Here is a 57671-nt window from a genome sequence, read left to right as displayed (position 1 = left end):
CCACTTGGTCGAGAGATACGTCTCCATGGTCTGCCGGTCGGCATCGCTCAACGCCGTGTTGAAAACCATGATCTCCGCCAGGTCGCCCATATAATAAGCCCCGCCCAGCGCACTCCCCAGCGTGCCTTCGCCCAACGCCGTGCCGGTCAACAAACCTTGCGCCGTGCGCGAACCGACCTGCGCTGAATTGATGAAAAAGGTTTCCGCGCGCGACGAAGTGATCCGTTCCGTCGAGGTGCGAATTGCGGGAAAGGTGAAGTTCGTATCGTAATTCAAGTCATCCCCGTATTGGCCCCAGCGCCATTCGGTGGGCGAGTTGTAACCGATGTGCAAGGTGAGGTCCGTGCTGTCACCGCCGGTGTTGCCGATGAAATAGCTGCTGTCGTTATTTTTTTGCGTCGCCACCTCGATCGCGATGATCGTGTACGGCGAACCTCTCAGGCTGCTCAGGTTCATGCCAAGGTAGGTATTGGCGCCGTTAAAGCGAACCACCTGGCTCAAGCCCGATGAAGTCTGCGCGAGCAGGCTATCGGTCGCCACCATCGGCGAAACTCCTCCGGTGGCATTATTGTTATGCCCACTTTTATCTTTCCAAACTGAGAGCGTCGAACCGTTCACCGTCATCGTCGTCATGTCCGCCGCGTCCAGCCAAAGCTGGCAATTCGCCCCGGCGGAAATATTCGTGGGCAAATTCCCCGCACCGATGTCAAACGCTACCAGTTGCGCCGGTCCCGCCACTGAAATGGAAAGATTGGTGAACGTCGCCACACCATTCGCCCCCGCCGTGCCGATATTGGTAATCAGTGTGCCGCTCAATGCCCCGCTTCCCGAATAAAGCGCGATTTGGATAAATTTATTCGCAGGCAGCCCGACTGTGCTGGGATTGCCCGAAGCATCGGTCGTTTTCAGTACCGGGCTTGTGCCAAAAACCAATCCGTTGGTGACGTGGGCGGGCGGAGTCGTCCAGGCCAACTGTGTCGCCGTACCCACAGCTTGCGCCGATGCAACACCGAAAACGGTGCACGCAACCAAGAGCACAACTGGCAGCAAAAAACTAACTGAGTTAGCCAGTCGGCGATAAATGAGCATGAATATTTGGGGGGGAAGAATCTCTGAAGAATATTTCATCGGCTTTCTTTTACATTGCCTTCAATGCAAAAACCACGCGAGCGCAAAGATGCGTGGTTGCAAATCCGGAAAGGTGAATCATTTGTAGCGCAAACATAGCACATGCAAGCCTTTCTGGCATCCCCATTTTAGGGGATGACCTTTATTTATCCCCGCTTTCGGGGATGGGCTCGGGCTCGCCAGTTGGTTAGTGTGCCTCTCACGCATGCCCAAAAATATATGATGAAATTTTGCCCATTCGTTTTGCCGGGGTTGGTTTTGATTTCCAGCGCTTTGACTATGCCGGCTCAAACCACTGGCACGAACTTCCTGTATCAACGCGCCGATGTCCCAGTGGAAGAACGTATCAAAGACCTGCTTGGACGCATGAGTCTCGAAGAAAAAGCCCGCCAGTTGGACATGTTTTCCGGCTCGGACAGTTTGCTCGACGCTGATCAAAAATTCGACCGCACGCACGCCAAAGCGGATGCCGATTTTCGCCCGCAAGTCGGTGAAAAAATCCTCGGCAATCTTGGCGTGGGTTCCATCCACGACGCCTATCCGCACGCGAAGCTTTATAATCAAATGCAGGCGTGGGTCATCGAACACAATCGCTGGCACATTCCCGCGCTGTTCATCGAGGAAGGCTTGCACGGTTACATGGGCGAAAACGAAACCGTCTTTCCCCACAGTGTGAATCTCGCCACCACTTGGAATCCTGCTCTTGCCGAAAAAATTGGCGCGGCCATCGCGGCGGAAGCGCGTGCGAACGGCGTGGATATGATTCTCGGTCCGGTGCTCGACATCGCTCGCGATCCCCGCTGGGGCCGCGTGGAGGAGGACTTTGGTGAAGATCCATTTTTGAGCGGTCAAATCGGCCTCGCCTACGTGCGCGGCATGCAAGGTGATTCTCTCGCCACCGACCACAACGTCATCGCCGAGCCCAAACATTTCGCCGCGCACGGTTCGCCGGAAAGCGGTTTGAACAGTTCGCCCGTTCACGCCGGTGAACGTGAAGTGCGCACGATTATGTTGAAATCCTTCGAGCCCGTTTTTCGCGAAGGCGGCGCGCTCGCGGTGATGGCCGCGTATCATGATATTGATGGCGTGCCTTGCACGGGAAATCCCTGGCTGCTGAACACCGTCTTGCGCGGCGAATGGGGTTTCAAGGGCTTCGTGTTGTCCGACCTCGGCGCGATTCGCCGGTTGTATGACACGCATCATGTCGTGGCTTCGCCGCGCGAAGCTGTTTGGCTCACGCTCAATTCCGGCGTGGATATGCAGTTTTTCGATTTCGATCACGATGTCTGGGAAGGCGGAATCATCGAGGGCGTGAAGAACGGGCAGATTTCGGCGGCCACATTGGATGCCGCCGTCTCGCGCATTCTGCGGGTGAAACTTTTGCTCGGCCTTTTTGATCATCCGTTCATTGACGAATCCCTGGATGCCAAAGTGCGCCGCTCACCGGAACATTTGGACCTTTCTCTCGAAGTCGCGCGTCAATCCATGTGCCTGCTCAAAAATCAAAATCAATTACTCCCGCTCAAAACCAATTTGCAACACATCGCGGTCATCGGGCCGAACGCCGATTGGGCGCGGCTCGGCGATTACGCCGATGAATCCACCGATGGCCGCGAGCACGGCATGTTAAACGAACTTCGGAAAAAAGTTTCGTCCCAAACTCAAGTGACTTTTGCGGACGGCGAAGACATCGAAGCCGCAGTCACCAATGCCCGCGGGGCGGAAGTCATCATCCTTGGCCTCGGCGAAAAGAAAGGAATCTCGGGCGAAGGCTTTGATCGTTCCGAAATCGGATTGCCGGGAAATCAGGAAGCCTTGCTCGAAGCCGTCGTAAAAACCGGTGTGCCCGTCGTATTGGTTTTGCAGAATGGGCGCGCGTTGACCATTCCCTGGGCCGCCGAACATGTGCCCGCGATTCTTGAAACCTGGTACGCCGGTGAACTGGGTGGCCGCGCTATTGTTGAGACATTATTCGGCGATAACAATCCCGCTGGTCGCTTGTCCGTTTCCTTCCCCAAACGCATTGGCCAACTGCCTGTTTACTACAATCATTTTCCGTCCAAGGGAAATGGTTATGTGGATGGAAACGATGCGCCACAATTTGTTTTTGGACACGGCTTGAGTTACACCACCTTCAAGTATGACAACTTAAAAGTAACCACCCCGTCCAGTTCGACCGACGACCTAATTGTGTCATTCGATCTAAAAAATACCGGCACGCGTGACGGCGATGAAGTCGCGCAAGCCTATGTGCGGCTCACGGTCGCGCCGGTAGCCACGCCGGTGAAGGAGTTGAAAGCCTTTTCCCGCGTGCATCTGCAAGCAGGCGAATCGCGCCGCGTTGAATTGCATATCAAACAATCCGACCTAGCGATTTGGGACGCAAGCCGTGAATGGAAAGTCGAACCCGGCGAATACGTAATGATGGTCGGCGGAAGTTCAAACGGCGGAATGACCAGTCATTTCAAATTGAGCCAAGGCGCGAACCGGTGATCAATTATCAGTGACCTGACTATCAAGAGATTCTCACGGATAAACTAAACGGAAAAAGACATTGCCATTAGTCGTAATCGGAATCGCTATTTGATTCGTCAACTGTGAGGCGGCAACGATCGTCCAATTCGCGGTAATACCTGAACCAGCCAAATTGGTTTGCGCTTGCAATATCCAACCCACGTTATTCAGCGGCCAGTTGAATTGTATCTGGCCAGTGCTAACGCTTGCACTCAACTGCGGTGGAATCATCGAAACTGGTTGGGCGCTAACCGGAATTGAAACACTGCTTTCCCCGGCGGAGTTTGTGGCTGATATTGTGAAATAATAGATTGCTCCATTACTCAAACCGGTATTGGTGAAGCTCAACGAACTTAAATTCGTTGCGATGACAGTATAAGTGCCATTGGCAGCATTCGAGCGCCGAAGGTAATAACCAGTAGCATTGGCAGAAGCGTTCCAGGAGAGTTTTACTTGACCATCACCCGCCGCGGCCGCCAACCCCGCTGGCGTGATGGCCGCCGCCGTACCCAAAGGTCCGAGCACATAATTTGCAGTAATATCATCCGCCGTCAACAAACCGCTCTCCACTCGCGCGCAGGCGATATAGCCATGAAACGGATCGTTGCCGCCATTCATGCTCGTGCCATTGATCGCCGAACCGACTTGCATGACGGTTTGAACGGTCGAGATGGGTGTGCCGATGGTGCGAGTCACATCCAGATTCCCGTCCATATAACCCTGAATGCGCGTGCCGTCGTAAGTGACCGCGATGTAATGCCAGGCCGCTGCGGTTGGTGTCGTTGCCCAGCCGGTGTCCAGGTTGCCAAAATTTCCCGAGATCACACCATGCCCGCCGGTGTCGTAATCAAACTCTCGCTCGTTCATCGGCGAACTGCTGCCGCCCTGATCTCCATAGTTGAGGTAACAACTGGTTTGATTGACGTCCACGGGGTAGATCCAAGCTTCGACTGAAACTGGATTGTTCGAATTAATTTCTGTCGGGCTTACTAAAGCAGACTGAACCGAGTTGTTTCCATTTTGATTAATGAATAGAGTGCGAACGCTTTGACCGTTCCACGTCAGATTAACCAAATCGAGATTCGCATTGCCAACGCTGGTAAAATTCCCTACACCCTTGGCATTGCTGGTCTGGTTGGTCCAAACCTTTGAACCCGGCGTGAGATTTTGCGATGGAAGATTCACAATCAAATCTCCCTCGAATCGCACTGCTGCATTCGTTCCCGGAGTAATCGTTACTTCCCCCGAATTGGTGCTTTCTCCCCAAAGATTCAATGCCGAAATAACGTAATAATAATTTGTTCCGTTTGATAGGCCGGTATTGATATAGCTCAAGCCGGTTATATTCGTGGCTATGTTAATGTATGGGCCACCACTCACCGTCGCTCGCTTGACATTATAGGCACTCGTGCCGGTCGAAGCTGTCCAGAAAATCCCCGCCTGTCCGAAACCGCCTTTGGCTGTAACGCTGGAAGGCGCCGCCGGTGTCGGCTCTACCAGATCATTGGTGCGAATGGCGGGAGACACGGTTAGTTGTGAGACAACACCGTTCGTCAGAATCAGACGAACGGTTGTATTACTCGGCGCGCACAACTTATAATCCACGCTCCACATCGTCGGCCACGCTGGCAACGGGCGAATCTGATTCCCAACGCATTGCAAAAGCATATATTCCAAGCCACTTCGCGCCGCGCCTCCGGTATCTTCGCACGGAATATAATCATTTCGCGAAGTCCAAAATGCCTGAAACCGGCACGCTGAATCTGTGTCTTTGAAATTATTGATGACATCCGCCTGCGCCGCACTGGTCAACCCAACCAGTGGTTCTTCAATCACGTCCTGGCTCCAATCGAATTTATAGTTCTGCACCGTCCGGTTATTAAAAGTGGCCAAACCAACATTGAAATTCGACGTGCCCAATCCAAAAAGCCGATACGGAAAAATACAATAGCATTCGGGGTTCTCGGAATTGCGCGTGACGCCGTATGTCTGCGCCGGTTTCACATAAGTGCCCGTTGAATCCATCGGCAATGGCGGCAACGCCGTCAAACAACTGTTCCATTCGTTCGTCAACGCGGGCGTCGTCAAATTAGCGGGCAGTGAGAGCAACCGTTGAATATCTGAGTTAAGGCCAGAGATATAATCGGCTGAATTGGTACAACTCCAATACATCTCACACGCATTGGCCGGATAGAAGAAAAGTTTTCCATTCACCTTTGACCAGTGATCATTAAAGAAGCGAATGGCTTGTGTCGCGATCGGCACGAGGTAGTTCGTGGCGAACGCGCTATCTTGCGTGTAATCATAATAGCTAAGCATCATCGCGAGGGTTTCCAGTCCGCCCTGGTAATGATACTTGATGTAAGTATCGCCACAGGTCGTCGCGGTGCTGCTGTTCCAACCCCAATCATCGCCGTAATAAAGTCCAAAAAGATTGAAAGTTTCCGGGAAAAAAGCGCCGGCATGGCCATAATATTTTTGCGTCGCCGCCATTTGCAGCGGCAGCATATTCGTATAGATGTTGAAAAACGGGAGCATCATCTCGAAATCACCGGACGCCAGCATCGGCCAGTAAGAAAGCCGCGTATTTTGGTTCCAATAACCCGGTCCCCAGTTTCGATAGTCGGCATTTTGCCCGTTGTAATCGAAAGTAAAAAGTCCGCCGTTAAAGTGGATCGGAAATTTCCCGCGACCCTGGCACGCGTCAAGAAAGCGTTGTTCAAGATAACCGCGAGTCACATTGGTTGCATTCGCGTCGCCACTGATGAAGATCCAGCTTCGATTCCAAAAAGCGTCCCACCACGCGTAATGATTGTTCCGCGCTGTGCCTTCGTCAGTGGATGCCGCCGCCGCTATCTGCGCATTCATCTGGCTTTGCCAAATGGCTTCATTCGCCGCCTGCGTCGTGTATGGATAAATGGAAATCAGGAAGTTTGTGCCCAAGCCGGATTGCAATAATTGATTATTTGCGACGCTGAAATTTGTGGCCAGAATCGTCGCGCCAAAAATGCGGTTGGTCCACGGGTCGCTATAACCGCCCGACAGTCCGTTAAGATTTTCCGCCTTGAAGATCGAATTAAAGTAAGAACTCGTATTTTTGTGGTACCATACCAAACGATCCGGGAGAGCCACGGTTTGATCGGCGCTCTCAACGGGAGCCGGAGTCGCGCCAGCCACACCGCGAAAACTGTCCGAGTCTCCGTTCGTGGTTCCCTGGGCTGAAGTGCGCCAGATTTCATTCGAGCAGGACATCGTGAAATTCTGCTGGCCGCTGGCCGTGATGCGAATCAGCGGTTGATTGGCATCCGCATAAATGCGCAGGGAAATTTGCGAGCCCGCCTGACCCGCTGTGATATCAATTTCGCCGTGATAAAAATCCAGCGTTTGATTGAAGGGCTGGCCGGTGGCAAAGGGATTCGGCGAAAAATGAATTCGCTCGCGGCCAAGCTTTAGAATCCGCGTGCCTTCACTGAGACTGTCAGACTTGCCGATATACATCAACAGATCGCCGCCGTTGTTTTCAACCCATACATTGGCGGTGAGATCGCCGTTGCCGATGGGCATGGAACCGGGAGAACCGTTGGCGCTGGGCGTTGTCCAATTCAGATTATAGCTGTTGAGTTCAGACAGAACATCCGCCGGGAGAATGCCCGCCTCGCTTGCGCAGCAGGCCAGAAAACTAACCAGCAAAACCAAAACGACGATACAATGAGTGCGTTGCTCTTTCACAATATGACCGGTGGTCGCCAGCTATCATTTTATAAAAATCTAAAATGTGCAAATCACGAAGACGGGGACTTGACAAATCAAATTGGTTGCATCTGAGCAAGCCAAAGATTTTCGATACAGGTACGCAAGAACGCCGCAATATCCCGATGAGTGAGATATTGCGGCGGTGGAATTAGCCGGCGCGATTTATTGCGCGCGCAATCTGAAGTAAAGCTGCGGCGTATTGGTCGAGATGGAATTGGTGTAGGGCGAAGTGGCGCCTGACACCACCGCCCACGGCCCAGCCGCATTTGTCGCACTTTGGAGTATTCCCAACCCCGCGTTGCTCCAACTTAGCACGATCTGTCCGTTGGCGAAGCTGGAATGGATCGTCGGACGTGCCTGGCCGGATCCCACAAGGACCGTAATGCTGCCCGAGGCATTCGTCATCGTTGAACCGGTCTGTATTGGCCAATTCGCCGGAAAGTTATCCGGGAAGGACGACGCCAGCGTAGCGAATGGATAATTGCCCGCCGCCAAACTGGTTCCCCCGACCACTACGTTCAGGAAAGTATCATTCTGATGCAATAATACCTTGCCATTAACCATTAAGGTCGCGTGCGGAGCATTTAGGTCATAGGTGGTTTCCAGCGCGCCCGTCGTGCCGATGGTGATGTTATTAGTTCCCAGCGCGCCCGTTCCCGTTCCGAGCAGCGTGCCTTGAATGACATCCCAGGTGCCGGAGTAAGTATTGGCGCTGTTGGCAATATTCATAGTATTGCCGTTGGTGATCGAATAACCCTGGTCGCGGAACTCTACATTACCAGTTCCGGTCAAGAGCGAGTTGATCGTAAGCCCTTCGTCATTTCCTGTGTCATTATAGAATGGCGTGTTGGCAAGAATATCAATCTCACCATTGAGCACGACTGGGGCTAGCGTCGGCGGTCCGCCCGCTGAACCACCCACTGATTCGTCAATCTGACCGCCGTTCATCACGAGTTTCGGAACCGTGATGGGCGTCGCTTTGATGCGGAATTCGCCCGTGCTCGAACCGACATTTGTTCCCGCGCCGCTGACGAAAATTCCATTGCCATCAATGGTTAAACTTCTTCCGGGGAAGGCTGCCGCCGCCGTCGGCGAGCGCAGAATGGCGTTCACCGGAACTTCATACGTATCGAACGGCGAAGTAACCGCGGAGTTGGATACCGCCTGACCGTCGCTCCACACACCGAGAGTGTTCCAGTCCTGCCCCTGGACTTCGATGACTGGCACGCCGTTGGAAGTGAGCGTAACATTGCCGGAAGCATTCGTTTGCAAGACGCTCAACGTCGCCGGTGCGCTCATTACGGTTCCACCTGGATTCGATACTACGACGATATAGTCGAGCGCGTTCGGGAAATCCACATTGCTAATTGTCAGGGTAGGTGAGTTGGCGCCCGAGAATTGTCCGCTATTATTAATGTTGGTGTAAGGACCGCCGCTGCCGGTGATGCCTTGCTGCCATTGATAACTGGGCGTTGGAACTCCCGTCGCCTGAATGCTGAACTGCGCCGTCTGCACCTGATAGACAGTCACATTGGTTGGGTTCACTGAGATTTGCGGCGCAAATGTCGAAACTCCCGAAGCCGCGGTATAGAGACCGAGCAACTCACTTTGCGACAGCGAGCGTTTGAAGATAGCCACATCGTCAATCGAACCCGGGAAGGTGCGCACACCGCTGCCGCCATCAATCGGGTCGCCGCCAATGCTAACCGGCGCGCTAAACGCCAGCGCCGCATGATTAAACGTGTTGACCGCCGACGAAAGACCGTTGGCATTAATCATGTAGAGGACAGCATTGGTCGGAGTAATGGACACGGCGACGAATGACCATTGACCGGGCGGCACATCAAGCCCGGAAATCCAATTTGTAGTGGCCGGACTATCACCCCAGTTATAAGCCAGGTCATGGTTGGCTCCGGGAGCATTCGTCGCGCTGAAACATAATCCACCGAAGCCGGTGCTGACCCCATTGCGGCACACAACAATGCCGAAGGGCGTATCCGCTGAGAAGGAAGGATTAATCCACGCGGTGATGGTTAGATTATTACCGTTAAGATTCCAGCCCGGCGTCGTGATCGTCGAAGCGGGAGTATCATTATTGAAGAATGCGGCATTGTTCGTCGGGAAGAAGTTTGGAAAACCATCGGACGGACGCGGCCCGGCAACTCCATCCTCGACGCCTGTTCCATAAGTTCCATTATTTCCACCTTCAAAATCGAAAGCTTCAGCAGTGCCAGTCGAAGTGTCGGCGGTTTCATTCAATTCGTAGAAATAGTCGGGTCGGGCAGTGAGGACCGCCGCTTCATAGCCTTCACCGCTCGGGCTGACCAGACTCAATGCCGCCGGACCGCCGGTCGCCGTGCCGACTGAATTCGAGACGACGACTTTATAACTGCCCACGTCCGTAGATGTAATATTGCTAATAATCAAAGTCGCAATATTCACGTCAACGGAAGTCGCTCCGAAGATCGTTGAGCCGGACCCCGTGGGACCGTTGACGAGCGGAACATTTCCCTTATACCATTGATAACTCAACGGAGTTGTCCCGCCAGTTTGAGTTACCGTAAAGGCTGCGCTGCCACCCGCAAAAGATTCAGCGGGCAATGGTTGAACCGAAATGCGCGGAATAAAATTCGAGACTCCTGAGGCACTGCCATAGATAGCCAACAGTTGAGGTTCCGTCAATGTACTGTTAAATATGGCCACTTCGTCAATCGAACCATTGAATCCGCGCGAGCCGCTGCCGCCATCGCCGCTGCCGCCATCGCCGCTGTCGCCACCAATCAAGGTTCGTCCACTAAAGGATTGAACGGCGTGAGGATAGACATGAGTGGCAGTCTGTAATCCTCCGCTATTAACGACATATAGAGTGGCATTGGTGGCGCTAACGGCAACCGCCACAAAAGACCATTGATTTTGCGGCGCGAACAAACCGGACTGGAAGCCGAAGGTATTGGTGTCATTTCCCCAGTTATAAGCAATTTGATAATCGCCGTTTACCTGGCTGGTGTTGTAACACAGACCGGCGACCGTGCCGGCATCGCGCGAAAAAATAATTCCGCGCCCGCCGCTTTCCGGCGCGGTGGGATAGATCCATGCGCTCAAAGTCACCGCATTCGTATCCAGATTAAGGGCAGATAGTGTAATTGCGGAAGCGCCGGAACCATTGACAAAGGTTGCCGCATCGTTCGTCGGTGAGAAATTCGGAAAGCCATCCGCGGGCCGCGGGCCGGGAACTCCATCCAGCACGGCCGTTCCATAAGTGCCATTTGCGGCGCCGAGTGAATCGAAACACACGAGTGTGCCGGTCGTCGGATCGCCAGTTTCGCTAAGGGAATAATACGCAGTCGGATTGGCTCCCAGCAGCGCCGTTTGGTACGTGTTGGGCGTGATCGTATTAAGTGAAGCGGCAACACTCGTCGTTGTAAGATGGGTCGTGACGCCAGTCACAGCTACCGAATAGTTACCAACATCCGCTGAAGTCACGCCAGTGATGACCAGAGTGGGAGTCGTGGCTCCCGTTATGTGAGGAGGATTATTATTTAATGGCGCTCCGCCCTTTTGCCACGCGTAAGTTAGATTTTCCTGATCCGAACCCGAGGCACTAACGCTAAAAGTCGCAACGCTACCCGGAAGAAGAAGTTCCGAACCAGGAGCCGAAACAATCGGAGGCTGAAACAACTGGCCAACCGTCACTTCGTTTGTACCAGTAGGATCAATAACATTGGTTTGGCCGGTAAGTGCATTGATTTCGCTGGCAGTATAAGCAAAACCGTTGGTCAGGCTAATTCCATCAATAGTTACGGCGCCAAAGGCCATGCTGTTATCCAGCAATAAAAAACTATTCGTATTCGCAATCGTCAAATCGCCCGGAGTGCTGAAGGGAACGGTGGCATCGAATTGAGCCGGCCCCGCAGCCGTTCCCGAACCGCCGACGACATAGACATTACTGGTTCCCGCGATAGTTATATTGCCCTTGCCGAAACCATTTCCCGATGCAGCTTGAAGCCACCCCATGACCACCGTGATGTTTCCACTGTAAGACGAACCGTCGCCACTAAAGACAAAGTTGGCGTTAGTATAGGGGCCGTGACCGGAGGCCAGTGTGCCTAGAACCGCATTGCCAAACAACAAATCGCCCGTGCCCGATAGAGTGCCGTTGAATACGAAACCGCGAAAGCCGCCGGCCTGCTGAACTGTATTAATGGTGTTGGGGTCCTGGCCGCCATAAATGCCGGAATTAGCGATGACGCGGATGTTGCCGGTGATTACGCCGATGTCGTCATCGCCGTTGGCCAGGAAACCGCCATTAAGGATCACGCCGTTAACCGCGCCAAAGGAATAGTAGGCTGGAGTCGCGCTCGCGCCGGTTGTCCCCGCAGGTCCCTTCAGGCGAATGCTCGCGCCAGCAAGCCCATTGCTGCCGTCGAGTTGCATGGAATCGCCGGCGAAAGTGACCGCAGCGCCGGGAGTGCCGGCGGAAGTAGGACTGCGAACTAGTCCGGCAACCGCGCCCGCGTTTAAGACTTCATAAGTGTTGCTGGCGGTGGCTGAGACGGCCGTGGTGTGGGTGGCATTTGTCCAAATGGCGGCGGTCCAATCCGTGCCGGTGCCTTGAACGAGGGCGGTGGTGAAATTGGCCGCGTGCAATGGCGCTGCCATCAACAAAGCGATCGTGGCGGCAAATAATGTTTTGGTGAAGGGAATTTTCATACGCGATGAGTTTTTGTTTGACAGGCGTTTGAGCATATATTTGTGCGGGGTTGGAAAAGTGGGCGATAGCTAGTGATAACTTGGCTGGCTTTTTCGACAGACTATAACATATGCAGACAAAGGTATTCCGTATGGTCAAATTGGCCGGCTCTTTGAGTGATTTAGATTAAAATAACAAAAAACCAAAAAGTGGTCTATCCCCTCTTGTGGGGGTACGCGCCAGGAGCCTGAAATTTTATTAATGCTTGCAACGACTGAAAAAATATACGAGTCAGCTGGACACAAACAAGTCTCCGGCACGGAGCAGATAGCTATTTATTTAAGACCGATTAGATAGAAAAATGTACCCCCACTTTGGGGGATAGAAATGGCACGGCTCTTTAGTGTATGTTTTTCCGAGACCCAAATATGTGTGCGAGTCAAAACGCAAAAGCAACTTATAGCTACATATATAACTGTCATCATTCTTAATCAAAAACGTGCGATTCAAAAATTTTCATATTATTTTTCAGAAAGATCGGGCTGTACAACTCGCGCTGGCATCCAGCCTCGCGGCCGCAACCACTCGGATTAATACACAAAATAATCTGTTATTGCTGGCTAAACGAAATCAAACAACACCCATCCCATGAAACAACATCTCCCGAAAATCCTTGCTCTTATTCCCATCGGACTGTTCGTCACGACGCAAGTCCAGGCCGCGAATTATACATCTGTCGTTGACGAAAATGGCAGCGGCACCTGGAACGATAGTGACTGGCAGTTGAACGGCTCCGGGCCAACTACCACGCCGACTGCCGGCAACACCTATGAATACGTTGGCAAAGGAGCAGGACTTGGCGGAGATTTAGGCAACAGTATTTTGCGGTCGCCAAAAGTCGTTTCGCCCGGCTCGGACTTTGCCGGATTTTCTTTGCAGATGGATGCCAATACCGGCATTCGCTTGAAGAGCCCAGGCGCGGGCAACATCGGCGCGGGAGATAATACGTTTAGCTTCGGTAGCGGCGGACTTATTATTAATGGTGGTTATCTGGGTAATGGCGATGATTTTAGCGCGACGATCACGAGTCCGGTAAGTGTGATCGCGAATTCGGCGATTTACGCGGGACAAAGCGCCACTGAAGCTAATACCACCACCGGAACCAGAAATGGTTTTCGCAATTATATTTTCAACGGCAGTCTTTCGGGCAGCGGCAACCTGACTTTCGGAAATGCCATCATGGGTTCGGCAGTCACCGGCGCGCATGGCGGTCCGGTTTCGACCGCCAATTTTGCCTTTAAAGGAAGTGGCGTGGGTTATAGCGGAACTATAATGGTCACGTCGGGATGGCTGCAGGCTGGTTCGGCCAGTGCTTTTGGATCAGCTAGCATTACGCTGGCGGGCGGGACGGCGACCACTGGCGTGAACGGCCCGGCGGAGTTCGATGCAACGGTCTCGTTTGCTGATGCGGGGTCTTTAACCATTCAAGACGCAAACAGTATTTTGCTGCTGGATAATAATTTGCTCTTCGGCGGCGCGACCATTGATGGGGACGTTATTCCAGACGGCACTTATACTGCGGCTGAGCTTAATGGCATGACGGGCATGGCTAATGTTTTAGACGGAGGAACTGGAGATACCCTGACCATCGGCCTGGTGCCGGAGCCTTCCAGCATCGCGATCGCATCGCTTGGCGGACTTGGGATGGCGGCGTTTGCGTGGCGCCGCCGCCGAACATTGAGTCTATAAGCTCGCAGGTTGCGGGTTATTATAAAAAAACTTGAAGCTATATAAAGTTACCGGCTTACGTCCGCGATAATAATTTTCAAGCCAAACCCGCATTGAGTCTATTTGTCGTATATTTGTGAAAGCGTTTCATGATCGTCCAAACGGTAAACATTCGCGCGTACGCGCGGGGTGTTTTCAAACAGAATCTAAGTCGAAAATTGAAACCTGCATGAAGGTTTCCAGCGCCGGCGGCGGCAACAGGCATTGGTTGACGCCGCTGGTGGTGGGAATTCTTTTATCCTGCCGATTAGGTTTAGCGGCGGCTTTCACAACCGGTGCCAGCGAAACCACGGGACAAAATTGGAATCAAGCCATTTGGAATCCCGGAGGAGTTGTGCCGAGCGTGGGCAATAGTTACGAAGCCTTAAATGGCGCGTTGCTGCGCTCGCCCAACAGCAGCACCAACCAGCCTTTTACTGGTGATTCATTACAACTCGACGCGGGCGCTTATACGCGTCTCAAGGGCGATGGCCAGAGTGATGCCAGCATTGAAGCTGATACTGATTTTTATAGTTTCGGTTCCAATGGATTAATTCTTAGCGGCGGCAACCTGGCCAATGGCGATGACGTGATCGCGGTGATCAGCGGGCCGGTCAGCGTAGTTGCAGATTCGTTTATCTGGGCGGCGCAAGATGGATTGACGGCGAACAGCCTAAGTTCCGGTGCGGCCTCGGGCGTGCGCGCCTATATCTTCACTGGGCCTCTCTCCGGCACAAATAATTTGACGCTGGGAAATGCGATCATGGCGTTCAATGCGGACGGCACCAGCGAACCTCCGGCCACAAATTATGCGAACTTTGTATTTGCCAATTCCAACAATGCTTATCAGGGAAACATGACGGTAACGGCTGGTTGGCTGCAAGCTGGCGCGCCGGGGGCGTTGGGAGCCAGCAATACCATTACCATTGCGGGAGGAGCCGGCACCAACGGCGTGGACGGTCCGGCCCAGTTTGACGCAACGGTTCCATTCAATGACTTCGCGGCGACCCTGGTGATACAAGATGCGAATAGCGTTTTATTGCTTGATAACAACATGAGTTTTGCCGCTGCAAGCATAGATGGCGTTGCTCTTACTAAAGGCAATAGTTATACGGCCAGCCAAATTAATGCCCTGACTACCAACAAAAATGTGGTGGATCCTTCCGGCACGAATACTTTGACGATAGGCGCGGCTGTGACTACTGCGCCGGCGCTCGTGAACTTGCCGGTGTCGAACGTGCAGGGAACGAGTGCGACCTTGAATGGCCGCATTATTTCAACGGGGAATGAAGTCCCGAATGTTACTATTTATTATGGCACAAGCGACGGAGGGACAAACCCTGCCGCGTGGACTAAGAGCGTCGGTTTGGGAACGCAAGGCGGCAGTTTTAGTTACACCGCGTTCAACTTGCTTACCAACACAACCTATTATTACACGGCGCAGGCTGCTAATTCAGAGGGAACCGTTTTTGCGACTCCCTCTCAGTCTTTTGTCACGCAAACGCCCGAAGCGACGAGCCAGATTCAATACTTATCGGGGACGGACAAAGACAATACGGTTCAATGGAACTTCATGGTGACCAGCGGACGTTTGGCGGGAGTGGCCACGAATATCGCGGTTCCGTCGTGTTGGGAGACTCAGGGATTTGGAACTTACAATTACGGAAATAACGGCTCGGTATCCAATTCGGAAACCGGAATTTATGGTTATACTTTTTCCGTCCCTTCGGCGTGGGCAGGCCGGAAGATTTTTTTAGTGTTTGAAGGCGTTTTCACGGATACCTCGGTCACGGTGAATGGGCAGTCAGTGGGGCCGACGCATCAGGGAGGATTCTATGAGTTCAAATATGATGTGACTGCGAATGTCGTGCCTGGAGCCGCGACCAATGTGTTGCGAGTGACGGCGAGAAGGTGGTCGCAAAACGCCTCGATTGTGAAAGCGGAAGAGAAGGGGGATTTTTGGGATTTCAGCGGCATTTTCCGCCCGGTCTATTTGCAAGCCAACCCGGCAGCATACATTGATCGCGTTGCCGTAAACCCGCAAGCGAATGGACAAATCACGGTGAATGCTTATTTGGGAGACGCCTACGCCAACTATTCGGTGAACGCGTTCGTGACGGATTCAAACAATGTGCAATTAGGCGCGGCGTTTTCGGCTCCCGTCGCGAGTGGATCAAGCAATATTTTTCTTTCCGCGAATTTGCCCCAGCCGAATACCTGGTCGGCGGAATTTCCCAATCTTTATACTTTAACTGTTCAGCTTCTGGATACGAACAACCAGGTCGTTCATACGCTGACCAATCAGATCGGATTTCGCACCATTACGTTTGTCAGCGGCCAGGGTTACTTCATCAATGGCAAAAAAGTAGTGTTGCGCGGCATTTGCCATCATGAGGAGTGGCCGACCACCGGACGCACCAGCAGCCTTGGGCAGTCGGATCTCGATCTGGCTTTGATCAAGGACATGAATCTGGACGCGATTCGCATGACGCATTATCCGCCGAGCAAGGGGTTCATGGACGAATGCGATCGTCTAGGCATCTATGTCTATGATGAACTTACCGGGTGGGAAGCTGCCTATGATAATTCGGTGGCGTCCAATTTGGTGAAGGAGTTGGTGGTGCGGGATGTGAACCATCCGTGCATTATTGCCTGGGATAATGGCAATGAATCGGGATGGAATACCACCGTTGACAATAATGGCACTGGAGCGACGAATGTCTATGCGATCTGGGACCCGCAGAACCGGCATATCAATCGTCCACAAAGCACGTTCAACAACGTGAAGGATGACCACTATCCTTCTTATAGCGGATTCACAGGCAGCCTGGGTTCGGGCAAGATGGCTTATTCCTGCACCGAAGTTTTGCATGGCCTCTATGACGGTGCGGGCGGGGCTAGTTTGCAGGAGTTTTGGGATGCCATGCGCACGGCACCCAATGGCATTGGAATGTTCGAGTGGGTATTCGCGGATAGCGGGCAAATCCGCACGGATCAAGGCGGCATCATGGATGTCAAAGGACAGTCCGCGCCGGATGGCGTGATGGGGCCGTTTCGGGAAAAAGAGGCAAGCTATTATACTTACAAAGCGGTCTATAGCCCGGTGCAAGTGGGCGCGCCGAGTTTGACCTCTTTCAACGGGACGCTCGCAATTTCAAATCGTTTTGATTTTACCGATTTGAGCCAATGCACATTTGACTGGCAGCTTGGCGCGCTCCCGGGTGCGAATGATTCGGCGAGCGCGTTCAGCACAAACGCGCTTACGGGTGGTTTTCTTGTTTCCGTAGATAGTGGAGCGTTCGCCGGGCCGGCTCTTGCGCCACAGACCACCGGCACGATCAGCCTGAAAGCTTTTCCAGGCGCATGGACTAATTACGATGCGCTCCGGCTCACAGCCACCGACCCGTTCGGGCGAAATATCTATACGTGGACGTGGCCTTTGCGATCAGTGACGCAAATTCGCGATCGGATTGTCGGAACGCCGACGCAAGGAGCACCGGCTATTTCCGCGATCAATAATGGATCGGAAATCATTGTGACAAACGGGCCGCGCATATTCCATTTTAACGGCTCCAGCGGGGTGTTGAATAGTCTTACAGTTTCCAATCAGGCGGTTTCGTTCGCCAATGGTCCACGTCCCGCAGACGGCACGGTTTGGACGGTAAGCAGCATCACGAATTATTTTGATGGCACGAACTACATCGTGCTCGTGAATGACATCACCAGCGCGGCGAATGGATTTCAGTGGACGTTGCGGTCGGACGGTTGGTTGAAATTGTCCTATCGCTATACTTCCACCGGATTGCAAAATTGGATGGGGATCACGTTTGACTATCCCAGCAATAAAGTGACGGCCATGAATTGGGTAGGGCAGGGGCCGTATCGGGTTTACAAAAACCGGCTGCGCGGGCAGGAAATCTTCGGACATACCAAAGCATTCAATTATACGTGGACAGGGCAATCCACGAATTACGCGGCGCAGGTGGGTTTGCCTACGACCAGTCAATGGAATTATCCCGAGTTTGAAGGCTATCACGGGCAGCTTTATTGGGCCACCTTACAGACGACGGAAAGACCCATCACGGTTGCGACTGCGACTTCCAATTTATTTTTTCGATTGCTTACACCGCCAAATACCGACAACGCCAACGTGAATGTGGCTTATCCATCGGGCACGCTTTCGTTTTTAAATGGGATCACGCCGATCGGAGAAAAATTTAATACAGCAGGAAATCTGGGGCCAGCGGGACAGATGAATACCGCGACTGGCCTTTATACGGGAGAGTTAGATTTTTTCTTCGGTAACATAACTTCGGTACCAGCGCCGCCGGCGCAATTAACCGCCAGCGTTGGGCCGGGACAGTCGGTTCTGAATTGGTCGGCGGTCAGTGGAGCGACCGGCTATAATTTGAAGGTTTCTACTGTGGCGGGCGGCCCTTACGTCATGGTGGGAAGCAACTTGACGAGCCTCAGTTTCACGAATAGCGGGTTATTGAACGGCACGATTTATTATTATGTGGTCACCGCTTTGAATGCCAATGGCGAGAGCGAGAATTCGCCGCAAGCCAGCGTCGTCACCCCAGTATTGTCACCGGTAATCGGCCACGTATCGAATTCGGGTTCGGCGCTGGTGTTCACCGGGAACAACGGCATCCCCGGGATGGGATACCTGGTGCTGATGACGACCAATTTGTTGCTGCCGGTGATTAGGTGGCAAATTCTGGCCACGAACTTATTTGATTCCTCCGGAGGCTTTAATTTTACGAACTCGGTCAATTCATCGAACGCGACGCAATTCTATATGTTGCGAATACAATGATGAGCGGGACTAACTACGAATATTGCCAATGAAAATTCTACACTGTATGAAAACAAAAAATAGTCCGTCTACTATTCGTTGTACTGGCTTTACTTTGATCGAGTTGCTGGTGGTTATCGCAATCATCGCCATTCTCGCGGGACTTTTGCTGCCGGCTTTGGCGTCTTCCAAGCGCAAAGCGCAGGACATCAAGTGCCGAAGTAATATCAAGCAACTGGCGCTGGCGGGATTCATGTATGAACAAGACAATGGGCCGCTGCAATATGATTTTAATAATGATTGGGTGACTCCGATTTTGACTTATTCCGCGAATGCGACGGGAGATGAGGTTTGCCCGGCGGCGGGAACCAACAACTGGCCTCCGGGCGCACCACCGAGCCAGGGCACGGCGGCTTACGCGTGGTCGCGCAACGGCAATATTGCCGCGGCGAGTTACTTTGTGAACGGCTGGTTGTTCGACCCGAAAAGTTCGGCGGTGAATTATCTGGCGGACGGTTCGACGCCGCAGGCGAATGTCGGCAAAGCCGGAATGTTCGGCAAATTGGACTTGGTGAAATTCCCCTCGCAGACTCCTATGTTTGTAGATGGGACGTGGCCGGACGGCTGGCCGAGCGGAAACGCAAGTTCCTATGGCAACGCGGACACGCCGCCGACGGATTTGTACGATGGCGGCGGCAACGGAGATAATAATATGATGGATCGTATTTGCATCCTGCGGCACGGCATCTCAAGTCCGAAGGCAGCTCCAAAAAATGTGCTCAACACTCAGCCCTATCCCAAAGGCGGAGTGAATATCGCTTGCACGGATGGTCATGTTGAGTATTCGATGCTGGATAATCTATGGTCTCAATATTATTGGAACGCGGTTTCCGCGCCGAACAAGCGGCCGAGGTTGCCGTGAGAACAATCCCAGCGATGTTCGAACGGGTTCTACATGGTTTTGTTAAAGCAAAAATGAATTGGCTTTGGCGTTTTCTCACGTGGGGCGTGGTGTTTTTAGTTGTTGCTGCATCAGCACAGGAAAAGCCTAAAAAGGTGGAGAATGATTTGATGTATCCGCTGACGGACGCGGTCAAACCCTACATTGATTTCGATGGCGCCGGGTTTTCCATGAACGGGCAGCGCACCTTTTTTTCATCGGGCTCCATTCACTATTCGCGCGTGCCACACGAACTTTGGGCAGACCGGTTGCTGCGATTGAAACAGGCCAGTTTTGCGGGCGTGGAGACTTATGCGTTTTGGAATTTCCACGAGGTGCAGGAGAACCAGTTTGATTTTTCGGGCGACAAGGATTTTGAAAAATTTTTGGAGACGGCGCAGCAAATGGGATTATACGCGATGGTGCGCGTTGGACCGTATGTGTGCGCGGAATGGGATTCGGGCGGCTACCCGGTGTGGCTGAAGTTTAAGCCGCCGTTCAAGGTTCGCGGTGATAATCCAGCGTGGCTGAGCTGGAACGACCATTGGTATGAAAAAATTTTGCCGATGGTCGCGAAGCACGAGATTGATCACGGCGGAAATGTCGTGCTGGTGCAATTAGAGAATGAGCATCCGCTGGGCTGGGGCGTGGTGACGAATGATCCTTACTTCGTGCATTTGAATGACGAGGCAATGAAGTTCGGGATTGATGTGCCGCACTTCATGAGCGGACAGCATCACGGCGCCGCGCCGACGCCTGGCAATCTCGATCCCGAGAAGCGCACGAATCCGTGGATCACGACGGAATTCTGGTCGGGATGGTTCGATACTTACGGGTCGCTGGCGGAAAAGCGGAATCACGAGATTGAGAATGCGATCTGGACGATCCTCGCGCACGGCGGGGGCGGATATAATTTCTACATGCTGCACGGCGGGACGGATTTTGAGACGTGGAACAATGACGAGATGGCAGCGAGTTATGACGACGGCGCGGCGATCGGGCAGGGCGGGGATTTGCGTCCGACCTATTATATAATGAAGCGTGCGAACCAACTTGCACAGAGTTTTCCTGAGATACTCGCGAATGGCGGCGATGCGCGAGGTGATTACGCGGATTTCGCCACAGGCACGGGTGTGAAAGTGATTGGGGCGCGGAAGAGTCGCAGTGGCGCGGGCACATTGGTTTTTGTGCAGAACTCGAGTTCCAATGAAATTACGGCGACGTTTAAATCCGGTGAGGAAATGAAGCTGGCGCAATCGAGTGTGTACGCGCTGCCGCAAAATGTTCGTGTGACGGACAGTGTGAAAGTTGTGGAGGCGACGTTACCCGTGCTGGCAATCGCGCGGAATGGCGAGACGGTGACCTTGGTGGTTTATGGGCAACCGGAGAAGACGGGACGCGTGAGCTTATCGGTCGAGGGTGGCGTGAAAGCAGGGATGTGGAAGGGGGCGTCGAAAAATTTTCAGACGGAGTTGATTGACGGGAATCGGTTGAATTTAAAAATCACGATTCCCAAGAACGGCGTGGAGGAATTCAAACTGGAGCAGGGCAAACAATGTGTTCGCGTGCTGGCGTTGAACAGAGATTTGACAGCGTACACTTGGATTGTCGGAGCGACGAATCGGCAGTTTGTGGTGTGTGGACCGGAGTTTGTGCAGGGCATCGAAGAGAACGGGAAAAAGATTTCGGTGACGATTGAGCGTCCGTACGGGCAGGCATCGTGCGGGCAGGTTGCGGTGTTTGGCGGGCGGGAGCAGAGCTTCCATCTGGGCGTGAAGGCGGATTTGAAATTGGACGGCAAGGCGGCGCCGGAATTGACGAATTGGAAGATGTCGGCGATGCGGGAAATATCGCCAGCGTTCGACGATTCAAAATGGAGACGGTCGCCGGGGCCGGCGCAGATGGGCGCGGATGGCGACACGAGCGCGTTCGCGTGGTATCGCGCGAGCGTGAACGTGCCGTCGCCGGCGAGCGGGGCATTGCGGTTGCACGGCGCGGATAACATGGAGGTGTTTGTGAACGGGCGGCACGTGACGATAGAGAAGAATGTGGCGCGAACGGATTTTGCGGCGGGAACAAATTCAATCGCCGTGTTTGCCTCGCATCACGGGCGCAGCAAGGCGTTCGGTTATTTGGGAACGCTGGATAATTTCAACAACAAGGGACTTTGGGGGTCGCAGAAATTGGAAATGGACGGCTTGCGAAATGATATTCCGGGCTGGGCGATGCGCGGCGGAGTGGAGACGGATCTGGCCGCGATAAAATCGTGGAGTGAGATTGCGGATGCGAAGGGAGCGCCGACGTTTTATCACGCGAATTTTAATTACATGCCGCCGGGTGAATTGGGAGCACATCCTATTTTGCGGGTGAATTTCCACGGGCTCTCGCGCGGGACAATGTGGGTGAATGGGCGCGATCTTGGGCGCTACCCGGAGAAAATTAAAATTGATTCGTTATATATTCCGGAGTGCTGGTTGAAGGCGGGGAAAAATGATTTGACCGTGTTTGATGAAACGGGACAGAAGCCGTCGCAAGTGGAATTGGTGATTGAGAAAGCGGCAAGCCGAGAAGTGATACGAGTTTCAAAAACGGTGGATGCAAAGACACCGATGATCGTCCCGCAGAAAAGTCCATGAAGTTTTTCGCAACTGGGAACCATTTCAAAAAGCCTGGGCGCATTGCGAAGGAGTAAAAGTTGGAATGCGAAGCGGAAAATGTTAGAACCTGCGCATGAAACACCGGATAACGATTCGACTTTCGATTATCCTCGTGCTTTGGGGAGCGTGGCTGGCGGGCGTAACCTGCGGCTTCGCGCAAGAGATAAATCCGGTGGAGGTCAACGGAGTTGAGGTCAATGGAAAATCCCTGCAATGGCAGCGGGGAAGCAGCATCAACCTGGGCGCGTCGCCGCTGGCAATTCAATTTCGTTTTGGGCTGGCTTCCGGCACGAATGATCCGCGGCTGCGGTTGAATTATAAATTGGCGGGTTATGATTCCACTTGGCAGATGGGCGGTGGTTACATGTTCGCCACGGTACGATTTTGTAACGATGCGGGTGACCTGGTGGAGCAAATGCAATTTAAAGTGCGAGGAGAAAGCGCCGGCTGGAATGGAGGTTTGGAAAGCTCGCCGCTAACGCATCGGCGCGAGACGTTGACTGTGCCGGCGGGCGCTTCAAATTTTCAAGTGGTGTTCACTTCAGCCGGGCCGCCTTCGACGCTGGGGATTTACGTGATTGATCATTTGGTCGTTTCCAAAATTTCTTCCGGCAAGCCCAAGATTTTGTTGCGTTCGCCATTCGATGAGGACGCGGATGAAGAAGGAATAAATCAGGCCACCAATGCGTGGCTGACGGACGGCACGCGGCCGAGCATGGCGAAGGTGGTCGAGATCGGCAGCGCGCCGAAAACCAAAGCGATGGCGATCATTGACGAAGATCCATTCGGCCATGCCGAATGGCATAACGCAAAGGAAAGCGCGCCGCGGGTGATGCCCAATGATAATATGGTGATGGAATGGAACGAAATGTATTCCATCGGCGAGAGCCGGGACCATTCGTCGGTTTATCCAACATTACCAGCGGGGAAATTTGTTTTTCAAGTTGAGGAGGTGACGATTCTCGGGAAGCCAACCGGACGCAAGACGGAATTGGCAGTGCGGGTGCCGCGGCCATTTTGGGAATCGCCGTGGTTCTGGGGAGCGATGGCAATGATGGTGGTCGTGGTCGTGGCGCTGAGCGTGCGATACTACACTTCGCGGCGAATGCAGCGGGCGATGTTTTTGCTGGAGCAACAGCGCGCGCTCGAAGAGGAGCGCATGCGAATCGCGCGCGACATCCACGACGATTTGGGCGCACGGGTAACGCAGATCTCGATGATGAGCGGCATGGCGCAGAAGGACACAACCTTGTCGGAGAAGGCGCGCGCGGAGTTTGACCAGATTTATTTAGTGTCGCGGGATTTGGTCTCGGCGCTTTATGAAACGGTATGGGCGGTGGACCCGGAGAATGACAATGTTAATGCGATGGGAGATTACCTGCGGCAAACCATCAACGAAATGTGCACGCAGGCGCAGTTGCGCTGCCGCATCCATGTCTCGCCATTGCCGCTGGAGATCAATGTGTCGAGCCGCATCCGGCATAACTTCAGCATGGCAGCGCGCGAGGCGGTACATAATATCATCAAGCATGCGCGCGCCACACTCGTGACAGCGCGTATCACTTTCGCGGATAAATTATTCGATGTGTCCATTCAGGACGACGGATGCGGATTCGATCAGGCCGGCGTGCCGGCCGGACACGGATTGAAAAATATGAAGCGGCGATTGGAAGGCCTGGGTGGAAATTGCGCGATTGAAAGTTCGCCGGGGCAGGGGACGACGATTCATTTTAAGTTGGTGATTGGATCGGGTGACGGGAAATCGGGACCGAATGGTTCGCAAGACGGTTCAAAAGGCGTTTGAGAAATCACCGCCACAGAAAGGCTCATTATGAAAAAATCCGTAGTGGTGGTGGAAGACGATTCTGGATTGCGAAAGCAATTCACGAAAATTTTGGGAACGGCGGCGGATATCAAGTGCCTCGGCGCTTATTCGTCGGCAGAAGAAGCTTTGCCACAAATTCTCGTGGCCAAGCCGGACGTGGTGTTGATGGACATCAAGCTGCCGGGAATGTCGGGCATCGAATGTTTAACCGAGATTCGCAAGCACGATCACTCCACGCACATTGTGATGGTGACGGTCTATGAAGACAGCAAACGGATTTTTGCCGCGCTGAAGGCGGGCGCGAACGGTTATCTGATCAAGTCGAGTCCGCCGGCGGAATTGTTGGCAGCGATTCGCGATGTCTATAAAGGCGGAGCGCCGATGTCGAGCCATGTGGCGAACAAAGTGGTGGAACATTTTCATGCGTTGGGGCCTTCACCGACCGAGACTGAGAACCTGACTTTGCGGGAGCGCGAAGTGTTGAATCTGCTGGCGCTGGGCTATCTCTATAAAGAGATCGCGGAACAGTTGAACATCGGTTTTGAAACCGTGCGCAGCCATGTAAAAAGCATCTGCCAAAAAATGCACGTGCGAAACCGGTTGGAAGCAGTGGGAAAATTGCGGTCGGAAGCGAAGACGGCGGAGTAAATTTTTAATGACCCGCCGATATCGCGGTGGCGACAATATTGGCATGGGGAACGACGGGCTTAAAATGGCCGATGTGATAGTTGTGGCAAAGTAAACAATCCTGGCGGACCAGATTGGGACGGTGGCAGGTGGCGCAGGCGTTCTTGTCTATCGTGCGGAAATTGCTGTGGAAGATGGCCGGATCGCGCTGACCCGGTTCAAATGCGGAAGCATAAGTTTCTTTTTTGCCGGCCATATCGGTCATGGAATGGCAGGTAAAACATCCGCGCGCATCCATCAGGCTCAAATGCGTGGAATGGGAGAAGTGATTAAATTTATGTTCGAGCGGATCGGGGCGCGAGGAGTTCCAATTCATTTGCTTGACCGGCGAGTCATCCACGCTGTGGCACTTGGCGCACATCCCCACCGCAGACGGCGCGGTGAGTTGCTTGAACAAGGCTTGTGAAACCGCGGGGTCGGCGGTGGAGGCAGGATCAACCGTCAGATCCATCCATGAACTGAGGAAACGGTCGCGATGGCCGCGGGGATGATAATAAAGCGTAAACGAGCCGTCGGGACTATACCAGCCGCCGTTGTCCACCCATTCGTCCGGCGGCACATTTTTGACAGGGCCGGGCGGCGGCAGATCAGGCGAAGGAACCAGTTCAGTCGCGGGAGCAACTCCGGATTTGCGATAGTCAATGACTTCTTTTTGCAGCTTGGGAAATGCGCCCTGAAAAGTATTGCGAAAAGCCTCGGCATTGAAGAATGCGACCACGCCTTCTTTTTCGAAATTCGATAGCGGCCGTCCGGCACTGGCGGTAATTCGTTTCAGGAGTTCTTCCTGGCCGTGCGAGTTCAGATCAAAGATCAAGGACTTGATTCCCCACGCCAGCGTTTGCGCGGCTTTTACTTTATCGGGATCTTTTTTCGGGAGACTCGAAAGATCCACGCCCTGCAATTTTTGAAGAGCTGCACGCACCGTCGGATCACCCGAAAGAATCAAACGCAGAAAAGGAGTCAGCGGCTGGTCGGCGTCTTCCGGCCACTGGCCAATCGAGTTAGTTCCCTTCAATGTTTGGTCATCCATGCGAGGAATTCCGATAAAGGGGATGCCGGTTTTCGCCGCCGACTTGGCTTTGATCTGGTCATCGTGGCAGGAAGCGCAAATGACATCGTACGATTTCACGAGCATCGTACCGCCGCGCAAATCGGTCAAATGACAATCGAGGCAGGAATTGGGCGCGAACTTCGCGACCGTGGGATCGCTGAAGTGCTCACGCAGATGAGATTGATGATCAAAAATAATCCGGGTACGCCGTTCAAAAGGATAACTGGTGAACTGTGGATGCCCCTCGGCAAAACTGGCGAACTGGGTGGCGTGGCAGCTCTGGCACTGCTGATTGGAGATTTTTTTCAGGTCGGCCTCCTCGCCGCGATGTTCCTTGTGGCAAGTCGCACAAGCAATGCCTTCGGTTTGCGAGTGGCCGATGCTCGGGATAAATGAAGCGAGCATCAGGCCAGCCGGACGGCTGTGGGCATTATTTTTTTTCTGCGCGGCTTCGGTCAGCGCATGCAAGTCGGCAGCGGCGAGCGCGTGCGGTTGCAGCGGCGAATCGCCGACGTTGTGGCAGTTTAGGCAAAGCTGGCTGCCGGCGTGCGCGGAGTGTGAGTCGGGAGTTTTCACGAGCCAGCGCGCGGGACGCGGCTCCAGACCGTCGTGACATTCATTGCAATTTTCGCCAGCAGAGCGATGGGAAAAACTAAGCTGGCCCGGCGAGAACGCGCGATTGCCGTCTTTCAAGCCGAGCAGGATAAAAAGCGCAGCCAGCGTAACGCCCGCCACGAGCATGACGGTCAGGCTGCGCCAGGAACGCACGCTGCGAACCGGGCTGCACTTGGGGATGACCCGGCAGCATTGGCCGGTGGGCGAAGGTCCTTCGGCACAGGGGCCGCCGAGAAACGCGGGACGCGCGCATTGCCAGCGATCGCCTTTGCGCAAGGGGCGGCACTCGGCGCTCGCCATACAGTTGCCCTTTTCGTCCGGGCCGGCAAGGCAGCATTGGCCATCGCGCGCGCGGCCACAGACCCATTTTTGATTGGGCCGTTCGTAAGGGCTTTTGTCGAAGCCAAATTCCTGGAGGCGGCGCATTATCGGGAAATCATGAGAGCCTCCACGCGAGAACGCCGTGAACCATCGCGGCGATGAGCATGGAATAGGTCAAAGGAATGTGGATGAACAGCCAGCCTTTCAACACACCCTGGCGGGCCTTTTGAAAATCCAGATCGTCCCGGGCGTGAATGCGCTCGACGATTTGCGCGAGGATGGCTTGTTCTTCAGCATTAAGATAGCGTTCGAGCCCGCGGACTTCCGAAAGCAAATCGAGCAGCGGCTGGCGATAGCCGATCACGTGATACCACATGTAACGGGTTCCTTGAAAAAAGTTGCGCAAACGCAAATCGTAAAAATCGGCGATGGCCGAGGATTGCGCCTTGCCGACCGATTCTAGAACCATCTCTTCCACTTCTCGCCGCAACGTCGCGCGCAACGCGGGAATGCGCTCGAAGATCACGTTTTCGCCATAGACAGTGAGGCGCGCCGGAAGCCAGCGAGAGATGCCCAGCCCGACGATGCCGCTGATGGCAACGAGATAAAATAAAATTGCCAGGGTGGTTTCAAAAGTCCCAGTCGGCACGCGCCAGCCGGTATGCAAGCCGAACAAAACGCAACTAAGCAAGCCGACGTAAATGTGGATCTGCATCCAGGTCGAGGCGCGCAATAAGGGAAGGAATGGCAGTTTTTTGCGCGCGTTGAAAAGTGTCAGGAAGACGACGACGATAAACAAGGTCAACCCCGTCACGATTTCCGCGCGGCGCAACTCGATGCGCAGGGCATAGTCCACCACCCACGCCACGATTGCGGCGATGGCAAACAACACCCAGGCAAAATGCCGGCGGGAAGTGAGCGTCATCGTTGTTTCAGCCAGTCGGCGAGTTTATCCACGTTGCGCATGTCCATTCGCACGAGGGCATCGTGCGGGCAGGCATTCGCGCAAGCCGGTCCGGTAATTTGCGTGGAACACAAATCGCACTTCGCGGCTTTTTGAATCGGCTGATTGGTCGCCTGATCGTAATAAGGCCGGCCATCCGTGCTGCGCGCCGTGACCATTTGAATATTGTCATACGGGCAACTGTTCGCACAGGTGGCGCAACCGATACACGTAAGGTCATTGATCACCACGCGGCCATGGGTGGAATCACGGTGGATGGCGCCCGTCGGGCAACCGATCATGCACACCGGGTCCTGGCAATGCATACACGCATTGGCGATCATGAAATGGTCTTCGATCGGCCCGTGCCGGAGAAAGCGTGGATTATTGTTGTGCGTGGCGGCGCAGGCACGGACGCAATCGTCACAACGCGTGCAACGATCCATGTCAATGATCATCGTCGCGGTTCCATTGATGAAGCGCCGTTCGACGATGAATTCCATCATCTCCGGCGGAATTTTATCATGGCTGCGGCGTTGACTGCGCTTGTCAATCGAGACCGGCTGCGGTTTCGGCAGTTCCGATTCCGGCATGCCCGGAAGAACGTGCTGCTCAATGACGGGCGTGGGGACAAACAGCACGTCCACGTAACCGACCGCCCGCAAGGTGCGCTGAAACGGCAAGTCGCTTTTTTTCATCCAGTTCAAGGCCACTTCCTCGAAACCGAAAATCTGTCCGCGACCGAGATAACTGACAGTGCGCTCGCCGTTGTTGAAAGTTTCGCTTAGCCGCGCGAAGCCGCTGCGGATCAAATACACCCCGTTCGGATAATGGCCTTCCTGCGCAACGACCGGTTCTTTCTGGATGCGATCCGGGGCGGTGGTTTCGCGAATCTTGGTGAAGGTGGCATACCACTCGAATTTTCCAAACGTAAGAAATTCCGTGACAGCGGCGACGCGCGCGAGCGTTTCATCGTTGAGATGGCTGAACATCGGCGTCTCGCGCAAATGATTCTTGAGGCTGTGGTCGCGGTAGAGGCGGTCCACATAGTCTTTGAACTCGGGCGCGTGCAGGCGGATCTCGCGCAAACCCTGCCAGCGGATCTCGAGCATCTCGGATTCCGCCCCCGCGATGACCGTGGTCGTGCGTGCGGTGCGGCTCAGCGCGGCGATTTCACCGAACAATTCGCCGGCGGGCAAATCCACCGTGCGCTTGTCCTTGATGATGACGTTCATGTCCTGCACGAACACCGCCGGGTCCGTGCGGGCAATGATGTCGGTATGTCCGGCTTCGCGTTCGGGACTCTTTACGCCGAGGTGGCGCACTTCCGGCAGTTTGGGATTTTGCCACCATTGGGCGAACGCGCTAAAGGCGCTTTTGCGCACCGGTTCCTGGCGTCCGGTGACGCGGTCACTGAGTTTATCCAGCACCACCCGCGCGGTGCCGGAAAGGACGATGAAAGCGGAATTTCCGTAATCGCCCTGCCGCACGATGATGTCGCCTTTGCGAAATTTGCGGACGCGGCCGTCGTTCAGGAGAATATCGCGCAAGGAAGTGTTTTTTGGAAAACGCGTGGGATCCATCTGGCGAAACAGTGGAATTTGCAGAAGACGATCCACTTCTTCCTCGGTCATGGGCGCGATCTCAAATTCCGCGGATTCGTTCCAGAAAGGAACGTCCCAGCGTTGCGGCCGCTTTATGCTTTGTGCTTCTTCAGGCATCGCAAAAAATATTTGAGTGCGTTTTTAAAGTTTCAAGACTCCGCCAAAAAAGGTAACAGCTTTTCCACACACCGGCCCAGCGCAAACCGCGCGATCGGCATTTTGGGTTTGATATTTTGTTCCCGCGAACGCCCTGAAAATCAATCAAGGTTTATAGGGCGTTCCCTTGTATTTGTCAGGACCGGGAATAAGAGGATCAACACTGGCAAGCTTGGTGCCGTCCTGGCTTTTGGCGAAGCCGCTGCTGATTTCGCTGATGGCGTCGGCGGCCTTATTCAGAGCGTCGGCATTATTAATTTTTAAATCACCGGCACTGACAGCCGCACTGATCTTTGTCACTTCCGCTGCGCCGGTGGCCTTGGCAATTTCGTCAAGGCTGGCCTTGGCGGCGGTGGCGCGGGCGATCATCCCCTTCGAGTAATCACCGTCTTCCGTGGCTTTCGCGAGACCGCGCAAGCTGTATTCCAAGTCCAAGGCGCGACCAACGACGTAGAGCATGCGGCGGCGTTCAGCAGGGATTTCCTCGTTTACCTTGCCCGCGGATTTTTGGAGGTTGTGGCGCACTTCACCGGAAAGCCACGAAACCAATTCGAAATCACTGCCCGCTTTATGACCTCCGACGTTCACGAGTTTTTCCTCGGGAACGGTATGGCAACCAAAACAATTTGCCGCGACGCGATAATAATTATTTGGGCGAAGCATCCCGAGTTTTTCGGCTTTCGCGAGACGGTCAGGGTCATCTTTGGCGCTGTGAACCTTGATCCAATCCTTGGCCGCGCTGTGGCAGGACTCACAGGAAATGCCGGAGATCACCTGCGCTTTGCCGTCGTCATCGTTCTTTTCCGTGTAATGGCACTTGAGGCAAAGGCTCTCTTCCTTGATACGGCGGATGCCCATCTTGCTGGAGATGTCCCGCGCTTCGGGACGGCGATGCATGGAATTGAAAGTATCGAAATGATGCGTGAGTTTCCAGGCCTCGACTTCGGGCGCGTGACATTCATTGCAGGCCTCCGGGCCCATCACCTTCGCGGGGTCGGTGTGGTAAATATCTTCGGCGGCATGAATATTTTGGAGCAGGCCGAGGGCGAGCAGCGGCGCCATTAATTTGATCGAGAAGGCAAGTTTTTGCATAATTGTTGTTCCGTAATTTCAGCGTTCAATTACTGCCATGAGCTTGCGTGCCGTCACGCGTCCAAAGTCAAATCTCCATCCGGCACCGCAATGCAGGTGAGGCAGCTTCCCGCCTCGACTTCGCAACCTGCGCGTTTGAGATACTTCACTTTGCCGGATTTGATCGCGGTCTTGCAACTGCCGCAATTCCCTGCGCGGCAACCATACCCAATCGGCACTTCTTCTGCCAAGGCCAAATCGAGCAGTGAAGCTGATTGGCCGGTCCACGCCACTTCCCGGTTCGAGCGGGAGAAAGATACCTTGGTTTGCGGGCCAGCAGGCTGCTCGGCGGTGGGCGGCGCGGTGCGCTTCACGCTCGCGGGGCCGAAGGCCTCAAAATGAATGCTCTCGTCCGGCACGTTCCATTCGAGCAGGGCGGTATGCAAATCACTCATCATCTCCCCCGGACCGCACATGAAGAAATCAAAATTGTTCGAGGGCAATTCCTTCTTGAGCAGTTCAAAATTCAAGCGCCCTTCATGCTGGTAATCCCGGTCTTTGACATCGGTCTTGAGTGGGCGCGAATAGCAGACGTGCAATTTGATGTTGCTGTTGGAGCGCGCCAGCACGTCCAGGTAATCCTTCATGATATGGTCCTGGGAATTGCGGACGCCGAGGAAAAACCACGTCTCCCGCTGCGGCGTGAGTTCGATGATTTCGTTCGCCATGCTGACCATCGGCGTGATGCCCACGCCGCCAGCGAGCAGCACCACCGGCGTCAGGCGGCTGGTATCGAGAAAGAATCCGCCGCTTGGCGCCTTGCAATCAACGATGTCCCCGGCTTTGAGTGCGGTATGAAAATGGCTGGAGACGAGGCCGGGTTTTCCCTTGGGATTATCCGGCGGCGCGGGCACGCGCTTGATGGTCACACGATAATAATCAGGGCGCGGACGATCGGAAAGGGAGTAGCAACGAATGACGCGGTTGCGCTGGCCGGGGACATCGAGTTCAAAAGTGAGGAATTGGCCGGGATGAAACGGCGGCAGCGCTTTTTTATCATGGGGCACGAGATAGAATGAAGAGACGTCCGCGCATTCGCTGACGATTTTATCAATCTGGAATTTTCGCGTGCCGTTCCATGATCCGGCGCTTTCCTGCCGCTTTAATTGCAGCCGCGCCAGGTTGAGCCGGCAGGAAAATAATTCCCCATCCAACCGGCGCTGCACGCGGATGGCCGCCGTCCGCCGCACGTTGGAGTAAAAAAGAACCAACAGGTTCAGGAGGACGATGACGAATAAAATCGCACCACCGACGGCAAGTATTTTGGCAGGATCCATGTAACGAAGAAGACCTAGAATTTTGTGAGCAATTCGACGCGCCCGCCCACCGCTGCTTCATTGGAATCCCGAACGCCTCCGAACGTATCCAGGATCCCGATAAACCGGCGGCCAAACGCCTGTTGAAAACGGACACCAATGCCCGCCACGGATTCTTCGCGGAAGAGATCGCTCCCGTGAGTCGGTGCGCGGCCACCCACTTCGATGACCAACTGGCGGCGGCGCAGTTCGCCGAAAAACATCTGATAACCGACTGCTCCGCCCGCAGTGTGGTCGGCTTGATTGCTGAGCGGCGAGCCATATTGACCGAGCGCCACCGACGCCGTCAAAATACCAATGGAACCCAGCGGGCCGCCGGCGCTTGGGTCGCGCGCTGCCGAACTATAACGGCCAATGCCCCAGTAAGTATCGAGATAAACGAGGTCGGTGTTTTCGGGCAAAGTATAGGACAAGTGAGCCGTAAATAGCGTTCCGCTGGTTGCCTTTTTGCCGCTCGCGTCAATAGCCACGGAAGTATTGGCGCGGAAGGTGGTATTGAGTTTGCCAATACGTTGCAGTGCCCCGATGCCGGCAAAAAATTCATCCCCATAAGCGCTTGAGGATTCAAAGAGCACATCGCTTTCAATCGTGCTGATGGGAAAATCCGCCGTGCTATCAAGGCCGAACAAAAGCGCGCCCGGATCCTGCGCGTTTGGCGCGCTGGCGAGGGTATAGTCCGTGCGCTCGATTTGTCCCCAGCCAAACAAGCCCGAAAGACGCAACGATGAACCACCCGGAATTAACATGGAATTGCGCGTGATCGTGGCCATATCCACGCTGTTATCGTTGGCGAGAATGCCGTCCTGCAACGTGAGCGGCTGGCGACCGACTGAGAAACCGTAATCAAAATTTTCCTTGTCGTGCTGGTCGAGCGTCGGAAAAATTTCGCCAAATTCACCCTCAAAAAACAGGGTGCGCGGCGTGGCGCTGAACGAGCTGTCAGGACCGTCGCTCGACTTGGGTTCGATGCGGTAACCGGCATAATCCGTGGAACCATTTGGATTGAACCGATCCAGCGGACGCCAGCCGACGACGACACGTTCCGTCCCTGATAATTGGAGATTGGCAAAAATGTCGAGGCGATTGGCCCATTCCGTCGTGCGGCTTCCCGGTCCGGAGCCGGTATCGAAAGTCTGCACGGCGGTACGGAACTGGCCGAACACCCAGAGGCTCGGCGAAATGACTTCGCCGGTCGGCAGAGTGATGCCTTTTTGAAGGTTTCCGTTGCCCAAAAATTTATCACCTAGCTCAATGATGGGCGCTGGCCGCTCTGGAAAAGTGGCGAGATCCAGCGGTGCCGGTTGATCCGAAAACCGGGCACTATCCTGAGCGGCGGACGCAGTGGCTTTGGCGGACGCTGCCGGGGCAGTGTTGGTGTTCGTGTTAGTGTCGGTGTTAGTCCCATCCGCACGAGCCGATCCTGAAGCTGCCAGGACCAGCGAACATGCGATGCCAATATTTTGGTTTAGGGAACGAACGGGAGTCAGTTTACTTCTGAACATAGGTGCTTGCCGAAACATCGGCCAAGTCCGCAAGGTTGATGGTTGGTTTGGCTCCGTCGAGTTGGATCTTGATTTCCTTATCGTATAAAAGCGACTGGCCGTTCTTCACGGCTTCGGCAACTTCGCGGGGCGACATAAAATAGTCGAAACCCGCCACCTTGATTTCACTGATCAGATTGATGGGAACCATGCCCGCCAGCAAGCGAATGTGCACGGTATATGGGCCGGGATCGGTCAACTCCGAAGCCTTGACCTTGTATTCCGGCCAGCGGCTTTCAAATGCTTCCATGCCGCGGCGTTGAACTCGCGCACCTGCGGGATGTCCGGTAAAATTCACCGCAAAGGTCGTGGGCCGAATAAAGGGCAGCGGATCAACCGAATAATTAATCGGCAAAACCTGTTCGCGATCACCACCGCGCACATTGCTGGTCAGGAACGGCGATTGCAGCGAGAACAGATACGGGTCCAGTGGAAGCTTGCCGGTAGAGACGTAAGTGGAGTGGCGGTCGCGAATGTCTCCATTGGGATCGAGGTCGCCGGACTGGAAGACCAGCTTGCCGGCGGAGTTGGTGACGAACACCTGCATATAAGATACGCGCTCGGCGTCGAAACCAGTCGGCACATTATGGCCATCCGTTCCGCTGTGGACCTGAATCTTGAACTTCAGCCCTTTGGAATCGGCTTCCTGAACCACAAACTGCCCCAGTTGGTAACCCTGGCGCAAAATCTGTAGGCGCTGCTTCTGGATTTCGGCCAGCAAGGCATATTGATCATTAAGAATGGCGCGCGCGTCATAACGGTCGTCCACGGAAGCCCAGCGCGTCGGGAATTTGAAATCCTTGGGCACACTATTTTCGAACTTGTCGGTTCCCCAGCCGGCTTTGTCATTGAAGGTCAGCCATTCGCGAATCGTGGCGAGAGCCGCCGCCTTGTCATTGTGCGGGAAAAAACCACGATTAATAATGGAATAATCCGGGCCGGCAAACATGTGATTCGTGCGGCGGCGCGGTTTCGTCGGCACGCCTCCGACAATGGCCGCCGGTTCTTCGGCGTAGCCTGATTTTTTACCCGGAATGAGGCCCATGTGGCAATCCTGGCAATTTTCACCACGATGGGCGGCGGGAGAATTCTTGAAATTACTAAAAGCTTCTTCGAGGCGGAAACCATTCAGCAAGGTCACGTCGTGGCAGGTGCCGCAGAAACCGGAAGTGCGGAGCGCGGGAAACTTGACTACATCCGTATGAATCTTTCGGCCAGGAACTTCATTGGTGACGACGCGATAAACGTCGGGCTGGGAGAGAACGCGCTTGAGTTCCGCATCGCCGGTCGGCCCGTACACCGGAGTCAGGATGTCACCCTTAACGAGCGCGAAACGCCCGCTGATTTTGCCGTAGTCATTGCGCAGGCGATGGCAGACGATACAAGTGATGCCTTCACGAGAGGTCGGGCAGCGATCCATATTACTCATGAAGGTGGATTCCCCGAGATTCATCCCGACTTGAGTGTGGCAGCGAATACAAAAATCACCGTTCGATCCCTGGGTTAATTTCGTGACGGCGGCTTCAAAAGTGTTGAAGACCGGGCTTAACTGCGCGTAGGCATGAGCGGAAACCGACCATTCGCGATAATGATTGGGATGACAGGTGCGGCAGGTGGCGGCAGAAGGATATTTGCTCTCCACAAACAAACGGGCGTGTTCCGCGTCTGCGTTGACCGGTTTGCCACCGACCATCGTCGTGGCAGATTTGTCGGCCTTGGCCGCCGCGAGAATAAACTTGGCTTGTTCACGACTCACCATGTCATCGAGCGGGCCCGCGCCGAAAACACTCAAAGCCGGCAGCGCGAGAGTAAGCAGACCGCTGGCAATGAGAGGAGAAATTCCGGCAAAAAATATGCGTTGCGTCTTCATAAGCGTGCTTTTTCCATACTAACAAACCTCTGCGCGACTACGGGCGAAACGACTGAAAACATTTTGCAAATTGCGATGCTTGCAAATGCGACCCTGAGGCTAAAATCTGGAGTTTTTTTAACACGCTTTGAAAACAAAAGTAAATAAAAAAAATTATAAAAGCTTGCGAAGCGGGGAGGTGCATCTCGTCACGGTTCTTATTTACTGTCAACCGGTCCAAGCGGAGACGACTGTCGGTCTTGTCCGGAAGCGCAGACGCAGGAATTTTAAATGGAGGTATTAAAAGTGGTGCCAGAGCCCGGGATTGAACCGGGGACCAAAGGCTTATGAGTCCTCTGCTCTACCGCTGAGCTACTCTGGCGACAGACTTTTAACGTAACGACTTGGAATTTCAGACGCAAGTGGAATTTGACGCTGTGCTGGTGCAATCTGAGACGCTGGCGACGAAGCCTCGTCTATTTTGAAATATCAATTTCGTATTTCTCAATTAACTTGCGATTATGAACTCGCACTTTATGGCGAAAGTTGAACGGCGCGATAAAATGCCGCAGGGCCGTTGGTCGGAGGCCAGGGGAACAACTGATTGAATCCCGCGCTGAGCAGATTGGTCTGCAAAGGCAGCCATTGACCGGTCGTGAGATTTGTCCGGTATTCGATTCGGAAGGAAGTGCCGGGTTCTCCGATGATGCCGATGCCGCGCACCGGGTCGGCGGAAAGAACCGCGAGCAGGGTGTAATTCGCCGTCAAGGTAATGATCTCCGGCGGCCCGAGCGAAATGTTGGTTTGAACGGTTATCGGAAAATTCCAGCCGGCCACCGGCTTGAATACCACCGCGAAATTTGTGCTCGTGATGGCGCGCGTGTAAATGCCCTTGAGCCCGTTGACGCCAAAAGCCGTATCGCCTTGCAACTGCCACGCCGCGCCGGCGCTCACCGCCGCGGGCGGATCCAACGCCACCTGGACAAACGCGCGATTGTCCGCGCTTATTCCCGGGGCCACAAATGTGATCACACCGCCGCCGCTGTTGTTAGTGCCGGCATCGCCTTCGCTCGCGGCCAGATTGATCAGGTTAACCACGTCGCTCTTGATCGCGCGGACGACGGACACGCTGCTCGCGCCGCTGCCCAGCGTTCCTAAATAAATTCCCGCCGGATAAAAATACGGGCCCGATGGCGTGCTGAATTGCACATAGACGGGCGCACCGCTCGCGCCGGGATAATCCAGAAACCAGGATGCGGTATAAGTATCCTGATAATCCGGCGTGAATGTGGAGGATGAGGGCTGCGGTGGCGCGACATATAATAAACCCGGTTGCACCACCTGGCCGAACTCGGAACCATCCACGGGGTAACCTGCCACCATTTTCGCCGCGGAACTGGTCAAGTAAGGATTGGGCATTGCGTCAGACGACAAATATCCGCCGTAGCCCGCGCGTCCGGCGAGCGTCAGAAAATACATGGCGGCGACATCCAGTTCGCGGCTTTGCGGGCTGGATTGATCCACGCTCAGGCCGCCGTTGACGAGATCATTGGTGCGTTGCGCCGCATATCCGCTCAACATGAACCAGCCGCGTGCCTGGATGGGCTTAGGTTGAAAAGCTCCCGCTTCCTCCTGAAAATACCACCACGCATTTTTCGCAAAGGCTAGCGTTTGGTCATCGAATACCAGGTGCGCTGCGGTCAAAACGATATTCGGCCGCACTACCGCGCCGCTGCCATAACCCACATCGGTTTGCAACTGCCCGTCGAATTGAAAGGGATAGAGCGAGGAATTACTCAGCGAATCCGACGTGACGGCAATCGGCCCGCCGAAGCCCGCCGGCGGTGACGATGCCAGCAGATAATTAACCGTAATGGAAGTGCCTTGTCCGCCCACCAGTTGGATCGCCTCGCTGACAGGCTTGGACCAGCCGCTCACCGGCGCAAATTCGATGGGATAAATATCCACGAGCAGATTGGACGCGGTGGACCCGGGCGCGCGCCACGCCGTCTCGCCGAAAATCCGCCAGCCCGCGCCAGTGGGCGCGTTGGGCGAAATCTTGACCGTCAATGATCCCGTATCCGAAGGACTCGGCTGGCCAATGGTCGGGTAATATTGGTTCGTGTAACGCGCCGTTGTATTGTTCGGCACAGAAATCGTGACCGACGATGGAATGGCGAGGTAATTCGACACGTTGCGAAATTGAATCGGATAATTGTCCGCGGCCAAATTGGCAACGGTATCACCGCTGTTGCGCCAGCCGACATCCCAGGCGAACCGCCATTGGCCACCGGCTTCCGGCGGGAGCAATGTCACTTGAAGCGCGCTGCCCGTGGGTGGTTGAGCGGATGGGAAAGCGATGGAGAGCAGAGAATTGCTGGCGCCGCCGGTGTCGTTTTCGTGGATTGTCACGGTTGCCGTTGAAGGGCTGCCGAGTGACGAACCCTGGCTGGGAAATAATAATTGGACTTGAAACTGAATATCGGCGCGCGTGAGAAAATTATCCAGAATGGGAACCACGATGTTGGCCGACGATTGATTATTGGAGAACGTAAGCGATCCCTGCACGGTGGTATAATCGCCGGAAAAACCAGAGCCTCCGTGCGCCGAGACATCGTGGGTTAAATAATTGATGAGTCCGCCAAAATTGCCGGTGTTCAGCACCGTCAACGTGACCGAAGCGTTGCTTTCGTTCACGGAATAATTTGCCGCGCTGAATTGGAACACAGCGGGGTTCGTGGACGGCGGTGCGATGACGGAAAAGCTGACCGGCGCGGAAGTCACAATCGGTCCGAATGAATCAATCGCGCGGGCGGTCAGCGTATAAGCGCCGATGGGAACATTGCTCCAGGTCAACTGATACGGCGGATTAGTGATGCTGCCGAGGAGGGTGCTGCCATTGTATAACTCAACGCGGGCAATCGAATTATCCGCGTCCGACGCGAGCGCGTGGATGAGGATATTTGCCGGGGTAATAAAACTATCGCCATTGTTTGGGCTGATGAGGCCGATTTGCGGCAACGCCGTTTGCACCGTGACGGTCACGGGCGCGGAGGTGGCGACCAATCCAAAGTTATCGGCCGCGACGCACGTTAAAATATTTGTGCCCACTGGGGCATTCGTCCACACGAAACTGTACGGCGCATTGGACGCTACGCCCAATGCGTTCGTGCCCGCGAAGAATGCGACCTGGGTGATGTAGCCGTTGAGATTGGCATCGCTCGCGGTGGCGTTGATAAGAATATTTGTCGGGGCGGTGAAGATGAATTCGGGCGCGAGATTGGTGATCGCGACGATCGGAGGCTGGCCAGATAAAGTTGCGTTCGCGGCGAAAGTTGCGGTGATGACTTTCGTGGAGTTCATCGTCACCGAAAGCGGATTTTGTGCGCCGCCCGCATCGCCACTCCAACCGGTGAACGTGTTGCCGGAATCAGGCACGGCGGTGAGCTGCACGACGGAATTGTTCAGGTAAGATTCGGCGAAGGGGTTTTTGGTGACAGTGCCAGAGCCATTAAGCAGCGTGGTCAGTGTGAAATTATTCGCCGCCAGATTGCCGAAGAGCGCGTTGACGACCGGGGTGTTGCTGATGACGAGAAAATCGAGCGGATTATTAGACGGCCCAGTGAAGCTAAACCAGCGACTGAAAGCTTTCCCCGATGCGGGAATCGCGATCAACCGGACCGTGCTGCCGTAAGGATACGGCCCTTGCGCGGGCGCGAGCGCGATGCTTCCGCCGCTGGGCGGAGTAGGGGAGATGGTCGTTCCGAAAACCGCCATGAGGTTCGTGGAACTGTTCATGGTCACGGTGACGGGATTGGCGGTGCTGGACGAAGCGCCTTGCCAGCGCAGGAATGTCCAGCCGTTGGAAGCGGTGGCAGTGGCAGTTACGGCAGCGTTGCTCAAATAAATGCCGCCCGGCGGATCGAAGGCCACACTTCCGCCGCCGGGCGTGGTATTGGTTAAATTATAAACCGGGACGACTTGTATCGCGACCGGGTCGGCTTCCTGAAACAAGGAGCCGTCGTCATTGTAGGCAATGGCGCGCACCAATAATGAATTGGTCACGAGAAATGGCTCGCCGACGGTGTACGGATTCGCGGTGAAATCCGGGTCCGAGCCGTCCAGCGTGTAGAAAATAAATCCGTTGGGGTAGGTGGATTGCAGTGTGACTTGAATGGTATTCGTCGCGGCCAGCGAAAAATTATTGGATGGATCATAAAGTCCGTTGACCAGAACGACGGGTGTGCCCACCGGCGCGGTGCGCACGGAGACTGCAACCGCCCACATGTCATGGTCACCAAAATTAACGGTGGTCTTGTTTCCACTAACGCCCGACAAGGACCAACCGCTAAGCAACACGTTTTGCTGGCCGTCTACCGTCATCGTAATTGCATAATCGTCGCTGCTGCCGCCGTAAGTGGTGTCGCAAATCTTGTTGCCGAGAGAGTCCACTTTTAGAAACCAATAATCGGAACCACCTAGATTCGGGGCTGATTTATCGCCAGCAATCCCGGAACTCGAAGCGCCGCCCAGAATATATCCACCGTCGGGGACAGGCAGCACTGATTGCAGAAGGTCTTGCGCGCCGCCATGGTAGGTCTTCTGCCATTGGATGGAGCCGGAGGAATCCAACTTCAGTAGCCAGTAACTCCCCGAGTTATAATTTAATATGCCGCTAACAATGTAGCCGCCTTCCGGCGTGGCCCTCACGGTGCTAAAATAGTCATCACCGCCGCTGCCACCGTAGGTTTTGTCCCATTGTTTATTTCCTGAAGCGTCAATTTTTATGATCCACCCAGCGTCGGAGCCGGGAGGGCCTAAACCGGGTGCGGTCTTGTTCCCATCAGCGCCTGATCGACTCCCCGCACCGAGCAGAAAACCTCCGTCTGGCGTCTGCAAAATTTGCAGGCAGTAGTCGTCCTGATCACCGCCGTAGGATTGTTCCCATTGCTTGTTTCCCGCAGCGTCGAGTTTAAGCACCCAGGCATCCTGGCCTCCATAATTAGGCGAAGTCTTATTGCCGCTCGGCGCAGAACCGGAGGCGCCGGTGACGGCGTAACCTCCGTCGGGAGTTTGATGGAGCGCGAGGAAGTAATCAACGCCGCTGCCGCCATAAGTTTGGTCCCATTGCTTGTTTCCCGCAGAATCCACTTTCACCAGCCACCCGTCACCGCCGCCGTAACTGGTGGTCGTTTTGTCGCCACTGATGTCTGACGTCGTTGAACCGCCGAGCAGATAACCACCATCAGCCGTCACGATGGCGGCATTAAGATATTCGTCACCGCTGCCGCCATACGTTTGCTCCCATTGTTTGTTGCCATGACTGTCAATCTTCACGATCCAGAAATCCTCACCGCCAAAACCTGCGGTGGTTTTATTCCCGCTCACTCCCGAAGTGGAAGTTCCCGCGAGCAGGTAACCGCCGTCACTGGTGGCGACCTGTGAACGCACTTCTTCAAAGCCCGGTCCGCCAAAATCGTCTTCCCAGCGTTTGAAGGTTTGGGTTTCCAGCGGCTCCGAATTGGTGAAGTCCGCCGTGAAGAAATTGCTCGTGCCAATCGTGATGTTACGCGAGACATTGGTATTGCCGTCCGACCAGCGGACAAAAGTGTAATAGCGCCCGGCATTGGCGGTCAGCGTCACGGCCTGACCGATTAAGTAATCCGACAGACTCGGAGAAGCCGATATGGTCCCACCGCCTAACACAGCGGTTGCAATCGGCGAGCCCACGGTCACAGTCACGTTGGCCGTCAGGCTGGTTGCGACGCCGAAAATATTCGTGATGGCTACGTAATACGCTCCCGCGTTCGTGAAGTCGGCGGCGGCAATCGTCAGCGTCTGATTGGTCGCACCCGCGAGCGAGTTACTGTTCTGAAACCATTGGAAGAAAAATGGCATCGCGCCGCCCGCGCCTACGGTGAGGCTGAAATTCGATCCCGCTGAAACGATCTGGCTGGCGGGTTCGTTGGTGATGACGGGCGGGTCCAACACTTCCATTGGAAGCCATTGCGCGGCACTCCAATTTCCACTGGTGTCTTTCGTTCGCACGCCCAGTTGATGGATGCCACCCGGTAGAACTGGAATCAACGCATTCACCGGGTTCGTTATTCCAGCAGTCCAAATTTCGTCTGGTGGAACACTGGTCGCTGTGCCATGACCGAGGCCGGGATCGGTGTCCCAGAAATATTCGCCTGCGATCAAAAATTTATTCGTGTCGCCTGTGGAAAAATTAGTCACGCCCGCGATGAGCGCGCTGGCGTCTTCCACTAGAATCGGTTCCCACGTCACGCTGCTCCAACGTCCGCCGATGTCCTGGACGCGAAAGCCCGCCTGATGCAAACCGAGGGCAAGTTGGCTGATGTTTAAATTTAGCGGAGGAATGTCAGGAGTGATCAGGGTTTCACCGGTGGGAATGGTAATTTTCGTTCCGTTGCCAAGGCCGGGGTCGGTATCGAAAAAATATTCGCCGGATGCCAGCAATTTATTGGTGTCGGCCGTGGGCAGGGAATTGACCGCCGCGATCAGGGTGTTGGCGTCCTGCACTTGGATGGGTTCCAAGGCGACGCCACTCCAACGGCCAGTTGCATCCTTGACGCGCACACCCAACAGATGAAGACCGGCGGAGAGATGCGTGACATCCACATTCAACGGAGGAATATCGGAGGTGATCAAGGTTTCACCGGCGGGGATGCTGACGGGCGTGCCGTTGCCAGCGCCCGGGTCGGCGTCCCAAAAATATTCTGCCGCAGTCAGCGCTTGCGGATCGTCCGCCCGCGCGAACAGGGTGATTCCAACGAGCGCGGCAAAAAATATCAGTCCCGCCAAACAGGAACCGAACATTTTTAATTTGTGTGAGTTATTGCGCACGGAATGAAATAGTTAGTGTCCGGCGGACGCGCCCAGGTTGATCTGCACGGTGGATTGCACTCCCTTTAACACCATCTGATTGGTGGTATTCAGAAAAAACATGATGGGATTATTGTTGGTGTAGTTCGCGGGATTCCACAACGGACCACCGGTGTAGCCCATGGTGTTTCGCGTGCCATCGGTGTTGTTGTAAATTGCCAGAGGTGAGCCGGTGTTGATGCACGGCGAACTCGAAGACAAGGAAGCCCAGGTGTTGGCTGGCGATAACACGGCGCTAAATCCACCCGAGTTAAAAAGCGCGCTTGTGTAAATACAACTAATCCCGGTAATGTTGATTAGGGTCCCTGTGCGAATGCATGAGTAGGAACATTCCGGAACTGTGGCGGGGGAATCCGATTCCAGGTTCAGGTTTCCGTCGATAATATTGTTTCTTAAAATAACCGGGCCGAGAGATTGCTGCACTAACACCCCCGAATCCAGGTTATCAGCCCCGCCTGTGAGCGTGTTATTTATCATCTCGCCAGTGGCGCCATTATAATGCGCGACGTACTCTCGGATATTACCATCTTCACTCAGCCGATTGTTATAGGCTTTGAGTGTGCCGCGAGTCGAACCCACTGCCGCGTTGTCGGTCCCCGTGGTGGAGCAGTGTTGATAAACAATATTGCCGATTAAAACCGTGTCGCAATCCTGGAAATATAGTAACGAGTAAGTTCCGTCGGGCGATTGGCCGGAAGTAAAGGAGTCACCCATCGCGTCGCTATAAGCTATATAGACCTGGTAGCCGGTTGCCCAAGCTACGCCAATACTGCTTTGAACCATCACGAAACGCAAACCGGAGCCAACAGGGGCCGCGGCTGTGATTTTTCCCGAAGCTGACAATCTCAATGCCTCAAACGCCGCACTCGTCATATTGAGGGTGCTGGCAAAATTGCAACGCTTAACCGTCACTTTGCCGCCGGTCGCCCTCAGATCCTGAAACTGGCTGTCAAAGGCTTGAAAAGTTCCACCGGAAAGGATGACGCTGTTCGAGCAGGCAGATTGAGAAAGGATTGTCGTTGTGTTAGTGGCTGCTTGCACAACGCCCACGAACTGCGTTTGCGAAAAACTGACGGTGGCGTTGTTGGTGACGGATGTCGTTCCAGTTAATTGAATCTGGCCGCCAGAACAAACCACCGTGAGCGAGCGGTCAAAACTGACATTGCCGTTATAAATACCGCTTTGCACCACAAGCGTATCGCCGGACGAAGCAGAATTAATAGCCTGTTGAAAATTGGAACCGTTGATCACCACGTTCGTCGAGGCGCATGCCGTAAAACATTCACCGCAGCAGGCGAGGAACAGGATTAAGAGGATTCGGTTTAACATACGTGGCGAGTGGTCGTGATACGTTTCATCAGTGCCCGGCGGACGCGCCTAAATTAATTTGGACATTGGTTTGCGCGCCCTTGACGACGGTTTGGTTCGTGGTGTTCAGGAAAAATACGAGAGGATTATTGTTCGTGTAATTGGCTGGATTCCACAACGGGCCGCCCGTGTAGCCGATGGTGTTGCGCGTGCCATCGGTGTTGTTGTAGATGGCATCCGGCGGGCCGGCATGGACACAGGGAGAACCTGACATAGGTGATAGCCAGGAAAGCGGCGGCTGCATTGTCGTGTAACCCGACAAATCCAGAATTGGATCCGTGATTAAACAATTAACTCCCGTCACGTGATCCAGCGGAGTGTAGTCGGAACCAATGCAGCAATAGGAACACTCCGATATTTGTCCGAGACCACCGCTAAAAATCCCCTCGCCACTATGTATATGCAAGGCGTTAGCCCGTATTATAACAGGCCCGGTATTTCCATTCACTACGCCAATGCTGCCGCCTTCACGAACGGCTCCTTCCATTTCAAATGTGTTGTTGATGATATCGCCGCCGGAGTCAAAAATTGTGAGGGTTCCCGGATTTCCAGAACTGCCGCCGGTGTCCGAATGGATCCGGTTATTATAGGCATGGAGAAATCCGCGCAACATCACCAGCGGGGCTCCATCCGCGTTTGCCATTCCATCCTGATACAAGACATTGCCCACTACAAAGGCGCTGCAATCTGTCAGGGTGACGAGGGTTTGGTAGTCTGCCAAAAGAATGGGCTCGAAACCTCCGCTGCCGTAAATGGAATTATAACCCAGATAAACCTCGTAGCCAGTTACAGACCACCAATACTCGGTGATCGTGCTCTGCGTCATCACAAACCGAGTCACAGAGCCAATCGGAGCCGTCGCAATTATGGATCCACTGGACCCGAGGGGGCTGGTGCAATTTAAACGCAACGCCTCAAACGCTGTGGCGTTCAGTGAGATATTGCCCGAACCAGAACAGCGTTTCAGCACCACTTTGCCGCCCGTCGCCGCCAGCGTCAGGAATTGACTATCAAAAGCCTGAAACGAGCTGCCGGAAAGCGTCAGGCTGTTGGAACAAACCGTTTGGGAAAAAATAACCGCGGTGTTAGTCGTTGCGGCCAGCGAACCAAAAAACAGGCACTGAGAAAAGGAGACATCGGCGGCGTTGGTTACGGTGACATTTCCAGTGAATTGAATTTGCGTACCAGAACAGAGCACCGTAAGTGACCGGTCAAAATTAAGATCGCCATTGTAAATGCCGCTTTGGACCACCAGCGTGTCGCCGGACGAAGCGGCATTGATGGCTTGTTGAAAATTCGCCCCTTGCGCCACGACATTGGTGGCGGCCCGCGAAGTCAAACCCACGGACAGGGCTAACACCGCCAGCAAAATCCCTAAAATGATCCGATTTGACATAAAATTAAATAGTGGGTGGTGAGCAATTCATGGCAAAAAGCCGGCTGGGTCGAAGTTGATAAAAATGCTGGGCGCAAAATGATTAGGGTTGCACTGGTTCTTCTGATTAAACCCGTGTTCATAGCAAAACCTTTGGATTAGGCAAGCAATTAACGCCATTAGAGCGGTTCATTCGTTGATGTTTTTTAACGCCGCCTTGAATGGATTTTTTTAAACGTGAAACCATAGGAGATATAAGCGAAATGTTGCGCGTTCTGACAAAAAACTTGCAGAGTGCGTAATTAGCTTTTGAACAAGGGATTGGAGCGGCAGGGCGATGAGGGTGCGCCGATCATGGCCGATACATGAACGCGTACTGACGAGGGCTGGCGAAAAGATTCTACGTCAAATAGCTGCGACCAATAGGGAATATTTTTTCAAAGGAAATATCGCCGGGCTTTGTCTTAATCATTAAATATATTGCGCATGGCTGAACTTGATGATGAATGGATTCGGGAAAATCAGGGGATTGGTTCCATGAATATTGAAAGGCTTTCAACGGAATGAACCGCAAACTTATTTTTTATTCGGCTCTTGCCTTTGCCATTCTCGCGGTTTGCTTTGGGGTGAGCCATTACGCGAACTCCCCGACCACTTTACCTCCGATAACGCCTGGCGATTTTGCCGTAAAGTCTCCGGCGACGGAGCAACCTGCCGTCCAGTCCACTCCCAGCAAGCACATTCGCCTGGCGGTCGGCGGCCTTGGTTTTTCAAATGATGTGCAAAACCGGACGTTGGGCGATCTGATTGATACCGCGATGAGTTCTGCCCCCGGATTTGAACTGGTCGAGCGGCAGGAACTGAATGCGGTTTTGCGCGAGGCGGAACTGAATGTCTCGGGTTTGGTTCGCGCGCAGGACGCGGTTCGCGTCGGAAAACTTTTAAAAGCGGATTGGTTTCTGCTCGGGACTATCAGTGCGGCGGGCACCAATCGAGCGATCATAGCCCGGTTGGTCGAATCCCGGACGGGAATCATGCGCGATGTGGGCGTGTTTCCATTTCATGATATTGGTCCCGATTTGGCGTCCGCCCTGGCGGAATTCGTTCGACGCAGCCGGGACAACCCTGGAAACGAAAAACCGCGGGAGTATCTGGCCATCGGGACATTCCGTGACCTCAGTGTCAACAATCGCCTGGCGCATCTGCCCGAAGAATTACGTTCAAGGCTGGTGGAGGAATTTCGAAATTCGCCGGTCACTCTTCTTGAGCGGGAATATGTCGAAACGCTTCGAAACGAAATCAATCTGGATTTGGCCGGCCTCACGGACACACCTCAAGGCAATTCACTGGCGGCAATGCCATCGGCGTTCTGGCTGGTGGAGGGCTATTATCAATCTTACGAAAACTCAAGGCTTGAGGTTGAACTTGAACTCCAGGTGCGCGGCGCGTACGGCCCCAGCACAAACGTCCTCATTCGCGAAGCAGCCGGGGAGCCTTTGTTCCAGAAGGTAAAAAATGAAGTCAGTCTGGCCATGCAAAACAAGGCCATCCTCTTTGTGCCCACGAGAAGCCGGGAAGCCAGCTTCCAAATGGAAGCAGGGCGGGAACTGGCCGGAATGCTATTTCCCGCCTTCCTCGTGGGCAATTATGGCTTTGCTGATTTTCAAAGTGATTCGCAGGAGCAAGCTATACGGGTGCGAAATTTGGACGAGGCGATCAAAGCCTATCAAACGGTTTTGCTTCTGGAACCGGGAAATCGCCAGGCAAAAATGGGTCTGGCCTGGTGTTTCATCAATCCCTTGATCTCCGAGGCAGATGAGGCGCGCGAAATTTATCGCGAAATCCTTGAGGAAAAAACCAACGATCAGTGGACATCGCAGGCTCAGCTTTGCATTCAATATTCCTTTCAGGATGGATCTGCTTCGGGAGCGGAAAAAGCCAAATGGTATGGAAAGGCATTGGCGGCGAGCACCAACCGTGACGCCGCGGAATTTTTTTCCCGCGAAGCCAATATCGCCAAGCGAGACTTGACTATCACAAGCGGCGATACCGGCTCCGCAAAATCCCTGGCTGAGCAACGCCTGATAGATGAATTAAAATTATTCGATGCGGGCAGGCGTTATTCGCGTGACATGGGACTGAATGATTTTACGAACGCCTACGGCGCTGATCATGCGGGCGCGCTCCAAGCACTCAATCGGATTTTGCCAAAATTAAAGGAGGCCGCATCCAACACAGTTCCCTATTTGCTCGCCTCGCTCGTGGCGGTTCAAGACGACACGAACGCACCCGTGATCGGTGAATTCAAACTGGAGATGTCGCGCCAGGTGGCTCATCCGCATCGGGCGCAGGTTAGCACGACATTTTGGAACCATATACGTTGGACGGCTCACGAGTGGGCCGTGGATCATAAAGCCTACAATTTCGCGGCCGATATCATGTCGGCCAAGATCAATGCCAATATCCAAAATCAAAAAAAAGAGTCCTATTCTGATAGCGAGCGCGACGAAGACAACATGACTTTGGCCTATGATTATTTGTCGGGCCAAAGCTGGCCCCAAGCTTTGAAAATTTTTGAAGGCTGGTCGAACGAACCGGTTTCAATGGGAAACTCCGGTTTATGGGGAGAAGCGTTTTCGGTCGTCCAGACGAGTGAACGCGCCAATTATTGCCGGCGAAAAATGGGCGTGCCGGAAATTCACGATCCCCGGGAATTTACGATGGAGTGGAGCAAGGTATGTTTTTGCGGCGATTTCAGGCCGGAGCTTGAGGAGCATTCTTCAGGCACTTTCGCCGCCGGGGACGGCGGTCTTTGGTTCGCCGATCGGGGAATATTAACGAGTGTCAGTTACGGTTTGCGGACAAACTTTCTCGTCCCATTGGGGGTAGCTCCCGATGTAGCGATCACACAGATTTGCATGGGCGCTTCCAATTTGTGGATCGGCACGGGCGGCGGTGGCTTGATCGAATTTGACAAATCAAGCCATCGGTTGCGCCGTCTGACCGATGCAGATGGCCTTTTGATGAGTTATATTTCTTCTTTGGAGCTTTCCGGAAATACTTTGTGGATTGGTTATGGCAACGTCAATGGAGGCGGCTTGGGAAGAATTAATCTGCAGACCCACGAGATAACTTCATTTACGCCTTCACTCGCGGCGCATCTGAGAGCCGCCGTCCCGAAGTCGGCGGTGACTTCTTTGGCCACTGCTCCCGATGGCGAACTCTGGTTATACGCGTACAATGGCGGGATAATAAGACATGGGACCAAGGAAACGGATTGGCAACCGGAAGGGGGTTTTCCCGGCGCCGGGACACTCGCGAGCGACTTCAGAAACTTATACCACGGAAACACTTTGAATTATGAAAAAGGAAAAGATTTGGGAGTGCGCATTCGCAGCTTCGATACCGGGAATGTGACAAATATTCCGCCGGTAAAGGGTTTGCCGAATCAGCAGGTCACGGTGCTCAAACCCGCGGAAGGCGACCTTTGGATTGGTGGCATGGGATATATCGCGGTGCTTGACCTCTCACGAAACGAGATTCGCAAGCTTGCGTATGTCAAAGGCAGAAACGTCCAAAAGATTCAACTTGGCGGAGGTTATATCTGGGCGCTGGTAGGACCGGGATTACTCCGCGCTCCCATTCCGTAACGTCGTAAAAAACCAGTATGATGAATTTTGCGATGCGACTGTCTGAACATCATTTATTTTCCGCAGACAGGTCTGTGGACATCGAATAGGGCAAGTCTGATAATGGCACTTCGTGAATCGCTGGTTTTTCGCTGACGGTTACTACCAATTTGCCGCCTTTGACGATGTCGGCGTGATTGATCCACGTGGTTTCGAGCGGTTTGCCATTTAACATTCTCCGGGTGGTGTAACAGGTCTGGTCATTGTTGTCGGGCGCCGTGATGACAAATTTTTTTCCGCTCGCGAGATGAATGGTGGCCTTGGTGAAAACGGGAGTGGTGAGGACATATTCCGGCCGACCCGGCGTGAGGGGATAAAAGCCGAGCGCGTTGAGCACGTACCACGAGGCCATTTCGCCGTTGTCTTCGTCACCCGCGAATCCTTCAGGGCCGGAATTGTAAAGCGTGGCGCAAACTTTGCGCGTCCAAAATTCCGTTTTCCACGGCTGCCCGGCGGCGGTGAACAGGTAGAGGACGTGATGCACGGGTTGATTGTTGTGCGAGTATTGGCCCATGTGGCACGGGGGCATTTCGCTCATCTCATGAATGACTCCGCCGTAACCACCCGGATGAAACGTCGCGGGCATGGTCAGCATTTTGTCCAGTTTCGCGATCATGGCGTCGGGACCGCCGACCAATTTTATCAACCCGGCCACGTCCTGTTGCACGGCCCACGAACATTGCCAGGGTCCGCCTTCGACGTATGGTCCGCCCCAGGCAAATTCGTCAAAGTTGTCCACCCAATCGCCGTTGTCTTTTCGCGCGCGCATGAAACCGATCGAAGGGTCCCAGGACTTGGTGTAATTTTTCGCGCGTTCCATGAGGGTTGCGTAATCGTCCAGCTTGCCGAGTTTTTTTGCGGCTTGCGCGACGCACCAATCGTCGTAGGCATAATCCAAACTCGACGACATGGCATACGCGCAATGGCCGTCGGGAACGTAGCCGCGTTTCAGGTAGTCGCCGAGTGCTTGCCGTCCAACGACGTCAGAGTTGGGAGGGGTAAAAGCGTCTTTGTGCAATCCGGCGTAGGCGGTTTCCAGGTCCAGCCCGTCCACACCTTTCACAATGGCGTCGGCGATGACGGCGTCAATGTGCGTGCCGATCATGCAACTGCGGTTGCCGGGGCTGGGCCATTGCGGATACCAGCCGTTCTCGCGAAAAGCCTGCACCCAGCCGAGCATCATCTCGCGCCATTGCTCGGGATAGACGACCGAGTAGAGCGCATACTCGGTGCGGTAAGTGTCCCAGAATCCATTGTCCGCGTAGAGTACGCCGTCCTGGATTTTTCCATCGTAGGGACTGCGATGAATCGGTTTGCCTGACGCGTTCAATTCATAAATGCGGTGCGGAAATTTGGAGGCGCGATAGAGGCAGGTGTAAAAAGTCTTAAGCTGGTCCTCGCTGCCATTTTCGATTTCGAGGCGGGAGAGTTGTTTTTCCCAGACCGCGGCGGTTTTGGCGCGGACGGCTTGGAAATTGGACTTTCCAATTTCCTGGCGCAGGTTTTCCTCGGCTTGTTCGTAGCTGATGTAGGAAGTTCCGATCTTGACTTCGACGGGGCCGCCGGCGGTTTTGAAATTCAAGTAGGTACCGACGTTTGTCCCTTTTAGATTTTGCTGGCCGTCGTTTATTTTGCCGCCTTCAAAGGTTCCCGCGCCGGTGATGTTACGGTCCAGTTCGACGACGTAATACGCGCCGAAATCTTCGGGCTGGCTGTAAATCCGCGCGGTGCGTCCGGTCACTTGGACTTCTGACTTGCCGCGAGTGAAGAATAACAAATGGCCTTCGTCGCCTTGCGCGAAGGTGAGGCGGAACATGCCGCAGCGTTCGGTGGCGGTGAGTTCGGTGGTGATGTGATAACGCTGAAGCTCCACCTTCACGTAGTTCGGTTTCCAGACGCCGGCGTCCACGTCGTACTCGGACGCGCGATTTTTCTCGCCGATTTCCAGAGGTCCGGTTTCGGGCATCATGACCATCTGGGCGTAATCGCCCATCCAGGGGCTTGGCTGGCGCGTGGCGCGAAAGCCTTCGATTTTTTTTCCGCTGTATTGGAAGAACCACTCGCCGCCGCCGGTTTGGGGCGACCAATCGGTCATGCCCCACGGCGCGCCGACGAGCGGCAGGGTGTTGCCGTGGGACATTGAGGGTTTGGAATCCGTGCCTTGCAAAGTGTTGACGTATTCCAGCAGCGCGGGTTTGGCGTGGGCTTGAAGGAGTACACTGGCGGCGATTCCGGTGGCGGCCAGAAAACGAAAGACGCGTGAAGATGAAAGCATAAATGAACGTCCGCAGATTATTAGATTTCGAAGTTCGGAACGAAGCGTAGCAAAATTGTTCCGAGTGTCAAATCGCGGCGAGTAATTACTTAAGTTCGACGCAACTTGAGTTACTGACCGCGCACAATTTTCAAACGGGGAAACCGCAATCCGCACGATGAGCAGGTGAAATTATACCATCACCTGTTTAGGTGATGCCCTGCTTACCATGTTAGGGGATATACGCGAATTCGTTTCGCCCTAAAGTATCTTCAAGCAACAACACAACGCACGCGCAAACAGCATGGGCGCATGCGTGCGCCGTTTACCACGAACCCTACAACTCCAAAAAAATGAATTGCAAAAAAATCAAATACGCTCTGCTCGCGGTTTTGCTGGGCGCGAATGTCATGGTCGGCCAGGTTGGCGCGGCCCCGGTCACGGTCCCGGATTTTTCGTTTGAGCAGTGGACCAATTCCGCGACGGGATTTGGGCTGGCCGACGGCGCCACCACCGCCGGCCCGGACGTCGGTATTTTCTGGCGGGCGGCGGGGAATAACGGTGTCAATCTGGTGAACCCGACCAATGGAATGTTTGCCGACACCAGCGGCGCTCCGGGCACGCTGCCTGCACCGGGCGACGGAACCAATTATCTTTTTATGGGCGTTGGCACCGCGGGGCGAAATGGAGATTGCTGGCAGGCGGTGGGCACGTTTCAACCCAATACGGTTTATACTTTGACCGTGGCCGTGGGCAATACTTTGCTCGGCGACGGCGGGCAGGGAGCGATCTCTTTGCTGAGTGGAAATTTTCCCGGCGGGACTGTGCTTGCGTCCGCGCCGGTGGATTCCACGCAAATCACGGCTGGAACATTTGCGGATAATACTTTGGTTTTCACGACGGGACAACACGCGGGCACGCCCCTGACGATTGTGTTGGAAGCCACGGGTGGCACGGGAACCGAAATTGTTTATGACAACGTCCGGCTGGATGCGAGTCCGGCGGCAGCGACGCCCGCCGCCTTGGTTCCATCGGCGGTTCCCGGCACGAATGTTTTTGCCGGAACGATTGTCACGCTGACCGAAGACCCGGCGGGAACGGGGCCGTTCACTTACCAATGGCAAACGGACAACGGCAGCGGCGGGGCAACTTTCAGCAATGTCTCCGGGGCCACGAGCGCGACACTCGCGGTTGACACGACGACTTTCACCGGGCCGGTCGAGTATCAGGTCATCGTGACGAGCGGGTTGGGCAGTTCGACCAGCATGCCGGTCATCATCACGGCTTCCCAAGGCGCGCCAATCGTTCTGAGCGATACGCTGCCTTCGTCGGGCTCGGAAGTGGTCGGCGGCCAGATCACGTTCTCGGCGGTTTTTGGCGGCACGCTGCCGATCACTTATCAATGGGAATTCCAGGACACCAACGGCGACACGCCGATTGACATTCCCGGCGCGACTAATTCCACGATGACAATTACAAACCTGCAACTCACGGATTACGGCATCTATTATTTGCTCGCGTCGAACGCGCTGGGCGGCCCGGTGTCCAGCACTCCGGTAGTGTTTGCGGTCAACCCACCTCCGCCGGCCACGAATGATATTGTCATCGAGTTCGCCAATCAAACCGGGCTCGGCGGCAATACGACTTTTTCGCCAAGCTGGAACATCTCGACGAACAACGACCTGATCGCGGGAACCTTGCCGAGCACGACCGGGCCGGGTTCGTTCAATGATCCCCAGGAACATATTGGCGGCACCGTCGCCGTGCTGACGGATGGAAGATTCGGCACACTTTATCCCGGGGGAATCACGAGCCCGGATGTGGTGACGGGCGGCATCGTATCGAGCGGCGCGGGGCAATATGTGATCTATACCCTTCCGCATTCGACCACGGGTTATGACGTCACCAACATCGTGACTTATGGCGGATGGGCGGATGCCGGGCGCGATGAACAGCGTTACATTCTTTATTATTCCACGGTGGCATCGCCCACGAATTTCACCGCGTTTGCGAATGTCCTGTTCAATCCGTCGAATCCTTCGGGCACACAGTCGGCGACGAAGGTGACCATCGTTCCTTCGGGCGCGACGGCGCTGGTCAAAAATGTGGCGGCATTGAAGTTCGATTTTAGCACGCTGGATCAAGGGCCGGAAAATGGTTTTGTTGGTTACAGCGAACTTCAGGTTTACGGCGTGCCATCACTGGCGCTGCCGATTCTCGCGCAAGATACCGAGCCGGGGAGCGCCTCGGATGTTGAAGGCGATCAAATCACTTTGACCGCAGCCTTCACCGGCGCAACGTCTTTTCAATGGATGGAAATTGCCAGCGGTTCCACCAATGCGACGGCAGTTGCCGGAGCGACGAACCAGACACTCACACTGGGCAACCTTCAGTTGACCGACAGCGGGAGTTACTTTCTGGTCGCCAGCAATGCGTCGGGAACGTCGCAGAGCAGCGGCAGTTCGCTGGTCGTGAACTCCGCGGGAAATGCGTTGCAAAGCGGAGCCGACGGGGTGATCGCATCCGCCGCGAATCAAACGGGGCGGGGTTCGACTTACACGCCTAATTGGCTGATCGGAACGACCAATGATTTGATTCTGGGCAATTCTCCTTCGGGTATTGGCTCAGGGGTTTTCAATCTGGAAGGTTCGGGAGGAATCTCAATTCTGACGGATGGCAAATTTGGAGCCGTGGGTGGCGGGGTGAACAGCAGCCTGGCCACCGTGGGGGCGAACGCGGGAACATCACTTACTTATACGCTTAGCGGACCGGCCAGCGGTTTTGACATCACCAACATCGTCACCTACGGCGGCTGGAGTGATGGCGGCCGCGACCAGCAAGCTTATACCGTTTCTTATTCCACGGTGTTGAGTCCAACCGTGTTTAACACGATTGCATCGGTGAGCTTCAATCCCACGCTTTCGGGAAGTGTGCCATCCGCAGACCGGATCATCGTATCGTCAACCGGCGGCCCGATCGCGACCAATGTTGCCAAGATTCAATTCTCCTTCACCAGTCCGGCGATTGAGAATAACTACGGCGGACTGGCGGAAATCGGCGTCTTCGGTTCGCCCTCGGCGGCCATCCCACTCGCGCCCTACGTAACTTCGGACATCGTGCCAGTGACGGGCTCCGACGTGGTTGGCAGCCAGGTTTCTTTCACGGCCTCTTTCAACGGAACGACGCCAATTAATTATCAATGGCAGACCGTGAATGGCGGAGTGACGAACGATGTCCCCGGAGCCACGAGCCCGACCTTGACGTTAAATAATCTGCAACTTGCGAATTCAGGTTCCTATCAACTGCGGGCTTCCAACAGCGTGGGAGTTGCGTACAGCAGCACGAATCTATTCACGGTGAATCCGGTACCGGCAGCGAACGGGAATGGGGTGATTGCTTCGCCGGCGAATCAAACGGGCAACGGCGCCTTCAACGCAACCTGGACGGTGGCGTCGGGCAGTTTGATTGCGGGCAAATCGCCCAGCAGCACCGGCGTCGGCGGCAGCTTCACGGCTGATCCGGGCGAAGGCGGGTTGCCGGTGTTGACCGATGGCCAGTTGGATTTGTTCGGCGCGAGCGTTGCGGGTTTTGCGACCTGCGGTTCGGGAGCGGGCGGACATTCATTTATCTACACGCTGCCCACCTCGACGTCGGGCTATAATCTCACCAGCATTATTAGTTATGCCGGGTGGGCCGATGGCGGACGCGATCAGCAGGCTTATACGGTTTCTTACGCCACGGCGGCGAACCCCACGACATTCAACCCCATTGGCGTGGCTAATTATAATCCCGTGCTTCCGGGCAGTGTGCCATCAGCGGACCGCGTGACCTTCATGTCCGGTTCGAGCGCGCCGATTGCAACCAACGCCGTGGCCGTGCAGTTTAACTTCCTGACTCCGGCGGGTGAAAACGGTTATTCAGGCTATGCGGAAATCCAAATATTTGGCTCGGCGGCGATGTCGCGTCCGAAGATCAATGCGCCGCAAATCGTGAACGGCAAGCTGGTCTTCACTGGCACCGGCGGGTCGGCGGGAAGCGGTTACACGATTCTGAGCACGACCAACCTGACCGCCGCGTGGACGACAAACACAATGGGAAATTTTGACGGAAGCGGCGGCTTCTCGAACAGCATCCCGGTATCGTCCTCGGTGCCGATGCAGTTCTTCCAGCTCCGGATACCTTGATCCATTTAGTTGTTGGTGGGTTGCCATTGCCCGGGGAGATAGGCCCCGGGCAATCGGTTAAAAACTGGAGAACGGGAACGACACGAAAAAATCGCAGCGGCGAAAACGCCAAGAATAAATACTCAAATCCGATTTATGGAAGCGCGTCAAAGTTTTAGAGCCAGAGTCCAAGCCTTCACGCTCATTGAATTATTGGTAGTCATCGCGATCATTGCGATTCTCGCCGCATTGCTTTTGCCAGCGCTGGCGCGGGCCAAAGACAAGGCCACCGGCATCAGTTGTCTCAACAACCTGATTCAGTTGACGCTGGCGGCGCACCTTTACGCGGGAGATTTCCACGACGCCATTCCTCCGAATTATTTGAACAGTGACGGCGCGTGGGTTGGAGGAGATGTGAGCAGTATTCCGGGCGCCACCAACGTGGCCGATATTTATTCCGCGATACTTTTTCCGTACAGCAAATCGGCGGGCATTTATCGCTGTCCGGCGGATAAATTCAGTTACGCCGGTGGAACCACGTTGCGCATCCGCAGTTATTCCCTCAACGGCATGATGGGAGATAACGCCGGGGTGACGGACGTGCATCCCGGGATCAAGGAGAATGAGAAACTTTCTGATGTCATCACGCCGGACCCTTCCACGGCCTCGTTCTTTTTTGACGAAGAATCCAATCCGACGCTCTCGCTTTGCAGCATTGACGATGGCTATTATGCCATTGAATCCGCGAGCCCGAAACTCACGGGCAACTGGCGCAACATTCCCGCCAGCCGCCACGGCAACGCGGGGCAAATTTCTTTTGCGGACGGCCATGCGCAAAGGTTGAAGTGGCTGGAGCCAACCACGCAGTTTTTGAAAGGAAGTTCGCGCAGCGGCGGTTATGCGGCCCACACCAAGCTTTTTGACCAGGACCTCCGCCAGCTTTATTTCAGCACGTATCCGTCCACGAGTTGGTAAGGAAAATTTTCGGCACGGGCGCGCCGGTATCTCGCTTGCTCTTGCGGCGGTCTCAGAGTAAAATTTCTCTCGTCCATATCCCACATAAACCATTGCACTTCGGAACCCACAATACACCTTCCGCGAATAAGCACCGCCGCTTATGGATCAGAGTGGCCGGTCTGCTTGCGCTGGCATTGTGTTTCGGTTTTTTCGTGCCGATGACATTCGCGGCGGAGACGGCTGACAATCCGGACGTTGTGGGGGGGCCGACGGAATCGTTCGATACTCTAACTAACGGCTTGGGCTCATGGATTTGGGCATCGCATACTTTTAACCGACAGACTTGCCAGTTTTGGCGTTCGTTCGAAGTCCCCGCGGGAGTGAAGGTGGTGCAGGCGCGCGTCCGCGTGACGGCTGACAATGAGCATACACTTTTCCTGGACGGGCGGGAATTGGGGCGCGGCGCGGAATGGCGGAATTTGTGCGAGTACGATTTGACGGCGTTGATGACGCCGGGCGAGCACACGCTGGGAGTGATGGCTTTTAATTCCACGGACAATGCCGGAATGATCTTTGGCATGCACGTTGATCTGTCCGATGGACGCGTGCTCCAAGTGAAGTCGGACAAAAGCTGGCGGATCGTGCCCGAGGGCGTGCGCGGCTGGGAAAGGATGACAGAGGCGCCGGACTCCTGGCCGCCTGCAACCATCATCGCAAATTTGGGCGCGCTTCCGTGGTGGGTGAAGCCGGAAAATGTCGAAATCATTCCGCCATCGGAACCGGTCACTTACTCATTCTGGCAGAGCCGATGGTTTCAGGTTTCACTTCTGACGACGTGCGGCCTCGGTATTTTGATCAGCCTTGGGCTCATGACGCAACTGGCGCTGCATCGAAAAGAGCGGTGGCTTCTCCGGCAGGAACGCGCGCGCATCGCCCGCGACATCCACGATGATTTTGGTTCGCGGATGACCCAACTGGTGTTGCAAGGCGAAGTGGCGCAAAGTGAATTGTCGCTCGAATCTGAAACGCGACCCCAGCTTCATGCCATTTGCGAAGAGGCGCGCGGATTGCTGGCCAGCATGGACGAAATCCTTTGGGCGGTGAATCCGCGGCGGGATACGCTGCGGGATTTTGCGTCGTATGTTTGCGGTTATGCGCAGGAATTTTTCAAACGCACTTCCGTCCAATGCCTGTTTGACGTGGACCCGGAAATATCCGCGGCGTCGCTGGACCTTCCGATTCGCCGCAGCCTTTTGATGGCCATCAAGGAGACGCTCAACAATGTGGTGAAGCATTCGGGCGCGACTGAAGTCACGTTGCAAATCCGCTGGCAACGCCAGAACCTGATCGTCGTGGTGCAGGACAACGGCAAAGGTTTCGACGCCGCCAAAGCGCGCACCGAACGCAATGGATTAATCAACATGTCGCAACGCATGAAAGAATTTGGCGGCACTTGCCTGGTCACCAGCCAGGTTGGAAAGGGATGCCGGGTGGAATTCTGTGTTTCACTTTCGCAATGGCGGCGGAGGCCGTGGGAGTGGATACTGAAGACGAAGCAACTTTCCGCTTCGATCAATGAAACAAAAAGTTCAGAGTTGAATAATGCCGTTTAATCCATGATTCGATCACCCGCCAAAAGCGTCAAACAACCCGCCGCCGGGCCGTCGAAAAAA

26 protein-coding genes and 1 tRNA gene (2 of these 27 cut by a window edge) are annotated in these 57671 nt (G+C 54.5%); 12 read left to right on the top strand and 15 right to left on the bottom strand.

The window, feature by feature from the left end:
- A protein-coding gene (locus tag VH413_15510) for a lamin tail domain-containing protein (GenBank protein ID HEX3800100.1) crosses the window boundary here: on the bottom strand, window positions 1-990 show its beginning. The gene continues 7344 nt to the left of window position 1, outside the view; the window shows 990 of its 8334 coding nt (coding positions 1-990); it begins with the start codon at window positions 988-990; its stop codon lies off the left edge, out of view.
- Window positions 991-1347: 357 nt separating this feature from the next.
- Here VH413_15510 and VH413_15505 point away from each other — a divergent pair, with 357 nt between their 5' ends.
- Complete coding sequence (locus tag VH413_15505; GenBank protein HEX3800099.1) at window positions 1348-3621, top strand: glycoside hydrolase family 3 N-terminal domain-containing protein; 2274 nt, start codon at window positions 1348-1350, stop codon at window positions 3619-3621.
- Between the two features lie 33 nt (window positions 3622-3654).
- Here VH413_15505 and VH413_15500 read toward each other — a convergent pair whose 3' ends face one another.
- Both VH413_15500 and VH413_15495 read right to left on the bottom strand, forming a co-directional pair.
- Complete coding sequence (locus VH413_15500; protein HEX3800098.1) at window positions 3655-7371, bottom strand: DUF5703 domain-containing protein; 3717 nt, start codon at window positions 7369-7371, stop codon at window positions 3655-3657.
- A 186-nt stretch (window positions 7372-7557) separates the two neighbouring features.
- A complete protein-coding gene (locus tag VH413_15495) occupies window positions 7558-12105 on the bottom strand; it encodes a LamG-like jellyroll fold domain-containing protein (GenBank protein ID HEX3800097.1) in 4548 nt (1515 codons plus the stop codon).
- 628 nt (window positions 12106-12733) lie between these two features.
- Between VH413_15495 and VH413_15490 the strand changes: the two genes are divergently transcribed.
- From VH413_15490 to VH413_15465, 6 genes are all read left to right on the top strand, one after another.
- On the top strand, window positions 12734-13834 hold the full coding sequence (locus VH413_15490) for a PEP-CTERM sorting domain-containing protein (protein ID HEX3800096.1): 1101 nt from the start codon (window positions 12734-12736) through the stop codon (window positions 13832-13834).
- A 208-nt stretch (window positions 13835-14042) separates the two neighbouring features.
- Window positions 14043-18671: a glycoside hydrolase family 2 TIM barrel-domain containing protein gene (locus tag VH413_15485; GenBank protein HEX3800095.1), complete on the top strand. Its 4629-nt coding sequence runs from the start codon at window positions 14043-14045 to the stop codon at window positions 18669-18671.
- A gap of 46 nt (window positions 18672-18717) precedes the next feature.
- Window positions 18718-19572 carry a prepilin-type N-terminal cleavage/methylation domain-containing protein gene (locus VH413_15480; GenBank protein ID HEX3800094.1) on the top strand — a complete coding sequence of 285 codons (855 nt, stop codon included), beginning with the start codon at window positions 18718-18720 and terminating at the stop codon, window positions 19570-19572.
- Window positions 19573-19625: 53 nt separating this feature from the next.
- Window positions 19626-22226, top strand: coding sequence for a beta-galactosidase (locus VH413_15475; GenBank protein ID HEX3800093.1), 2601 nt, complete (start codon window positions 19626-19628; stop codon window positions 22224-22226).
- Window positions 22227-22320: 94 nt separating this feature from the next.
- On the top strand, window positions 22321-24051 hold the full coding sequence (locus tag VH413_15470) for a sensor histidine kinase (GenBank protein HEX3800092.1): 1731 nt from the start codon (window positions 22321-22323) through the stop codon (window positions 24049-24051).
- Between the two features lie 27 nt (window positions 24052-24078).
- The gene (locus VH413_15465; protein ID HEX3800091.1) at window positions 24079-24720 is read left to right on the top strand and encodes a response regulator transcription factor; all 642 of its coding nucleotides are present in this window, start codon (window positions 24079-24081) and stop codon (window positions 24718-24720) included.
- Between the two features lie 4 nt (window positions 24721-24724).
- On the opposite strand, the gene VH413_15460 is transcribed toward VH413_15465, so the two are convergent.
- From VH413_15460 to VH413_15410, 11 genes are all read right to left on the bottom strand, one after another.
- Window positions 24725-26851 carry a hypothetical protein gene (locus VH413_15460; protein ID HEX3800090.1) on the bottom strand — a complete coding sequence of 709 codons (2127 nt, stop codon included), beginning with the start codon at window positions 26849-26851 and terminating at the stop codon, window positions 24725-24727.
- A gap of 10 nt (window positions 26852-26861) precedes the next feature.
- Window positions 26862-27671: a hypothetical protein gene (locus tag VH413_15455; GenBank protein ID HEX3800089.1), complete on the bottom strand. Its 810-nt coding sequence runs from the start codon at window positions 27669-27671 to the stop codon at window positions 26862-26864.
- Window positions 27668-29410: a cyclic nucleotide-binding domain-containing protein gene (locus tag VH413_15450; GenBank protein HEX3800088.1), complete on the bottom strand. Its 1743-nt coding sequence runs from the start codon at window positions 29408-29410 to the stop codon at window positions 27668-27670. The genes VH413_15455 and VH413_15450 overlap by 4 nt, the downstream gene beginning before the upstream one ends.
- A 144-nt stretch (window positions 29411-29554) precedes the next feature.
- A complete protein-coding gene (locus VH413_15445) occupies window positions 29555-30541 on the bottom strand; it encodes a multiheme c-type cytochrome (protein ID HEX3800087.1) in 987 nt (328 codons plus the stop codon).
- Between the two features lie 53 nt (window positions 30542-30594).
- The gene (locus VH413_15440) at window positions 30595-31857 is read right to left on the bottom strand and encodes a 2Fe-2S iron-sulfur cluster-binding protein (GenBank protein HEX3800086.1); all 1263 of its coding nucleotides are present in this window, start codon (window positions 31855-31857) and stop codon (window positions 30595-30597) included.
- A gap of 14 nt (window positions 31858-31871) precedes the next feature.
- Entirely contained in the window at window positions 31872-33128 is a 1257-nt protein-coding gene (locus VH413_15435) for a hypothetical protein (protein ID HEX3800085.1), read from the bottom strand.
- Between the two features lie 256 nt (window positions 33129-33384).
- Window positions 33385-35307, bottom strand: a complete 1923-nt coding sequence (locus tag VH413_15430; protein ID HEX3800084.1) for a multiheme c-type cytochrome — start codon at window positions 35305-35307, stop codon at window positions 33385-33387.
- Window positions 35308-35593: 286 nt separating this feature from the next.
- Window positions 35594-35668 (bottom strand) — tRNA-Met (locus tag VH413_15425).
- A gap of 152 nt (window positions 35669-35820) precedes the next feature.
- Window positions 35821-42153 (bottom strand): Ig-like domain-containing protein, encoded by a 6333-nt coding sequence (locus tag VH413_15420; GenBank protein ID HEX3800083.1) that lies wholly within the window; start codon window positions 42151-42153, stop codon window positions 35821-35823.
- A 12-nt stretch (window positions 42154-42165) separates the two neighbouring features.
- Window positions 42166-43446, bottom strand: a complete 1281-nt coding sequence (locus VH413_15415; protein ID HEX3800082.1) for a hypothetical protein — start codon at window positions 43444-43446, stop codon at window positions 42166-42168.
- 103 nt (window positions 43447-43549) lie between these two features.
- Window positions 43550-44956, bottom strand: coding sequence for a hypothetical protein (locus VH413_15410; protein HEX3800081.1), 1407 nt, complete (start codon window positions 44954-44956; stop codon window positions 43550-43552).
- Window positions 44957-45498: 542 nt separating this feature from the next.
- Here VH413_15410 and VH413_15405 point away from each other — a divergent pair.
- Window positions 45499-48585, top strand: coding sequence for a CsgG/HfaB family protein (locus VH413_15405; GenBank protein ID HEX3800080.1), 3087 nt, complete (start codon window positions 45499-45501; stop codon window positions 48583-48585).
- 49 nt (window positions 48586-48634) lie between these two features.
- Here VH413_15405 and VH413_15400 read toward each other — a convergent pair whose 3' ends face one another.
- On the bottom strand, window positions 48635-50899 hold the full coding sequence (locus tag VH413_15400; GenBank protein ID HEX3800079.1) for a GH92 family glycosyl hydrolase: 2265 nt from the start codon (window positions 50897-50899) through the stop codon (window positions 48635-48637).
- Between the two features lie 332 nt (window positions 50900-51231).
- Between VH413_15400 and VH413_15395 the strand changes: the two genes are divergently transcribed.
- The 4 genes from VH413_15395 to VH413_15380 all read left to right on the top strand — a co-directional run.
- Window positions 51232-55062, top strand: a complete 3831-nt coding sequence (locus VH413_15395) for a hypothetical protein (GenBank protein ID HEX3800078.1) — start codon at window positions 51232-51234, stop codon at window positions 55060-55062.
- A 135-nt stretch (window positions 55063-55197) separates the two neighbouring features.
- Window positions 55198-56016: a prepilin-type N-terminal cleavage/methylation domain-containing protein gene (locus VH413_15390; GenBank protein HEX3800077.1), complete on the top strand. Its 819-nt coding sequence runs from the start codon at window positions 55198-55200 to the stop codon at window positions 56014-56016.
- Between the two features lie 152 nt (window positions 56017-56168).
- On the top strand, window positions 56169-57611 hold the full coding sequence (locus tag VH413_15385; GenBank protein ID HEX3800076.1) for an ATP-binding protein: 1443 nt from the start codon (window positions 56169-56171) through the stop codon (window positions 57609-57611).
- Window positions 57612-57614: 3 nt separating this feature from the next.
- Window positions 57615-57671 carry the beginning of a response regulator transcription factor gene (locus VH413_15380; protein HEX3800075.1) on the top strand. It continues 657 nt past the right edge of the window, so the window shows 57 of its 714 coding nt (coding positions 1-57); the start codon lies at window positions 57615-57617; the stop codon falls past the right edge of the window.

The organism is Verrucomicrobiia bacterium, assembly GCA_036268055.1.
Classification (GTDB): domain Bacteria; phylum Verrucomicrobiota; class Verrucomicrobiia; order Limisphaerales; family Pedosphaeraceae; genus DATAUW01.
This window is presented reverse-complemented; position numbering and strand designations above follow the sequence as displayed.

Bases quoted from the DNA above. Each gene is read 5' to 3' on its own strand.
- VH413_15405 (HEX3800080.1), top strand. From the start codon at position 45,499: ATGAACCGCAAACTTATTTTTTATTCGGCTCTTGCCTTTGCCATTCTC.
- VH413_15395 (HEX3800078.1), top strand. From the start codon at position 51,232: ATGAATTGCAAAAAAATCAAATACGCTCTGCTCGCGGTTTTGCTGGGC.
- VH413_15440 (HEX3800086.1), bottom strand. From the start codon at position 31,857: ATGGATCCTGCCAAAATACTTGCCGTCGGTGGTGCGATTTTATTCGTC.
- VH413_15475 (HEX3800093.1), top strand. From the start codon at position 19,626: ATGAATTGGCTTTGGCGTTTTCTCACGTGGGGCGTGGTGTTTTTAGTT.
- VH413_15445 (HEX3800087.1), bottom strand. From the start codon at position 30,541: ATGCAAAAACTTGCCTTCTCGATCAAATTAATGGCGCCGCTGCTCGCC.
- VH413_15455 (HEX3800089.1), bottom strand. From the start codon at position 27,671: ATGACGCTCACTTCCCGCCGGCATTTTGCCTGGGTGTTGTTTGCCATC.
- VH413_15430 (HEX3800084.1), bottom strand. From the start codon at position 35,307: ATGAAGACGCAACGCATATTTTTTGCCGGAATTTCTCCTCTCATTGCC.
- VH413_15495 (HEX3800097.1), bottom strand. From the start codon at position 12,105: ATGAAAATTCCCTTCACCAAAACATTATTTGCCGCCACGATCGCTTTG.
- VH413_15450 (HEX3800088.1), bottom strand. From the start codon at position 29,410: ATGCCTGAAGAAGCACAAAGCATAAAGCGGCCGCAACGCTGGGACGTT.
- VH413_15460 (HEX3800090.1), bottom strand. From the start codon at position 26,851: ATGCGCCGCCTCCAGGAATTTGGCTTCGACAAAAGCCCTTACGAACGG.
- VH413_15465 (HEX3800091.1), top strand. From the start codon at position 24,079: ATGAAAAAATCCGTAGTGGTGGTGGAAGACGATTCTGGATTGCGAAAG.
- VH413_15390 (HEX3800077.1), top strand. From the start codon at position 55,198: ATGGAAGCGCGTCAAAGTTTTAGAGCCAGAGTCCAAGCCTTCACGCTC.
- VH413_15505 (HEX3800099.1), top strand. From the start codon at position 1,348: ATGATGAAATTTTGCCCATTCGTTTTGCCGGGGTTGGTTTTGATTTCC.
- VH413_15400 (HEX3800079.1), bottom strand. From the start codon at position 50,899: ATGCTTTCATCTTCACGCGTCTTTCGTTTTCTGGCCGCCACCGGAATC.
- VH413_15485 (HEX3800095.1), top strand. From the start codon at position 14,043: ATGAAGGTTTCCAGCGCCGGCGGCGGCAACAGGCATTGGTTGACGCCG.
- VH413_15410 (HEX3800081.1), bottom strand. From the start codon at position 44,956: ATGTCAAATCGGATCATTTTAGGGATTTTGCTGGCGGTGTTAGCCCTG.
- VH413_15470 (HEX3800092.1), top strand. From the start codon at position 22,321: ATGAAACACCGGATAACGATTCGACTTTCGATTATCCTCGTGCTTTGG.
- VH413_15490 (HEX3800096.1), top strand. From the start codon at position 12,734: ATGAAACAACATCTCCCGAAAATCCTTGCTCTTATTCCCATCGGACTG.
- VH413_15480 (HEX3800094.1), top strand. From the start codon at position 18,718: ATGAAAACAAAAAATAGTCCGTCTACTATTCGTTGTACTGGCTTTACT.